The sequence below is a fragment of the Arthrobacter sp. CG_A4 genome, assembly GCF_035985125.1.
Taxonomy (GTDB): Bacteria; Actinomycetota; Actinomycetes; order Actinomycetales; family Micrococcaceae; genus Arthrobacter.
The window spans coordinates 115,343-157,327 of the sequence record NZ_JAXCID010000002.1 but is presented as its reverse complement, the minus strand read 5'-3'; the positions used below and the strand labels follow the sequence as shown (position 1 = coordinate 157,327).

The 41,985-nt window shown below is 65.6% G+C and carries 40 protein-coding genes (1 of these 40 running past the window's edge); 26 read left to right on the top strand and 14 right to left on the bottom strand.

The features are described 5' to 3' along the window. The first annotated feature begins 218 nt into the window (after nucleotides 1-218). The 4 genes from RCH07_RS02000 to RCH07_RS01985 all read left to right on the top strand — a co-directional run bounded on the left by RCH07_RS02000 (nucleotide 219) and on the right by RCH07_RS01985 (nucleotide 6,721). The gene (locus RCH07_RS02000; protein WP_326965785.1) at nucleotides 219-1,829 is read left to right on the top strand and encodes a cryptochrome/photolyase family protein; all 1,611 of its coding nucleotides are present in this window, start codon (nucleotides 219-221) and stop codon (nucleotides 1,827-1,829) included. Nucleotides 1,830-2,117: 288 nt separating this feature from the next. Beyond that, nucleotides 2,118-3,902 (top strand): ABC transporter family substrate-binding protein, encoded by a 1,785-nt coding sequence (locus RCH07_RS01995; protein ID WP_326965784.1) that lies wholly within the window; start codon nucleotides 2,118-2,120, stop codon nucleotides 3,900-3,902. Nucleotides 3,903-4,085: 183 nt separating this feature from the next. Continuing rightward, nucleotides 4,086-5,627: an ABC transporter permease gene (locus RCH07_RS01990; protein WP_326965783.1), complete on the top strand. Its 1,542-nt coding sequence runs from the start codon at nucleotides 4,086-4,088 to the stop codon at nucleotides 5,625-5,627. After that, nucleotides 5,624-6,721 (top strand): ABC transporter permease, encoded by a 1,098-nt coding sequence (locus RCH07_RS01985; protein WP_326965782.1) that lies wholly within the window; start codon nucleotides 5,624-5,626, stop codon nucleotides 6,719-6,721. The genes RCH07_RS01990 and RCH07_RS01985 overlap by 4 nt, the downstream gene beginning before the upstream one ends. A gap of 36 nt (nucleotides 6,722-6,757) precedes the next feature. Here the strand turns inward: RCH07_RS01985 and RCH07_RS01980 are convergent, their stop codons facing one another. Then, nucleotides 6,758-7,384 carry a PH domain-containing protein gene (locus tag RCH07_RS01980; protein WP_326965781.1) on the bottom strand — a complete coding sequence of 209 codons (627 nt, stop codon included), beginning with the start codon at nucleotides 7,382-7,384 and terminating at the stop codon, nucleotides 6,758-6,760. Between the two features lie 79 nt (nucleotides 7,385-7,463). On the opposite strand from RCH07_RS01980, the gene RCH07_RS01975 reads away from it, so the two are divergent. The 5 genes from RCH07_RS01975 to RCH07_RS01955 all read left to right on the top strand — a co-directional run bounded on the left by RCH07_RS01975 (nucleotide 7,464) and on the right by RCH07_RS01955 (nucleotide 14,962). Then, nucleotides 7,464-9,293 (top strand): ABC transporter ATP-binding protein, encoded by a 1,830-nt coding sequence (locus tag RCH07_RS01975; protein WP_326965780.1) that lies wholly within the window; start codon nucleotides 7,464-7,466, stop codon nucleotides 9,291-9,293. Nucleotides 9,294-9,543: 250 nt separating this feature from the next. Further along, complete coding sequence (locus RCH07_RS01970) at nucleotides 9,544-11,229, top strand: peptide ABC transporter substrate-binding protein (protein ID WP_326965779.1); 1,686 nt, start codon at nucleotides 9,544-9,546, stop codon at nucleotides 11,227-11,229. A 133-nt stretch (nucleotides 11,230-11,362) separates the two neighbouring features. Then, complete coding sequence (locus RCH07_RS01965) at nucleotides 11,363-12,292, top strand: ABC transporter permease (RefSeq protein WP_326965778.1); 930 nt, start codon at nucleotides 11,363-11,365, stop codon at nucleotides 12,290-12,292. Further along, entirely contained in the window at nucleotides 12,282-13,232 is a 951-nt protein-coding gene (locus tag RCH07_RS01960; RefSeq protein WP_326965777.1) for an ABC transporter permease, read from the top strand. Before RCH07_RS01965 ends, RCH07_RS01960 begins: the two co-directional genes overlap by 11 nt. A gap of 11 nt (nucleotides 13,233-13,243) precedes the next feature. Beyond that, on the top strand, nucleotides 13,244-14,962 hold the full coding sequence (locus tag RCH07_RS01955; RefSeq protein WP_326965776.1) for an ABC transporter ATP-binding protein: 1,719 nt from the start codon (nucleotides 13,244-13,246) through the stop codon (nucleotides 14,960-14,962). 75 nt (nucleotides 14,963-15,037) lie between these two features. Here the strand turns inward: RCH07_RS01955 and RCH07_RS01950 are convergent, their stop codons facing one another. Beyond that, entirely contained in the window at nucleotides 15,038-15,862 is an 825-nt protein-coding gene (locus RCH07_RS01950) for an SGNH/GDSL hydrolase family protein (RefSeq protein WP_326965775.1), read from the bottom strand. 270 nt (nucleotides 15,863-16,132) lie between these two features. Between RCH07_RS01950 and typA the strand changes: the two genes are divergently transcribed. The 3 genes from typA (at nucleotide 16,133) to RCH07_RS01935 (ending at nucleotide 19,577) form a co-directional block, all read left to right on the top strand. Then, nucleotides 16,133-18,061, top strand: coding sequence for a translational GTPase TypA (gene typA, locus RCH07_RS01945; RefSeq protein ID WP_326965774.1), 1,929 nt, complete (start codon nucleotides 16,133-16,135; stop codon nucleotides 18,059-18,061). A gap of 34 nt (nucleotides 18,062-18,095) precedes the next feature. Further along, nucleotides 18,096-18,488 carry a hypothetical protein gene (locus RCH07_RS01940; RefSeq protein WP_326965773.1) on the top strand — a complete coding sequence of 131 codons (393 nt, stop codon included), beginning with the start codon at nucleotides 18,096-18,098 and terminating at the stop codon, nucleotides 18,486-18,488. Between the two features lie 279 nt (nucleotides 18,489-18,767). Continuing rightward, nucleotides 18,768-19,577 carry a type IV toxin-antitoxin system AbiEi family antitoxin domain-containing protein gene (locus RCH07_RS01935; protein ID WP_326965772.1) on the top strand — a complete coding sequence of 270 codons (810 nt, stop codon included), beginning with the start codon at nucleotides 18,768-18,770 and terminating at the stop codon, nucleotides 19,575-19,577. Nucleotides 19,578-19,869: 292 nt separating this feature from the next. On the opposite strand, the gene RCH07_RS01930 is transcribed toward RCH07_RS01935, so the two are convergent. Continuing rightward, entirely contained in the window at nucleotides 19,870-20,118 is a 249-nt protein-coding gene (locus RCH07_RS01930; protein ID WP_326965771.1) for a putative acetyltransferase, read from the bottom strand. A gap of 167 nt (nucleotides 20,119-20,285) precedes the next feature. Between RCH07_RS01930 and fdxA the strand changes: the two genes are divergently transcribed. The 5 genes from fdxA (at nucleotide 20,286) to RCH07_RS01905 (ending at nucleotide 24,777) form a co-directional block, all read left to right on the top strand. Further along, a complete protein-coding gene (gene fdxA / locus RCH07_RS01925) occupies nucleotides 20,286-20,612 on the top strand; it encodes a ferredoxin (RefSeq protein ID WP_326965770.1) in 327 nt (108 codons plus the stop codon). Nucleotides 20,613-20,624: 12 nt separating this feature from the next. After that, a complete protein-coding gene (gene dapC / locus RCH07_RS01920; protein ID WP_326965769.1) occupies nucleotides 20,625-21,773 on the top strand; it encodes a succinyldiaminopimelate transaminase in 1,149 nt (382 codons plus the stop codon). 226 nt (nucleotides 21,774-21,999) lie between these two features. Next, the gene (locus tag RCH07_RS01915; RefSeq protein WP_326965768.1) at nucleotides 22,000-23,283 is read left to right on the top strand and encodes a citrate synthase; all 1,284 of its coding nucleotides are present in this window, start codon (nucleotides 22,000-22,002) and stop codon (nucleotides 23,281-23,283) included. Nucleotides 23,284-23,453: 170 nt separating this feature from the next. After that, nucleotides 23,454-24,110 (top strand): TetR/AcrR family transcriptional regulator, encoded by a 657-nt coding sequence (locus RCH07_RS01910; protein ID WP_326965767.1) that lies wholly within the window; start codon nucleotides 23,454-23,456, stop codon nucleotides 24,108-24,110. A 58-nt stretch (nucleotides 24,111-24,168) separates the two neighbouring features. After that, a complete protein-coding gene (locus tag RCH07_RS01905; protein WP_326965766.1) occupies nucleotides 24,169-24,777 on the top strand; it encodes a hypothetical protein in 609 nt (202 codons plus the stop codon). A gap of 800 nt (nucleotides 24,778-25,577) precedes the next feature. Here the strand turns inward: RCH07_RS01905 and RCH07_RS01900 are convergent. Next, complete coding sequence (locus RCH07_RS01900) at nucleotides 25,578-26,429, bottom strand: hypothetical protein (RefSeq protein WP_442784760.1); 852 nt, start codon at nucleotides 26,427-26,429, stop codon at nucleotides 25,578-25,580. A gap of 91 nt (nucleotides 26,430-26,520) precedes the next feature. Next, on the bottom strand, nucleotides 26,521-27,531 hold the full coding sequence (gene dapD / locus RCH07_RS01895) for a 2,3,4,5-tetrahydropyridine-2,6-dicarboxylate N-succinyltransferase (RefSeq protein ID WP_326965765.1): 1,011 nt from the start codon (nucleotides 27,529-27,531) through the stop codon (nucleotides 26,521-26,523). A 67-nt stretch (nucleotides 27,532-27,598) separates the two neighbouring features. Here dapD and dapE point away from each other — a divergent pair, with 67 nt between their 5' ends. Together dapE and RCH07_RS01885 are read left to right on the top strand one after the other, a co-directional pair. Continuing rightward, nucleotides 27,599-28,723: a succinyl-diaminopimelate desuccinylase gene (gene dapE / locus RCH07_RS01890; protein ID WP_326965764.1), complete on the top strand. Its 1,125-nt coding sequence runs from the start codon at nucleotides 27,599-27,601 to the stop codon at nucleotides 28,721-28,723. 540 nt (nucleotides 28,724-29,263) lie between these two features. Continuing rightward, nucleotides 29,264-29,644 (top strand): hypothetical protein, encoded by a 381-nt coding sequence (locus RCH07_RS01885; protein WP_326965763.1) that lies wholly within the window; start codon nucleotides 29,264-29,266, stop codon nucleotides 29,642-29,644. A gap of 101 nt (nucleotides 29,645-29,745) precedes the next feature. Here the strand turns inward: RCH07_RS01885 and RCH07_RS01880 are convergent, their stop codons facing one another. The 4 genes from RCH07_RS01880 to RCH07_RS01865 form a co-directional block, all read right to left on the bottom strand. Next, complete coding sequence (locus tag RCH07_RS01880) at nucleotides 29,746-30,591, bottom strand: amino acid ABC transporter permease (protein ID WP_326965762.1); 846 nt, start codon at nucleotides 30,589-30,591, stop codon at nucleotides 29,746-29,748. Beyond that, nucleotides 30,588-31,238: an amino acid ABC transporter permease gene (locus RCH07_RS01875; RefSeq protein ID WP_326965761.1), complete on the bottom strand. Its 651-nt coding sequence runs from the start codon at nucleotides 31,236-31,238 to the stop codon at nucleotides 30,588-30,590. The genes RCH07_RS01880 and RCH07_RS01875 overlap by 4 nt, the downstream gene beginning before the upstream one ends. 90 nt (nucleotides 31,239-31,328) lie before the next feature. Continuing rightward, nucleotides 31,329-32,216: a glutamate ABC transporter substrate-binding protein gene (locus tag RCH07_RS01870; protein WP_326965760.1), complete on the bottom strand. Its 888-nt coding sequence runs from the start codon at nucleotides 32,214-32,216 to the stop codon at nucleotides 31,329-31,331. A 59-nt stretch (nucleotides 32,217-32,275) separates the two neighbouring features. Beyond that, a complete protein-coding gene (locus tag RCH07_RS01865; protein ID WP_326965759.1) occupies nucleotides 32,276-33,031 on the bottom strand; it encodes an amino acid ABC transporter ATP-binding protein in 756 nt (251 codons plus the stop codon). A gap of 331 nt (nucleotides 33,032-33,362) precedes the next feature. Here RCH07_RS01865 and RCH07_RS01860 point away from each other — a divergent pair, with 331 nt between their 5' ends. Beyond that, nucleotides 33,363-34,082, top strand: coding sequence for a TIGR00730 family Rossman fold protein (locus tag RCH07_RS01860; RefSeq protein ID WP_442784762.1), 720 nt, complete (start codon nucleotides 33,363-33,365; stop codon nucleotides 34,080-34,082). 82 nt (nucleotides 34,083-34,164) lie between these two features. Further along, nucleotides 34,165-34,545 carry a DivIVA domain-containing protein gene (locus RCH07_RS01855; protein WP_326965758.1) on the top strand — a complete coding sequence of 127 codons (381 nt, stop codon included), beginning with the start codon at nucleotides 34,165-34,167 and terminating at the stop codon, nucleotides 34,543-34,545. 634 nt (nucleotides 34,546-35,179) lie between these two features. On the opposite strand, the gene RCH07_RS19240 is transcribed toward RCH07_RS01855, so the two are convergent. Further along, nucleotides 35,180-35,494 carry a pentapeptide repeat-containing protein gene (locus RCH07_RS19240; protein WP_442784759.1) on the bottom strand — a complete coding sequence of 105 codons (315 nt, stop codon included), beginning with the start codon at nucleotides 35,492-35,494 and terminating at the stop codon, nucleotides 35,180-35,182. On the opposite strand from RCH07_RS19240, the gene RCH07_RS19235 reads away from it, so the two are divergent. Together RCH07_RS19235 and RCH07_RS01845 are read left to right on the top strand one after the other, a co-directional pair. Then, a complete protein-coding gene (locus RCH07_RS19235) occupies nucleotides 35,486-36,010 on the top strand; it encodes a hypothetical protein (RefSeq protein ID WP_442784758.1) in 525 nt (174 codons plus the stop codon). The genes RCH07_RS19240 and RCH07_RS19235 overlap by 9 nt on opposite strands. Before the next feature lie 232 nt (nucleotides 36,011-36,242). After that, entirely contained in the window at nucleotides 36,243-36,410 is a 168-nt protein-coding gene (locus RCH07_RS01845; RefSeq protein ID WP_069949162.1) for a DUF3117 domain-containing protein, read from the top strand. Nucleotides 36,411-36,554: 144 nt separating this feature from the next. On the opposite strand, the gene RCH07_RS01840 is transcribed toward RCH07_RS01845, so the two are convergent. After that, a complete protein-coding gene (locus tag RCH07_RS01840; RefSeq protein ID WP_326965757.1) occupies nucleotides 36,555-37,187 on the bottom strand; it encodes an O-methyltransferase in 633 nt (210 codons plus the stop codon). Between the two features lie 280 nt (nucleotides 37,188-37,467). Here RCH07_RS01840 and sigE point away from each other — a divergent pair, with 280 nt between their 5' ends. The 3 genes from sigE to RCH07_RS01825 all read left to right on the top strand — a co-directional run bounded on the left by sigE (nucleotide 37,468) and on the right by RCH07_RS01825 (nucleotide 39,574). Then, nucleotides 37,468-38,091, top strand: coding sequence for an RNA polymerase sigma factor SigE (gene sigE / locus RCH07_RS01835; RefSeq protein ID WP_326965756.1), 624 nt, complete (start codon nucleotides 37,468-37,470; stop codon nucleotides 38,089-38,091). Nucleotides 38,092-38,099: 8 nt separating this feature from the next. Further along, a complete protein-coding gene (locus RCH07_RS01830; RefSeq protein ID WP_326965755.1) occupies nucleotides 38,100-39,101 on the top strand; it encodes an anti-sigma factor in 1,002 nt (333 codons plus the stop codon). An 80-nt stretch (nucleotides 39,102-39,181) separates the two neighbouring features. Then, nucleotides 39,182-39,574 carry a Sec-independent protein translocase TatB gene (locus RCH07_RS01825; protein ID WP_326965754.1) on the top strand — a complete coding sequence of 131 codons (393 nt, stop codon included), beginning with the start codon at nucleotides 39,182-39,184 and terminating at the stop codon, nucleotides 39,572-39,574. Between the two features lie 179 nt (nucleotides 39,575-39,753). Here RCH07_RS01825 and RCH07_RS01820 read toward each other — a convergent pair whose 3' ends face one another. The 3 genes in view from RCH07_RS01820 to RCH07_RS01810 are tightly spaced (at most 11 nt apart) and all read right to left on the bottom strand, a layout consistent with a single transcriptional unit that may run on beyond the window. Further along, nucleotides 39,754-40,956, bottom strand: coding sequence for an Mrp/NBP35 family ATP-binding protein (locus tag RCH07_RS01820; protein WP_326965753.1), 1,203 nt, complete (start codon nucleotides 40,954-40,956; stop codon nucleotides 39,754-39,756). Nucleotides 40,957-40,967: 11 nt separating this feature from the next. Beyond that, on the bottom strand, nucleotides 40,968-41,804 hold the full coding sequence (locus RCH07_RS01815) for a DUF1003 domain-containing protein (protein ID WP_326965752.1): 837 nt from the start codon (nucleotides 41,802-41,804) through the stop codon (nucleotides 40,968-40,970). Next, a protein-coding gene (locus tag RCH07_RS01810) for a magnesium transporter MgtE N-terminal domain-containing protein (protein ID WP_326965751.1) crosses the window boundary here: on the bottom strand, nucleotides 41,785-41,985 show its end. 1,083 nt of this gene lie beyond the right edge of the window; only the last 201 of its 1,284 coding nucleotides appear in the window; its start codon lies beyond the right edge, outside the window — the gene reads right to left on this strand; it ends in the stop codon at nucleotides 41,785-41,787. Before RCH07_RS01810 ends, RCH07_RS01815 begins: the two co-directional genes overlap by 20 nt.

Sequence of the window (41,985 nt, the reverse complement as noted above, 5' to 3'; positions counted from 1 at the left end):
ACAAGATCCGAACGATGACCCGCAGGTCCTACGGATTCCACACACCCGAAGCCGCACTCGCCCTGATCATGCTCGCCTGCGGACCCGTCAGAATCGAGCTCCCATACCAGAGATAACGGAACCCACATCTCTGTCAGGAGAGCCCGAAAAAGGGCTCCTAACAACCTGTCTCACAAAACCATACGGCCGCAGGTTGCAGGCTCCATTATCGTAAAGGTATGAGTTCCGGCCCGAGTGTGCGCCTCGTTTTGCCGCATCAGCTCTTCGACGAACATCTCCAAGCGGCTGGCGACACCGTGTTCGTGCTCATCGAGCATGACCTGCTCTTTCGCCAGTACGCTTTCCATTCCCACAAGCTGGTCCTGCATCGCGCTTCGATGTCCCGCTTCGCGCGTCGCCTGCGCGGGCACGGCTACGAGGTTGAAATCCTCAGCAGCGATGGTGACCATAGCTCCCACGATCAGCTAGCCGAATTCGTTCGAAACCGCGGCCCAATGCAGGTGACCTGGTTCGACGTGGTCGATGACTGGCTCGAGCAGGATCTGTTCGCAGGGCTCGCCGACGGCGGCTATCGGATGCTCGAGAAAGACGTGCTGGAGACGCCGAACTTCCTCACCGACCGCGAGCAGATCGCTGACTGGTTTTCACACAACGCCCCCCGCATGCACGACTTTTATATATGGCAACGCCGTCGGCTCAACGTTCTTCTCGACGACGGCGGACCCCTCGGCGGGAAGTGGTCCTTCGATGCCGAAAACCGCCGGAAGCTTCCCCGCGGGTACACTCCCCGGACCGTGGGCCGGTTCGCGCGCCATCCCGTCCTTCAGCGCGAGGGGGCCTTCAATATCGAAGCACTGCTGGAGGATACCGACGAGGTCGGTGACGAGGCATGTGACGAGGCATGTCACGAGGTCGACCTTGCGATCGCCTGGGTCATCGCCGAGTTCCCGGACGCACCGGGTGACCCCCACCTCTTCGCCTGGCCTACAAATGCCGACGAAGCCCGTGAGCATTTGCAGGAGTTCGTACGCGAACGCCTGAACGACTTCGGACCCTACGAGGACGCGATCTCCGCTGCGCATCCGTTCATCGCCCACAGCCTGCTGACTCCCGGTCTGAACATCGGACTGCTCAACCCGCGAGAAGTCCTGCGGACAATACTCGACGGTGCCGGTCACAACACCCCGCTCGCCTCCGTAGAGGGGTTCGTGCGGCAGGTGATCGGCTGGCGGGAATACATGCGCGCCACCTACCGGACCCGCGGCCGTCAGATGCGCACCTCCAACCGGCTCCACCACCGGAACGCACTCGGGGACGGCTGGTGGGATGCCACCACCGGATTGGAGCCCGTGGACCTGGTGATCTCCCGCGTGCTCGCCACCGGGTATGCCCACCACATCGAGCGGCTGATGGTGCTCGGCAACGCAATGTCCCTGCTGCGGATCCATCCCGATGCGGTCTACGAATGGTTCATGGAGCTGTTCATCGACGCGTACGACTGGGTGATGGTCCCCAACGTCTACGCGATGAGCCAGTTCGCTGCGGGGGAGGAGATCACCACAAAGCCCTACGTATCGGGCAGCAACTATCTGCGGAAGATGTCAGACCTCCCTGCGGGACAGTGGATGCCCGATTGGGATGGTCTGTACTGGACTTTCATCGAGGACCACCGCGCGGTCCTCGAAGTAAACCCGCGCATGCGTATGGTCCTCTCCCAGCTCGAAAAGATGGACCCCAACACGCGGCGCGAGCATCGACGCCGCGCTGGGGCGCTGCTCGACGTCGGGCATGATGCGACACCGCTGTTGCGAACGACGCCGGCGGGCTGACAACATCACGGGCCAAGCTCAGGTGACTCAGCTCCGGAACTGTGTTGATTTCCGCTTCGACGTGTGAGCGCTCGATGACCTCGTCGCAGATGTCGGCTTGGAACGCTGCTCGAATGTTGCAGCTCGATAACAAACTTTACAGCCGGTCAACTTTCCTCGCGCCTGCCGAACTTTGGGTTTACGCTTCTTCCCATGTGAGACGCACCACACTGCCACTGGGGGAGTGTGCACGTCTGTCCGGTGCCTTTGGCCCCGGTCTCACCCACACCACAGAAACAAGGAGGCGGAATGCGATTCGGTCGTATTTCCAAAGCAGTGGGCGTGGCAGCAGCAGCTGCCTTGGCCCTTAGCGCCTGCGCCGGCAACAGCGGCGGGTCAACCCCGACGACTGCTGCGGCAGGCGGCCAGCAGGGCGGCTCTGCCGCCGTTGCCGAAACCAATGGTTTCAGCAGCTTCAATCCAGTGACCGCTGACGGCAACTCAGACGTCAACGGTCATATCGCCTACGCCACCCACTCAAGCTTCATCTACATCGACGACAAACTGAACATCGTCAAGAACGAGAAGTTCGGCAAGTACGAGAAGATCTCGGACGATCCGCTGACCGTCAAATACACAGTCAATGAAGGCGTCAAATGGTCAGATGGAACACAGGTGAGCGCCGCCGATCTGCTCCTCTCCTGGGCATCCGGCTCCGCATACTACGATGATGCCGATTCCGAGGCCAAGACCGGCACCACCTACTTCAAGACGGCGGCCGACACCTCCGGCCTCAACCTCACGGACTTCCCCGAGCTGGGTTCCGACGGACGGAGCCTGACGCTGAAATACTCCAAGCCCTATGCCGACTGGGAACTGGCGTATAGCTTCCCCGGCAACGGCGGGGTCGACACGCCCGCCCACGTGGTGGCAAAGCAGGCGGGCCTGAAAGACGCACAGGCGCTGGTCGATCTGTTCAAGGGACTCAAGCGCGGTGACAGCAAGTCACCGCGGCCGGCGGACGCCGCACTGAAGGCCGTGGGTGATTTCTGGAGCACCGGGTTCGAGTCGAAGACGCTGCCGAGCGATCCGGGCCTGTACCTCTCCAACGGTCCGTACATTATCAAGTCGGTGGTGCCGGAACAGTCCGTGACACTGGTCCGGAACAAGGACTACAACTGGGGCCCGATCCCCAAGCTGGACGAGATCGTGGTCCGGACAATCGGCGCCGCGCCGGCCCAGGTCCAGGCCCTCAAGAACGGCGAAGTGGACATCATTAACCCGCAGGCCTCGGCGGACACCGTGGACCAGCTCAAGGCCCTCAGCGGCGTCAATCTGCTCCTGGGCAACCAGCTCTCCTACGATCACCTTGACCTGAACTTCTCGGGCCCGCTGGCGGAGAAGAGCGTCCGGGAGGCCTTCCTGAAGACTGTTCCCCGCAAGGACATCGTGGACAAGATCATCAAGAAGATCGATCCCAACGCCAAGCCGCTTGATTCGCAGATCTTCGTGCCTGCCCAGGCTGCGTACGCTGATTCGGCCGCAAAGAACGGGTCCTCGATGTACCAGGCTGTCGATATCGACGGTGCCAAGAAGCTCCTCAACGGCGCCACCCCTGAGATCCGCATCATGTACAACAAGGACAACCCCAACCGGGTCGATGCCTACTCACTCATCCGCGAGTCCGCCACCAAAGCCGGTTTCAAGATCGTCGACGGCGGCCTGGGGAAAGCGGACTGGAGCTCAAGCCTGGGCGACGGATCCTACGACGCCACGATCTTCGGCTGGATCAACTCGGGTGTCGGTGTCTCCGGCGTCCCGCAGATCTTCAAGACCGGCGGCGGGTCGAATTACAACGGCTTCTCCGACGCAGACGCGGACAAGGCAATGGATGAGCTGATCGTCACGACGGACAAGGCCAAGCAGGATGAGCTCCAGACCAAGGTCGACGCGGCCATCTGGAAGTCCGCCTACGGTGCTCCGCTGTTCCAGTCTCCGGATGTCAAGGCATCCTCTGACCAGATCAGCGGCGTGACGTCAATGCCGAACCAGACCGGCGTCTGGTGGAACGTCTGGGACTGGTCCCGGAAGTGATCCGACGCTGAGCGAGCGCATCGCCTAGCGGGAGGCGCCGGGGCCAGGAACCATGGCCCCGGCGCCTTCTGACAACCCACCGGTACCTTGCCGGCTCCGCGGGCGTGACACGTCCGTGGAGCCGGCGCGATTCTGCGATAGGCCCGGCCTGACCCCGGACCTGGATCCCGAGGCTTATTCATCATGGTGACCTATATCGTCAGGCGGCTCGTCACAGCCGCGCTCATCCTCCTGGGAGCTTCCTTTCTCGTCTATCTCCTGACAGCGTCGTCAGGGGACCCGCTGGCCGATTTGCGCGCCCTCAACTCGCCCAACAAACAGCAGCTGATGAACGCCCGCACAGAGCTCCTGGACCTTAACACCCCTGCGCCGGTGCGGTACTTCAAGTGGCTTGCCGGGGCCGCACAGTGCCTCGTTCCGTTCGCCGGCTCGTGTGACCTGGGACAGAACATTTCCGGACAACCGGTCACCGAAGCGCTGGGCATCGCGCTGGTCCAGACACTGACGCTCGTCACCACGGCCACTATCCTGGCCATCCTGATCGGTATCACCCTGGGCATCGTCACGGCCCTCCGGCAGTACAGCGCCTTGGACTACGGGGTCACGTTCATGGCCTTCCTCTTCTTCTCCCTCCCGATCTTCTGGGTTGCGGTGCTGCTGAAGGAGTATGGGGCCATCGGATTCAACGACTTCCTGCGGAAGCCGGAGATACCCATCCCGACGGCGCTGGGGGTGGGCGCGGCCGCCGGGCTGCTCGTCGCGGTGGCCTTGGGCGGCCAGCTCAAACGACGCTTCATCACGGGCAGCACGGTTTTTGCCGCCGTCGCGCTCGTCCTGGTCTATCTGTCCGCCACAGAGTGGTTCAAGACCCCGGGCCTGGGCCCGGTCGTGATTGCGATCGCCGGAGCCGGCATCGCCGTCGCCGTAACGGTGCTCGTCTCGGGTCTGCGGAACCGACGGGCCCTGCAGTCAGCACTCATCGTGGTGGGGCTAGGCGTGATCGCCTACTTCGCCGTGCAGCCCCTGCTGAACGAGGCCACAGCCCTCATGATCGCCCTGCTGGGGATCGCTGCCGTCCTGGTCGGCGTCGGCGTCGGGTACTTCATGGGCGGTTACGACCGCGGACAGTCGATGCGGGCTGCGGGTATCACCGCCTTCCTTGTGGGCGGACTCGTCGTGATGGACCGCTACATGCAGGCGTGGCCCACATACTTCAACAACAGCCGAGTGCGGGGGCGTCCGATAGCGACGATCGGCGCCGGCACCCCCAATATCGAGGGAGACTACTGGGTGCTGGGCACGGACACTTTCACCCATCTGCTCTTGCCGACCGTGGCACTGATCCTCGTGTCGCTGGCGAGTTACACGCGGTTCACCCGGTCCTCGATGCTTGAAATTATGAACATGGACTATATCCGCACCGCACGGGCCAAGGGTCTCTCCGAACGGTCGGTCATCATGGGGCACGCGTTCCGCAACGCACTGATCCCGATCGCCACGATTGTCGCTTTCGACATCGGCGCACTGATAGGCGGCGCCGTCATCACAGAGAGCGTGTTCTCCGTCCGGGGGATGGGCTTCCTGTTTCTGGACGGAATCACCCGCATTGACCCGAACCCGGTCATGGGCGTCTTTCTCTGCGTCGCCGTCACCGCCATGGTCTTCAACTTGATTGCGGATCTGGCGTATTCCGCACTGGATCCGCGCGTAAGGATAAAAGCATGAGCCAGCCGACCCAAGAGGATGACATCCTGGCGCAGAAGGCCCTACGGGACCCGGGTACAAGATCGCCCGAGCACGAATCGGCAGGACTCAGCCAGGGCCAGATCGTCCGGAAACGGTTCTTCGGGCACACCGGTGCGCTGATCGGACTGGCCGTCTTTGCGCTCATCTTCATTGTGGCTTTCACCTCCGTCGGGGTGGCGGGGATACCCGGCTGGTGGAAGTACAACCATCTGGACGTTTCCCCGCTGGTGAACGACGGCGGGCCGACGGCGGGTCTCTGGCCACCGGCGTGGGGGGAACATCCCTTCGGGCAGGACCGGATCGGCCGTGACCTGTTTGCCATGACGATGCGCGGGGCGCAGCAATCCATCACCATCATGGTCCTGATTGGCGCCATTGCCGGGATTCTGGGTGCCGTGATCGGCGGCCTCGCTGGCTACTTCCGGGGTTGGGTAGAAGCGGTGCTGATGCGGATCACGGATGTCATTATCATCATCCCCGTCCTGCTGCTCGCCGCTGTCGTTGCACAGACTGCCGGGCGCCGGGATGAGGGGAGTTTGTTTTCCGCCTTCGCGAACGCCAACGGGATAGTCGTTCTGGGCGTCTTCCTCGGACTCGTCAGCTGGGTGGGTCTGGCGCGGCTGGTCCGTGGCGAGTTCCTGACCCTGCGCGAGCGCGAGTTCGTCGATGCGGCCAGGATATCCGGGGCGTCCAACGGGAGGATCATTTTCAAACACATCCTGCCCAACGCCGTCGGGGTGCTGATCGTGAACGTCACGCTGACCATGTCGGCCGCGATCCTGCTGGAGACCGCCTTGAGCTACCTCGGCGTCGGCGTCAAATCGCCGGACACGTCCCTGGGGCTGCTCATCTCACAGAACCAGGAGGCCTTCGCCACCAGGCCGTGGCTGTTCTGGTTCCCGGGCCTGTTCATCGTGTTGATCTGCCTGAGCATCAACTTCATCGGCGACGGTCTGCGCGATGCCTTCGATCCGCGGCAGCGGAAGTTCAATGCCAAGAAAGCCGCTGGCACCGGCGGGCAGCCCCTTGCCGTGGCACCCGTCACAGCGTTCGACGAAACCAAGAGAGACTAGATGCCCGCCCCCCGCTGTGCCGAAGCTGCCGCCGGCCTAACCGGCGATGGCCCAGTAACTGGCCGCCAGCAGCAGTACGACGGCGCCGGCCGCCGCCCAGCGGACGGTCACTTTGACCGCCGTCGTGGCGGCCTCGCCGGCGACAAGCCCGCCGCTTTCCACCAGATACTGCCAGCGGGCGCGCACCAGCCGGGCTGCCTGGCCGGAGTCGGTGGACGTCAGGTCCCCGGGACGGACGGATTCGCCGGGGCCGTAGGTGGTCGCCGGCAGGCCGCGGAGGTCTTCCGGGCGGGCATTGCGGCCGCCCCAGATTCCGGGCGCCGGTGCGGCCCAGGACGTGTAGCTCTTCTCCGCCGTGATCAGCGTCAGAGCGAAGCGAGTATCCACATGCACCAGGGCCGCCCACGGCACCCGGATGGACCGGAACGGGTTCTCCAGGCTGACACCGTCGCCATGGACCACGACGGCGGGCATCCAGAACAGCTGCCAGCCCAGGAAAGCGATCAGCAGCAGCGGCGCCGCGCCGGCCAGTGCCCCGGGGCCCGCCGTCACTGCGGTCACTGCCAGGCCGAACCCGGCGACCGCCCAGGACAGCCAGGCGAACCATTTGTTGGTGCGGGCCTTGAAGATTTCAACGTTACCGGCGTGCGGCGCAGAGCTCATGCCCCTAATAATTCAGTACTCCGAGCCGCAGCACCAATCCCCGGTGACCCGGCGGCCCGGGCGGAAGGAAAGCCCCATCATGACTGACTTCATCACCCTCGATCCGGCCGTCACCCCTGAACCCGGCAAAGGTGAACCCGTCCTGGTGGTCCGTGACCTCAGCGTCGACTTCGGCGTGGACAAGAAGTGGGTTCCGGCCGCGATCGGGCTGAACTACGAGGTGCGGGCCGGTGAAGTGCTGGCCATCGTGGGGGAGTCCGGCTCGGGCAAAAGCGCCAGTTCGATGGCGCTCCTGGGCCTGCTGCCCAGCAACAGCCGCGTGACGGGAAGTGTCAAGCTGGCCGGCAAGGAGCTGCTGGGCACGAACGAGGCAAACATCCGGGCCGTCCGCGGCAAGGACGTTGCGGTGATCTTCCAGGAGCCCATGACGGCCCTGAACCCGGTGTACACCGTGGGTGCGCAGATCGTGGAGACCGTGCGGCTGCACAGCGAAGTCTCCCCTGCGGACGCCCGGCTGCGGGCCCTGCGGATGCTGGAACTGGTGGAGCTGCCGGACCCCGAAATGGCATTCCGGTCCTACCCGCACCAGCTCTCCGGCGGCCAGCGCCAGCGGGCCATGATCGCCCAGTCGCTGTCCTGCGATCCCAAGCTGCTGATCGCCGACGAGCCCACCACCGCCCTCGACGTGACCGTCCAGGCCGAAATCCTGGACCTCATGCGGAACCTGCGGAACAAGCTGGACAGCGCCATCGTGCTGATCACCCACGACATGGGCGTGGTGGCGGACCTCGCGGACCGGATCGCCGTGATGCGCCGGGGCCTGATCGTGGAAACCGGCACGGCCGCGGAGATCTTCCACAACCCGCAGCACGAATACACCAAGGCCCTCCTCGCCGCCGTGCCGCACCTGGGGCAGGGCGGGGCTGATTCCGCCGAAGAAGTGGACGTCACGGCCGCCCTCGCCGCCGCGACCAACATCGAGATCTCCGTCATCCCGGAAGAGGAACTGGTCCGGCGCGAGCGCGCGAACGCCGCGGCGCTCGCTGCCGTGGAAACCGCCGGGCCCCAGGGCCAGCCCGTCCTCGAGCTGAAGGACGTGGCGATTGAATACCCTAAGCAGGGCCGGGTGCCGGCGTTCCGTGCCGTGGAAGGCGCCAACCTGGTGATCTACCCGGGCCAGGTTGTGGGGCTGGTAGGGGAGTCCGGCTCCGGTAAGACCACCATCGGCCGGGCCGCCGTCGGGCTGCTGCCCGTCGCCGCCGGCACCATGAGGGTGGTGGGCCAGGACATTTCCGCCGCGAAGAGGAACGGCCGGCAGCTCCATGAGATGCGCCGCCACGTCGGCATGGTGTTCCAGGACCCGTCGTCGTCGCTGAACCCCAGGCTGCCGATCGGCGAAAGCATCGGCGAGCCGATGTTCCTTGCGAAGGTGGCAAAGGGCGCCGAGCTGCAGAAGCGGATCGAGGCGCTGCTGGACCAGGTGGAGCTCCCGCGCGATTACCGCAACCGCTACCCGCATGAACTCTCCGGCGGACAGAAGCAACGCGTCGGAATCGCCCGGGCACTCTCGCTCAAGCCGAAACTGATGGTGGCCGACGAGCCCACCTCCGCACTGGACGTTTCCGTGCAGGCGAAGGTGCTGGACCTCTTCCAGAACCTGCAGAAGGAGCTCGGGTTCGCCTGCCTCTTCGTCACCCACGACCTCGCCGTCGTCGATGTGCTGGCCGACCGGATCTGCGTGATGCAGCGCGGCCGGATCGTGGAGCAGGGGACCCGGAACCAGATCCTCCGCAACCCCCAGGAGCCGTACACCCAGCGGCTTCTCGCTGCTGTTCCGCTGCCGGACCCTGACAAACAGCGGGAACGGCGCGAGCTCCGGGCGCAGCTCCTCGCCGCCGAAACGAGTTAATCGGCAGTAACCGCGATCACGTTGGCGCGAATATTACCAGCCTCGGCCGTGTGCTTTGCGACCTGCCGTGGATGGGGCCGGGGGCCGTGCTTTCCCCGGGTCACGGTTTGGCAACAGAGTTCCACCATCCGGACACTCTGGGGTTAGGGTAGTTCCATATGTCGCCCACGTCACAGGATATCCCTGTGCCTGGGCCACGGGGAAGCACACGTTTTTCCCTGCCGAACTCCCACAACTCATAGGAGGCGGAATGCGTTTTTCGCGCACTTCCAAAGCACTGGGCATAGTGGCTATCGCCGCTCTCGCCCTGACCGGATGCGGTGCCGGAGGCGGCACCACCAACGGTGCCAGCCAGGCTGCCGGCGACCCCAACAAGGTCATCACCGCGTACAGCAACGAACCGCAGAATCCCCTGATGCCCGCCAATACCAACGAAGTGTACGGCGGCCGCGTCGTTGAGCTCCTCTTTGAGGGCCTGCGCAGCTACGACCCCAGCGGCAAATCTGTCGATGCCCTGGCCGAGTCCATCGATTCACCGGACGGCCAGAGTTACACGATCAAGGTCAAAAAGGGCGCAAAGTTCACCAATGGCGAGGAAGTCACCGCCAAGAGCTTCGTTGATGCCTGGAACTTTGCCGCGCTGAGCACCAACGCCCAGGGCAACAGCAGCTTCTTCGAGTCCGTGGAAGGCTACGACGCCGTCAGCGCCACCACGAAGCAGATGGGAGCGGACGGCAAGGAAACTGAGGTCCCCGCCCCGACCGCCCAGACACTCTCCGGCGTGGTCCTGAAGGACGACTCCACCATCACCGTCAAGCTGACGCAGCCGGAAGCCGACTGGCCGCTGCGCCTGGGCTACTCGGCCTTCATGCCGCTGCCTGCCGACGCGATCAAGGATCCGAAGAAATTCGGCGAAAACCCGATCGGCAACGGCCCCTACAAGATGGAAAAGGAAGGCGCCTGGCAGCACGACAGCCAGATCGCCCTGGTCAAGAACGCCGACTACAAGGGTCCCCGCGAAGCCAAGAACGGCGGCGTGACCTTCAAGTTCTACACCGACCCGGCCCCGGCCTACACGGACATCCAGGCCAATAACCTGGACGTGACGGACGTTCTGCCCACCAACGCCCTGAAGACCTACACCACGGACTTCCCGGAGAATCACCTGAACAAGCCGTATGCCGGCAACGCCACCCTGAACATCCCGGGCTACCTGCCGGAGTTCCAGGGCGAAGCGGGCAAGCTGCGCCGCCAGGCCCTCTCCATGGCCATCAACCGCGAGGAAATCACCAAGGTCATCTTTTCCGGCACCCGTATCCCGGCCAAGGACTTCACCTCCCCGGCGGTTGACGGCTACAACGACAACGTCGCCGGCTCGGATGTCCTGAAGTTCGACGCTGCCAAGGCCAAGGACCTGTGGACCAAGGCCGACGCCATGAGCCCGTGGCCTGCAGACAAGATCCTGCAGCTTGCCTACAACACCGACGGCGGCAACAAGGAATGGATCGACGCCGTCGCCAACAACTTCAAGAACAACCTGGGACTCAAGGCCGAAGGCCAGCCCTTCGCCAAGTTCGCCGAAATCCTGAAGCTGCGCACCGCCAAGACCCTGCCGGGCCTGACCCGGGCCGGCTGGCAGGCCGACTACCCGTCGCTCTACAACTTCCTGGGCCCGCTCCTGAAGTCCGGGGCCAGCGCCAACTACGAGGGCTACACGAACCCCGAGTTCGACAAGCTCCTCACCGAAGGCCTGGGCGCCAAGTCCACGGACGACGCCAACAAGAAGTTCACCCAGGCCCAGGAGATCCTGTTCAAGGATCTCCCCAACCTGCCGCTGTGGTACCAGGCGCGCCAGGCTGTCTGGAGCCAGAACGTCAGCAACGTTGATTCCGGCTGGAACGGCGTTCTCCAGTACTGGGCCATCACGGCCAAGTAGTCCTTCGTAGAACCCATCCACGTCACTAAGCTATTGGGGGTCCGGCCTGGCCGGGCCCCCAATAGCCTTGAAACCGGCAGGAAAGCTGTCCCATGATTCCCCTCAGTTCCTTCAACGCACCCGAGGCAATGCTGTGATCCAGTACATCCTCCGGCGCCTGCTGCAGGTCATTCCGGTCTTCCTCGGAACCACCCTGCTCGTCTACTTCATGGTCTTTGCCCTCCCGGGCGATCCCATCAGGGCGCTCTTCGGCGACCGCCCGCCGAGCGATGCGATCATCGCCCAGCTCCGTCAGCAGTACAACCTGGATCAGCCGTTCTGGGTACAGTACGGGCTGTTCCTCAAGAACCTCTTCACCTTCAACCTCGGCGTCGACTTCACCGGCCAGCCGATCGGAGCCACCCTGGCCCGCATCTTCCCGGTCACGGCGATGCTCGCCATTGAAGCCCTCGTCATCCAGGCCGTCTTCGGAATCGGCTTCGGGCTCATCTCCGGCCTCCGGAAGGGCGGCATCTTCGACAGCACTGTCCTCGTGCTCTCGCTCGTCGTGATCGCCATCCCCACCTTCGTGCTCGGCTTCGCGCTCCAGTTGCTGATCGGTGTCCAGCTGGGCTGGGCCAAACCGACGGTCGGCTCCAACGTCGACTGGGGGACCTTGCTGCTCCCCGCGACCGTGCTGGGCCTGGTGTCTTTCGCCTACGTGCTGCGCCTGACCCGCGCGTCCGTCATCGAAAACATGAACGCCGACTACGTCCGCACCGCCACGGCCAAGGGCCTGTCACGCCGCAAGGTGGTAACCACCCACGTCCTGCGGAACTCGCTGATCCCGGTGGTCACCTATCTCGGTGCGAGCTTGGGCGGCCTGATGGGCGGCGCAATCGTGACCGAAGGCATCTTCAATGTCCCCGGCGTCGGCCAGAAGCTGTATCAGGCCATTCTTCGAAGCGAAGGCCCCACCGTGGTCGCCATTGTGAGCGTGCTGGTGCTGGTCTTCGTTGCCGCCAACCTATTGGTCGATCTGCTGTACGCCTGGCTTGACCCGAGGATCCGCTATGAAAACTAACCGCCACATCGAGCACTTCGTTGCCCCCATCGAGGAGACCCCTCTGCTGGCAACCGACGCCGTCAAAGCAGACCAGGCCCCGTTGAGCCTCTGGGCAGACGCCTGGCTCAAGCTCCGCCGTCGTCCGCTCTTCATCATCTCCGCAGTGATGATCGCCCTGATCGTCTTCGTGGCCATCTTCCCGGGGCTCTTCACCCAGGTCGCGCCGGACAACGGCTGCGAGCTGTCAAACTCCAACGGCGGGCCCTCCGCCGGACACCCGCTGGGCTTCACTTTCCAGGGCTGCGACATCTACTCGCGCATCATCCACGGCACCCAGGCGTCGCTGATGGTGGGCGTGTTCTCGGTGATCTGCGTGCTGATCATCGGTGTGACCTTCGGGGCTCTGGCGGGTTTCTATGGCGGCTGGGTGGATACGGTCATCGCCCGGCTCGGCGACATCTTCTTCGCCCTGCCCCTCATCCTCGGTGCCCTGGTCATCACCCAGCTTCCGCTGATGCGTGAAAACCGCGGCGTCTGGACCGTGGTCATGGTCATTGTGGTGCTCGGCTGGCCACAGATGGCGCGCATCACCCGCGGCGCCGTCATTGAGGTGCGGAACGCGGACTTCGTCACGGCCGCGCGCTCGCTCGGTGTTTCCCGGCTCGGCTCGCTGGTCCGCCACGTGCTCCCGAACGCGCTGGCACCGATCATCGTGCTTTCCACCATGGAACTCGGCGTCTTCATCGTTGCCGAAGCCACCCTGTCCTTCCTCGGCATCGGCATGCCCGGTTCCGTCATGTCCTGGGGTAACGACATTTCCGCGGCCCAGTCGTCCATCCGCACCAACCCGGCCGTGCTGCTCTACCCGGCGACAGCCCTGTCCATCACCGTGTTGAGCTTCATCATGCTGGGCGATGCCCTGCGCGATGCCCTCGATCCGAAAAGCCGTCAGCGATGAAGGAGGCAAACATGACGACTTCCGACGTCACGATTCACGAAGCCGGAACCCTGGCCGGCCGGCCCCTGCTGGAAATCCGCGATCTCGCGATCTCCTTCACCACCGGCAGCGGTGAGGTCCAGGCCGTGCGCAACGCACACCTGACTATCATGCCCGGCGAAACCGTCGCCATCGTGGGCGAGTCCGGATCCGGCAAGTCGACGACGGCGCTGGCCGCCATCGGCCTGCTGCCGGGCAACGGCCGCGTCGCTAGCGGGCAGATCCTGCTCGACGGCGAGGACATCGCGCACGCCTCGGAGAAGCGCATGATCGAACTCCGCGGCAACACCATCGGCATGGTCCCGCAGGACCCGATGTCCAACCTGAACCCGGTCTGGAAGATCGGTCACCAGGTCATGGAGACGCTCAAGGCCAACGGTAGGCCCAGCGGCCCGGAGGATGTTGCCAAGGTCCTGGCGGAAGCCGGACTTCCGGACGCCGCCCGGCGGGCCAAGCAGTACCCGCACGAGTTCTCCGGCGGCATGCGCCAGCGTGCCCTGATCGCGATCGGCCTGTCCTGCCAGCCGCGGCTGCTCATCGCCGATGAGCCCACCTCGGCCCTGGACGTCACCGTGCAGCGCCAGATCCTGGACCACCTGGAGAAAATGACCTCGGAGCTGGGCACCGCGGTGCTGCTGATCACCCACGACCTCGGCCTCGCCGCCGAGCGCGCGGACAAGGTGGTGGTGATGTACCGCGGACAAGTGGTGGAAGCCGGTCCGTCCCTGGAACTCCTGCAGAACCCGCAGCACCCCTACACCCAGCGGTTGGTGGCCTCGGCGCCGTCGCTCGCTTCACGCCGTATCACGGTAGCCAAAGAACTTGGGGTGGAATCGGACGAACTGCTCGCCCCGAGCGGGGCTGTTGCGGCAGAGCCCGCACTGCCGGACGAGGTGCTAAAGATCGAGAACCTGAGCAAGGTCTTCAAGCTGCGCTCCGGGTTCGGGCGGGCGACGGACTTCACCGCCGTCGACGATGTTTCCTTCAGTGTTAAGCGGGGAACGACGACGGCGATCGTGGGGGAATCCGGTTCCGGCAAGTCCACGGTGGCCCAGATGGTGCTGAACCTGCTTGAGCCGACCTCCGGCAAGATCATCTTCGACGGCGTGGATACCGCCACGCTGAATAAAAAAGAGATCTTCGCCTTCCGACGCCGGGTGCAGCCGATCTTCCAGGACCCGTACGGTTCCCTGGATCCGATGTACAACATTTTCCGGACCATCGAGGAGCCGCTGCGGACCCACAAGATCGGCGACAAGGCCAGCCGCGAGAAGAAGGTCCGCGAACTGCTGGACCAGGTGTCCCTGCCGCAGTCCACCATGCGGCGGTACCCGAACGAACTCTCGGGTGGCCAGCGCCAGCGCGTCGCGATCGCGCGGGCCCTGGCCCTGGACCCCGAAGTGATCATCTGTGACGAGGCCGTCTCCGCCCTCGATGTGCTGGTGCAGGCCCAGGTGCTGAACCTGCTCGCCGAACTGCAGTCCCGGCTGGGCCTGACCTATCTGTTCATCACCCACGACCTGGCAGTGGTGCGGCAGATCGCCGACCACGTCTGTGTTATGGAGCACGGCAAACTGGTCGAGACCGGATCCACCGACGAGGTCTTCGACGCGCCGCAGCAGGACTACACCAAGGCGCTGCTCAACGCCATCCCGGGTGCACGCCTCATGCTGCCCCCGGAAGTTGCCTGAGCGTCGCTGATCGCACCGAAGCCGGTGTCCGCCCTTTGCTTTGGGGGCGGGCACCGGCTTCCTGCGTTGGGGTGACTACTGGCCGTTACCAAGCCCGGGCGGCTGGGCGTGCAGCCCGAGCTGCCTGAACTTCTCGCCCAGCACGGCGCCGAGCTCCTGATGGCCCTCGGTGCTGAGGTGAACGCCGTCGGCCGCGAACTGACCCAGCCGGTACTTGGACATCCAGTCCCCGACGCTGACGAACGGTATCGCGTTGTGAGCCGCGACTCGGCCCAGCAGGGCGTCCACCTCGGTGCGGCGGCCGCCGCCCTGATCCGCACCGAGGGCCAGGGTGCCGATCATGGCCAGCGTGGTCCCGGGGTAGCGCTGTTTCAGGGCGGCAATCAAGCGGTCAGCATTGTCCGCGATCTGCTGATCGCTGGCGCCGACGGCGGCGTCGTTACCGCCGCCCTGGATCACCACCAGCGGAGGTGAGCCGTAAGGCAGCCGCCAGTCGCCGCGCTGCAGGGCCTCGGGGTAGTTGCCGGTCCGGTCGTTTCCGGCCACGAAACCAGTCCCGCCGGCGCCGGCGAAGAAGACGTCATATCCCATCGCCGTCAGCGCTTCGCGGGGCCAGCCCACGGCGGGTTCGGATTGCGAGTCGCCAATCAGCAGCGCAGTCTGGCGAATATTTGCCACCACCACCTCTTCGCGGCCGTTCGCCGGATTCGTCACGATGGAGCACGGCGGCAGTTTGGCGGGATCTGTTTCGGTCCGGTCGCCGTCGGGCGGTGGCGGCCGGACCGTCTGCACCGGGCATACGTCGGGGTTGTAGTCGGTGGACGGGCCACACCCGGCCAGCAGGATGCCAGTGGCGATCATGGGTGCGACGAGGCGGAGCCGGGCCGAGGCGTTGCGCATGAATCTCTCCGAGCTGACTTGCTGCTGTCTCAGTAATGATGGGGCACGGACCTGCGGAAAACCAGTGACATTAGTCACGGGAGCGGGCCCAGCCCGCGCCCTGATCACGGGACCGGGTCCCGCCCGGATTCGGGATTTTAGGCCAATAAATGACCTAGCGCTTAGAATGGTAGAAGGTGCCCTGTGCGAAAGGGGCGCATCCATCGTGCGTTCCGGTTGGAAATGTCGCGATACAACAGCTGACTTCACCACTGAATCGAGCAATAACGCATGTCTGAAACCACCACCAACACCGCGGTAGCCACTGCATCGCGCAGTGATCTGCGCAACGTCGCGATCGTGGCCCACGTTGACCACGGCAAGACCACCCTGGTCGACGCCATGCTCAAGCAGACCAACTCCTTCGCCGCGCACAACCACCTTGAGGACCGGGTCATGGACTCCGGCGACCTGGAGCGCGAAAAGGGCATCACCATCCTGGCCAAGAACACCACCGTGGCCTACAATGGACCGTCCTCCAAGGGCGAGACCATCACCATCAACGTGATCGACACCCCCGGCCACGCCGACTTCGGCGGCGAGGTGGAGCGCGGGCTGTCCATGGTCGACGGCGTCGTCCTCCTCGTTGACGCCTCCGAGGGCCCGCTGCCGCAGACCCGCTTCGTGCTGCGCAAGGCACTGGCCGCGCACCTGCCGGTAATTCTCCTGGTCAACAAGACCGACCGCCCCGACGCGCGGATCGAAGAAGTCGTGCATGAGTCCATGGACCTGCTGCTGGGCCTTGCCTCCGACCTCGCCGACGAAGTTCCGGACCTCGACCTGGACAAGATCCTGAACGTCCCCGTCGTCTTCGCCGCCGCGAAGGTTGGCCGCGCCTCCCTCGAGCAGCCCGCAAACGGCTCCGCCCCGGACAACGAGGACCTGGAGCCGCTGTTCCAGGCCATCATCGAGCACATCCCGGCGCCGACCTACAACCCGAACGGTGTCCTCCAGGCCCACGTCACCAACCTGGATGCTTCCCCGTTCCTGGGCCGCCTGGCGCTCCTGCGCATCTACAACGGCACCCTGCGCAAGGGCCAGACGGTTGCCTGGGCGCGTGCCAACGGTGAAATGAAGAACGTCAAGATCACCGAACTGCTGGCCACCAGGGCTCTCGACCGCGTGCCCACCGAGTCAGCCGGCCCGGGCGAGATCGTCGCCGTCGCCGGCATCGAGGAAATCACCATCGGTGAGACCCTGACCGACGTCGACAACCCCCAGCCACTGCCGCTGATCACCGTGGACGATCCCGCCATCTCCATGACCATCGGTATCAACACCTCGCCGCTGGCCGGCCGGGTCAAGGGCGCAAAGGTCACGGCCCGCCAGGTCAAGGACCGCCTGGACAAGGAACTGATCGGTAACGTCTCCATCAAGGTGCTCCCCACCGAGCGCCCGGATGCCTGGGAAGTCCAGGGGCGTGGCGAGCTCGCGCTGGCCATCCTCGTGGAGCAGATGCGCCGTGAGGGCTTCGAGCTGACCGTCGGCAAGCCGCAGGTAGTCACCAGGACCGTCGACGGCAAGATCCACGAGCCGATGGAGCACATGACCATCGACGTGCCCGAAGAGTACCTCGGCGCCGTCACCCAGCTCATGGCCGCCCGCAAGGGCCGGATGACCAACATGGCCAACCACGGCACCGGCTGGTGCCGGATGGAGTTCATCGTTCCGGCCCGTGGCCTCATCGGTTTCCGCACCAAGTTCCTCACGGACACCCGCGGCGCCGGCATTGCCGCTTCCATCTCCGAGGGCTACGAGCCCTGGGCCGGCCCGATCGAGTACCGCACCAACGGTTCGATGATCGCGGACCGCGCGGGTGTTGTGACGCCGTTCGCCATGATCAACCTGCAGGAACGCGGCTCCTTCTTCGTCCGGCCCACCTCCGAGGTCTACGAAGGCCAGATCGTCGGCGAGAACTCCCGCGCCGACGACATGGACGTCAACATCACCAAGGAAAAGAAGCTCACCAACATGCGTGCCGCTTCCTCCGACACCTTCGAGAACCTCACGCCCCCGCGCGACCTGACCCTCGAAGAGTCCCTCGAATTCGCCCGCGAAGACGAGTGCGTGGAGGTCACCCCGGAGTCCATCCGGATCCGGAAGCTCATCCTGGACGTCAACCAGCGCGCCAAGTCCAACCGGGCCCGCGCCAAGTCCTAGTTCCGGCGTTCTTCGCTGAACCAACGGATCACTTGTGAATAATAGAGCTGCCGGTATGGCAGGCGGCATCGCCGCCACCGTGCCGGCAGCTCTTTTTGTTGCCCTCGCCGGCACGGCCCTGCACCGGCAGAGCATGCTGGTGGGCGGCGTCGGGCTGCCGTGGGGTGCCCTCGCAGCCCTGGTGCTGCTGGGCGCCGTGGAGCTGTGGCTCGGTGCGGCCTTCCGCTCGGTGCTTCCGGCGGCGGCCTGCGGGGCGCTTTGCTATGCGCTGATCGGCTGGTGGTCCACGCTGGAGCACGGGAGGCGCCTCATCATCGGGGATACCGCCGGGAACATCTGGATTTTCGGCACCGCGGTGGTCACGGTGGCCGCGCTGGTCTGGTGCCGGCGGTACCGGGTCCCGGCGGACGAGGTTCCCCAAGGCTAGATTTCCCGCGGGGGAGGTCTCACGGGACCGGTGCTCCCGCGGGGCATGTTTCCGCGGGCGAGGGTTCACGGGACCGGTGCTCCCGCGGGGCATGCCCAATCTTTGCCGCCGCGAGTGGGCATACTGGCACTATGTCCATCCCTGGCTGCCTGAGAGGGGCATGCCCAGCCCCGACCAGCGGACATGCCCCGCGCCGGGCCGACGAGCGGGACATGCACTTTTGCACATAGCGCAATGGCGCCCTTTTCCGGCTGCAGACTCGGGCGGCACTATGGCTGCATGGTTAATCTGCTTGAGGTGCTCTCAAACTACGACGGCGTCGCCCGCGCCAAACACCTCGCTGCCGCGGGGGTCACGGAATTCCAACTCAAGGCCGCGACTGGGCGCGGTGACGTCTCCCGCGTCGCCCGGGGCGTTTACGCAGTCCCCGGCGCGGATCCTCAGCTCATTTCCATCCGCTCGCTGCCGGCTGAGCCCGGGTGCGTCAGTGCTGCGCAGCTCCGCGGGCTCTGGGTTCTGACGACGCCGGAACAGCCGCACGTCGCCGTCCCGCATAGCCGGCGCTATCCGGGATTTGTCTCCCATCGCTCAGTTGCCGCCCCGACACTGATGGACACGGTCGTTCAATGCCTGCGGTGCCTGCCGGACATCGACGGCCTGGTCATAGCCGAGTCCGCCGTCGTACTGAAAGCCCTTCCGCTTCATGGCTTGCGCCGGCGGCTTGGCGGCAGGAACGACGCACGGGAACGCCGGATCGTGGCCGGCATCGTCCCGCAGTCACAATCCGTCATGGAATGCATGGCCAGGTACCTGCTGCGCCGCGCCGGGTTCCACGTCGAATCGCAGGTCAACATTCCCGGTATGGGCCACCTCGACCTCATGGTCGACGGACGTCTCGGCATCGAAACCGACGGGGCCGGTTTCCACATGGACCGGACAAGCTTCGAGGAAGACCGGCGGCGGTGGAACGTGACCACCCGGCTGGGTATTCCGACCCTGGTGGTGAGCTACGCGTTGCTGAAGCACCATCCGCAGGAGTTCATCGCCCTCGTGCGCGACGCGCTGAACAAGCTCTCCGCTGCCGCCTAGAACTGGACATGCTCCCTGGTAGACAGGCTCCGCCGGTGGGGTATGTTCAGCGTCCACGTCCAGCAGTGGACATGCCCCCGCGGTTGGTCCCGGAGGCCAATGGGCATGTCCCGCGCCCGCGGGCAGGGCTGGACATAGTGGCAGTATGTCCAGCGTCCGCGGCCAGCAATGGGCATGTCCCGCGGTTAGTCCCGGAGGCCAATGGGCATGTCCCGCGCTCGCGGACGGGGCTGGACATAGTGGCAGTATGTCCAGCGTCCGCGGCCAGCAATGGGCATGCCCACCGGCCGGCTCAGGGCCGGGGCTGTCGCGCGGCCCGGCGCGGCGGTGCGGGCGGAATTGCCTTAGCAGCCACCACCAGCGCCAACGGGATCACGACGTCGGCGCGCCGGGTCCGGACGGTGCACAGGCCGCCGGTCCGTCCCACCAGTTCACCCAACGCGTCTGTTAGTCCGCCCTCGATCTGGTACCTGACCACCACACGGGTGCCGAGCGGGGCAGCCACAAGGAACTGCTGGGGCGGCGGCAGGACGGGACTCACCAGTCCATCCTAGGACCAGCATGGTCAACGAACCGGGCCCGTATGACGCCCGGCTAGGTTCGCGCGAACAGGCCGGGGGATAATAGGCTCAGAAGTCAGCAGTCCGGCGCTCAGGCCGGAAGCACCATCCGGCCGGTCGCCGGAACCAACGTGGAGAGGCAAGGGACGTGACGTACGTAATTGCGCAGCCGTGTGTAGATGTCAAGGACAAGGCATGTATCGAAGAGTGCCCCGTCGATTGCATTTACGAGGGTGAGCGTTCCCTGTACATCCACCCGGACGAATGCGTGGACTGCGGCGCCTGCGAGCCGGTCTGCCCGGTCGAAGCCATCTACTACGAGGATGACACCCCGGAGGAATGGGCCGACTACTACAAGGCCAACGTCGAATTTTTCGACGTGCTGGGCTCCCCGGGCGGCGCCGCGAAGATCGGCAACACCCACACGGACCACCCGATGATCTCCGCCTTGCCGCCGCAGAACCAAGACAACTAAGGCGGTCGCCCGGTGACCTCCGCGTTGCGCGGCTTCGGCCTCAGCCTGCCCGACTACCCGTGGGAGGCCCTGGCACCGTATCTGGCCAGGGCGGCAGAACACCCCGGGGGAATGGCAAACCTCTCGATCGGCACCCCGGTGGATCCCACCCCTGACGTGGTGCAGGACGCCCTGCGGGCCGCGGCCAACGCCCCGGGCTACCCCACGGTGCACGGCACACCGGCCCTCCGTGAAGCGATCGCGGCATGGTTTGACCGCCGCCGCAGTGTTCCCGGGCTGGATCCGCAACACATCATGCCCACCGTCGGGTCCAAGGAACTCGTGGCCTGGCTGCCGTTTCTGCTCGGTCTGAAGCCGGGCGACGTCGTCGTCCGCCCCACTGTCGCCTACCCCACCTACGGGATCGGCGCCACGTTCGCCGGTGCCGAGCACGTCGCCGCGGACGATCTGGATGAGCTCGACGCCGCCACCCGGGCCCGGGTGCGCCTCGTCTGGGTCAACTCTCCGGCCAACCCCACCGGCAGCGTCCGGGACGCCGAATCGCTCCAGCGGATCGTCCGGCAGGCCCGTGAACTCGGGGCCGTCGTCGCTTCGGACGAATGCTACGCCGAACTCGGCTGGGGGGAGTGGGATGTCCAGCGCGGCGGCACGCCCGTGCCCAGCATCCTTGACCCGCAGGTGGCGGACGGCTCCCACGAGGGCCTCCTGGCCGTGTACTCGCTAAGCAAGCAGTCCAACCTGGCCGGCTACCGCGCCGCCTTCGTGGCCGGCGATCCGGTCATCATGGCCAACCTCGTCAACAGCCGCAAGCACGCGGGCATGATCGTCCCGTACCCCGTCCAGGAAGCCATGCGGGTGGCCCTCGGCGACGACGCCCACGTCCAGGCGCAGAAGGATCTTTACCGTGGACGCCGCCAACGGATCACCCCGGCGCTGGAGGGCTTCGGCCTGACGATCCACGAGTCCCGCGCCGGGCTCTACCTCTGGGCCACCGCCGGGGAACCCACCTGGGAGACGGTGGGCCGGCTCGCGGACCGCGGGATCGTCGTCGGCCCCGGCGTCTTCTACGGCGACGCCGGTAACGGATTCATCCGGGTCGCGCTGACCGCCAGTGACGAGCGGATCGACGCCGCGGTGGCACGGCTGGCGACGGGGCGGTAACGGTGCTGTGACCCCCGCCACAACCGGTGCGTTTTGAGCAGGCCCGGCGGGTCCCGGATTAGTGCCACCCGCGAACTGACGGTAGTTTTTAACTGACTATCAATGGTGGCTTTCCACAAGAAGGCAGCGCAGCCTTTGGAATCCGTGGCAAAACAGGTTCCTGGGCGGCTTCACCAGAAGTTGGACCAGCTTTCGACAGAGGCCCCGACGCCTCAGAGGAGACTCCATGACTGAGACCACCAGCGCAACCCTGCGCTTTGCCGACGGCGAGCTCGAACTGCCGCGCATCAAGGTTGTAGAAGGAAACGAAGGCTACGACGTTTCCAAGCTGCTCAAGGAGACCGGTGCGGTCACCTTCGACCCCGGCTTCGTGAACACGGCCGCCACATCTTCCGCCATCACCTACATCGACGGCGACAAGGGTATCCTGCGTTACCGCGGCTACCCGATCGAGGAACTGGCAGAGCACTCGAGCTTCCTCGAGGTCTCCTACCTGCTGATCTACGGCAACCTGCCCTCCGCCGCTGAGCTTGACACTTTCGACCAGCGGATCCGGCGGCACACGCTGCTGCATGAGGACCTCAAGGGTTTCTTTGGCGGCTTCCCGCGCGACGCGCACCCGATGCCGGTGCTCTCGTCCGCGGTGTCCGCGCTGTCCACCTTCTATCAGGACTCACTGGATCCGTTCGACGACGAACAGGTGGAGCTGTCCACGTACCGCCTGCTGGCCAAAATGCCGGTCATTGCCGCCTATGCCCTGAAAAAGAGCATCGGCCAGCCGATGCTCTACCCGGATAACTCGATGAACCTGGTGGAGAACTTCCTGCGCCTCAGCTTCGGCCTTCCGGCGGAGCCTTATGACATGGACCCCACCGTGGTCAAGGCGCTGGATCTGCTCCTGATCCTGCACGCTGACCACGAGCAGAACTGTTCAACCTCCACTGTGCGTCTGGTGGGCAGCTCCAACGCCAACCTCTTCGCCTCCGTCTCTGCCGGCATCAACGCCCTCTTCGGCCCGCTGCACGGCGGCGCCAACGAGGCGGTGTTGAACATGCTGCGCCAGATCCAGGCCAGCGGCGAGCCTGTTGAGAAGTTCGTGGAACGGGTTAAGAACAAGGAAGACGGCGTGAAGCTGATGGGCTTCGGGCACCGCGTCTACAAGAATTACGATCCGCGTGCCAAGATCGTCAAGGCCACGGCCCACGAGATCCTCGAGAAGCTGGGCGGCAATGACGAGCTGCTGGCCATCGCCATGCGCCTCGAAGAGGTCGCCCTGACGGACGAGTACTTCATTGCCCGCAAGCTCTACCCGAACGTCGACTTCTACACCGGCCTGATCTACAAAGCCATGGGCTTCCCGGAGAAGATGTTCACCGTGCTGTTCGCGATCGGCCGCCTGCCGGGCTGGATTGCCCAGTGGCGGGAAATGATGAAGGACCCGCAGACCAAGATCGGCCGCCCGCGGCAGCTGTATGTGGGGGAACCGGAACGAAGCTACCCTTCGGTATAGCGCACCAGGAGCAGAAGAGTACGACGTCGGTCGCGCGGCTTTGAAGCTGCGCGGCCGGCGTCGTTCCTGTTTCATCGATTGCCCGTGCCCGTGCCCGTGCCCGTGCCCGCGGGGACGCCCCGCCGGTGTGCCCCGACGTCGTGGCAGCACATCTGTGCTAAAAAGGACCTATGCCCAAATTTGTCGACGCTGCCGTACGGCGCCAGGACGTGGTCGAAGCGGTGTTCAGGATCATTGCCGCCGACGGACTCGAGAGGGCTTCCCTCCGGGAGGTTGCAGACGAAGCTGACCTCGCCGTCGGCTCCGTCCGCCACTACTTCGCCAGCAGCGATGAGCTGCTCGCCCACTCTTTCGGCGTCGTCGTGGACCGGATCGTCAGCCGGCTGACGGTGGCCGACGAGCGCCTCGGCGGGCTGGACCCCGGGACCCCCGAACACCACCAGGGCGTATTAACCCTATTGGGTGAATTCCTGCCGCTGGATGATGAACGGGCCGTCGACGCCTGCGTCTGGATGGCCTTCAAGAGCGCCGCCAGGACCAAGCCCTTCCTGGCCTCGGAAGCAGACCGCAGCCACCGTGCCGTAGCCGCGATCGTCGGCGGGCTCATCCTGGTGCTGAGCCGGGCCGACGGCGGCTCTGGCGGCGGTTCCGGCGCGCAAAGCGTCGACCAGCAGCGGCTGGTGACCGAGGCCGAACGGCTGCTGGCCACCCTGGATGGTCTCACGATGCACGCCCTGCTGCAGCCGGAATGGATGACGGCCCGGATGTGCCGGGACGTGCTGGAATCCCATCTGGCCGGACTGAACAGCCACCCGCCGGGCCATTAACGTGCGTTGCCGTGAGGAATACACTGGGAACGTACGTCTTGCCAAGGGAGGCAATCGGATGCACCACACAGGCGGACCCGGCTGGCGGATCACCATGGACACATCCGGCCCCTTGCTCATTGCACTTTATGTTCGCGACGCCGCCGGACTGGACGGTGCCGGGCATCCGGCACTCTGCCACGCCGCACCGAAAATCCGTCCCTCGGACCACACCCACCTCATTGCGGAGGCGGGCGGCGTCAGCGCGCTCAAGACCGAATGGGAGGCCTGGTGGGAACAGCTGCTGAAAGCGCATCCCGAGATGTCTCCGGAACTGGGCCCTCCCGGATTCCGTTCCTTCAGCAATTCGCCTGCCCTGCGGCGCGTGCTGCAGGCACACTTCGGCGCGGCGCTGTCGTGGGCACGGGAACGCCGCGGCGAATACGTCGCGCTCGAAGCGGAGCGGGAGGCCGCCGGCGTGCAATTGCTGCAGGACATGGTGGACGACCGGCTCCTCGAAGTGGGCCGGGCCGCCAACGATTTCACCCTGACCATTATTGAACTCCCACTGGCGGAGCCGAGGGCCTGGTACCTGGAGCCTGAGACGATCATCATGAGTTCGGAGCTGCTGTCCCAGCCGGAGCTCTTCCGCAGCTACGTGCAGCCCGTGGTGGACCTGCTCATCTGAGACCGGCGGACTGAGTCCGGCTGGCTGGGACCGGTTGACCGCCGCCGGCAGATGGACATTTTCGTTAGTTCGTCGGGGGTCTTGGCCCGGGACTGGGAGGGCACTGCTCGGGGACATGCCCCGCGCCGGACTGCGCGGATGGACATGGTGTCATTCTGCCCAGTTCCGGGTGCGAAGAATGGGCATGTCCCGCTGGACTGGACAGCGGCCCGAAGGGACATGCCCCGCGCCGGAGTGGGCGGATGGACATGGTGTCATTCTGCCCAGTTCCGGGTGCGAAGAATGAGCATGTCCCCCGCGGCGCGAAAGGTCCAGCTTACACGCCGCCGGACCAGCCCAACGCCTGACCGGACCAGCCCAACGCGTCGGGCCGCGACGTTCCTGCCCAGTTACTTCGGCGCCCCGGCGCCACAAGCCCGCGGGAATCCCGGCCTTCCCCGGTCCGATAGGAGGTGTGGCGGCAGGTAACCGGGAAGGAGCGCCGCCAACGAATCCTGCGTCCGGCCAGGTCGACGAAAATGCCCGCCGGACGGGACGTGCCCGCTCGACGGGACGTGCCCGCCGGACGGGACGTGCCCGCTCGTCGGGACGTGCCCGCTGGGCTGGACATGCCCCGCGCCCGGGCCGGCCGGTGGGCATAGTATCATTGTGCCCAGTTTCGGGGGCAAAGAATGGGCATGTCCCACCGGCGCTAAAGTGTCTTGGCGCTGCCTAGCCCCCGACGAACTAACGAAAATGCCCACAAGCCAGTGCGCCGCCAGCCGAGCGGAGCGGGCGCCAAGGGCCCTGCGAAGGTCTGCCTATCGCTGCGGGGCCTCGGCGACCGTCACCCTGACTTGTCCGGCGGGCCCATCGGCGGGCTGCCAGCCGTTGCGTTCCGGCCGCGCCCAGCCACGGCCGTCCACCTGGACATCGATGATCGAGAGCGCTTTTGCGTTGGCTACCGCCCACTGCGCCATGGCCCAGGCGCGGGGGCCGGTTGCCTCGATTGTCAGGGTCCGGCCGTCCGCGGAGGCAGTGATCCCGCCGAAGGCCGCCGTCAGCCGCTCCTGCACCGCACCGGCGTCCCCCGCCTCGTCGGCGGTGCGCAGTGAGCAGTCCAGGCCGGCGGCGGTCTGGCCGCTCAGCGCGGAGGCGAACGCCCGGGCCATCACCTCGTGCTGGGCGTAGGCGTCAGGGAAAGCGGAGCGCTGAACCCGCTGGGCGGCGTCGGTAATCTCCAGCGTCTGGTAGTCGGGAACTTTCAGCAGGGCGCTGTAGAAGGAATTGCTCGCGTAGTAGGGATCCATCACCTGTTCCGTGGTGCCCCAGCCCTGGGACGGCCGCTGCTGGAACAAACCGCGGGAGTCCGGCCCGGCCTGGTCCCCGTGGCTGATGTTCCGCAGTTTGGATTCCTGCATGGCCGTGGCCAGGGCGATGCTGGCAGCCCGGGCGGGCAAGCCCCGGCGGACGGCGACCGCGGCGATCAGGGCGGCGTTCGCGGCCTGGTCCGTCGCAAGTTCGCTCTCCCCGCCGCCTGGCGCCGTGCAGCGTTCGGCGACCAGGGTTTCCGAGCGCTGCAGGAACAGCACCGCCGTGTAGACGCCGCCCGCGACCATCGCCAGGGTCAGCAGGAGCACGATCCGACGGCGCCAGCTGGATCTTCGTGCCACGAAACTACTCCCTCGGGCCCTTCCGGGCCGGTCCATTCTCACACCGCATTGTCCGCAGGCATCATGCCCGTGCTAAGTGTCCGGCGAAACCTCAGTTGGCGTGCAGCGCCTTGTTGAGCCCGACGGTCTGGCCCTTGCGCGGGAGCACTTCCACTTCGCCCGTGGAGGAGTTGCGGCGGAACAACAGGTTGGGAACACCGGAGAGCTCCACGGCCTTGACGATCCGGGCGGTGTCCTCGCCGTCGGCGTCCTTGCCACCCACCACGCGTATCCTCGTGCCGGCCGTAACGTAGAGACCGGCCTCGACGACGGAATCGTCGCCGATGCTGATGCCCACGCCCGAGTTGGCGCCGAGCAGGACGCGCTCGCCGAGGGCGATCTTTTCCTTGCCGCCGCCGGACAGGGTTCCCATGATCGACGCGCCGCCGCCGACGTCGGAGCCGTCACCGGCAACCACGCCGGCAGAGATCCGGCCCTCGACCATGGAGGTGCCGAGCGTGCCGGCGTTGAAGTTCACGAAGCCCTCGTGCATGACCGTGGTGCCTTCGGCCAGGTGCGCGCCCAGGCGGACGCGGTCGGCGTCGGCAATCCGGACACCGGAGGGGATGACGTAATCCACCATCCGGGGGAACTTGTCCACGCTGTAGACGGTCACGGCGCCGCGCTTGCGCAGCCGGGCGCGGGTCAGCTCGAAGTCCTCGACGGCGGCGGGCCCGAAATTGGTCCAGACGACGTTTGGGAGCTTGCCGAAGATGCCGTCCAGGTTGATGCTGTTCGGCAGAACCAGACGGTGGGAGAGCAGATGCAGGCGCAGGTAGGCGTCCGCCGTGTCCGCGGGGGCCTGGTCAAGGTGGATCTGGACGAAGACGACCTGCTGTTCGGTGCCGCGGTCGGCGTCGCTGCCGGCCTCCGCAATGTCCGTCAGTGTCCGGTCGGCGCGTTCGACGTCGCGAAGATTCCCGGCCGCGATGCCGAGCGCCGGTGCCGGGAACCACACGTCCAGCACGGTGGCTTCACCGTTCCGGGTGGACACGGTGGCAAGCCCGTAGCCGTATGCGGAACGGGAGTCGGCGGGCACGGCGGAAGAAGCGGTCTCAGTCATGCCCCAAGTCTATAGAGCGCGTCCGCGCACCCTGAAACCGGTGACGGCCTCCATATACAGTGGAACGGTGACTGAGCCTACTGCCCCCGCCCGCCTGGACCCCCGCCAGGACGTCGCGCTGCTGACCGCGGAACTCATCGACATCTACAGCGTCTCCGGCGGGGAAACCCGGCTGGCCGACGCCGTGGAGCATGCCCTCCGGTCGATCCCGCAGCTGGAGCTGGTCCGTGACGGGGACTCGATCATCGCCCGCACCAACCTCGGCCGCGCCGAGCGGGTGATCCTGGCCGGTCACCTCGACACCGTGCCGCTGCCGACGGCGGACGGTTCCCTCGGGACGGTGCCGTCCTGCTGGCCCTCGGGAACGCCCGGCGAGGGCGCCCTCTACGGCCGCGGCGCCACCGATATGAAGGGCGGCGTCGCGGTAAAGCTCGCGCTGGCCGCCGGCTTGTTCGACGGCGGCGCGCAGCCGGCCCGGGACGTCACCTTCGTCTTCTACGACCACGAGGAAGTCGAAGCCGTCAAGAGCGGGCTCGGCCGGCTCGTCCGGAATCACGGGGGGCTGCTGGGCGGGGACTTTGCGATCCTGCTGGAACCCACCAACGGCACCGTGGAGGGCGGCTGCAACGGCACCATCCGCTTCGAAGCAACCACTTTCGGCGAAGCCGCCCACTCCGCGCGCGCCTGGATGGGCAGCAACGCCATCCACGCCGCCGCCCCGATCCTTGCCCGGCTGGCGGACTACGGGCCGCAGACCGTCACCGTGGACGGCCTTGACTACCGGGAGAGCCTCAACGCCGTGAAAATCAAGGGCGGTACCGCCGGTAACGTCATCCCGGACAAATGCGTTGTCGAAATCAACTACCGCTTCGCCCCGGACAAGACCGCGGATGAGGCGGAGGCCCATGTGCGCGAACTGCTGGCGGGGTTCGACGTCGTCCGCACCGACAGCGCGGCCGGCGCGCGGCCGGGATTGAACCATCCCGCCGCCGCGTCCTTTGTCGCCGCCGTGGGGGCCGAGCCGAAACCCAAATACGGCTGGACCGACGTCGCACGATTCAGTGAGCTCGGCATCCCGGCCGTGAACTTCGGCCCCGGAGACCCGTTGCTGGCGCACAAGGACAACGAACATGTCGAGGCCGAAGCGATCCGCGAATGCCTGCGGGTGCTGCGGAGCTGGCTGACGGCGTAACGCGACGGGCGGCTGGACGAAATTTACAAATATGTCATACGCTCAACAAGTCTGTAAAGTACAGGCTTTTCCCAGCTTGGGAGCGCTAATGACAAAATCAGCCAAACTTCTACTTGTCCTTTCCCTAACCCTTGTCGGCATGATCATAGGGCCGGCGGCGGGTGCCGCCCCAAATTCGGCGGACCATGTCCCGCCGGCAAGCGCACCAGCCGGCCCTATACCGCAACTTGCCGGTAGCTGCTTCGCGGGCCCGGCTCTTCAATCCACTGGCCCATCGATACGGGCTTACGGTTTCGGCCGGTGCGTGTCTACCCCCGCGCTGACACTGGGCGTGACAGTGATCCTCTACCACTTGGGCGGGTACGTGGGAAGTTCATACCGAGAGTGCCCGCTGGAGACCGGCGGCGGTGACTGCCAGGGCACGCCGGTTTCGGTGGCCTACACTGCGGGGGAGTTCTGTTCCAAGGTGTCCATTGACTACGTCGAACCAGGTACGGGCATCTTCCGGCAGCCGGTGGCCACTCATGGAAGCGGGTGCCCGTGAAGATTGCAAAGACAATCCTTGCTGGAACCTCCGCGACTGTGCTGACGCTCGGATCGCTGCTCCTGGGCTCCGCCCCGACCCAGGCAGCACCGAGTTGTGAAATCTCCACATGGCACGAGGTTGACGGTTACCACGGCAACATCATTTTCTACCCGAGTTTCGTATGCTACAAGCAAGTGGGATCCGTGGCCATGACCACCTATCCCACCTCTCCGGGCCAGCAATGGACCATTCCGGCACCCGGAATGTGGCACTCTAGTTATGGAGTTGCGGTGGGCATCGGCGGTCCTGGTGAGTACTGCGCGCTGATAACCATCGTGGTGTCCAGCGGCCTCGGACCGGAGAAATTCACCTCCCGCCCCTGCATCTGGCTGTAGCCCGGCCCAGACAACAGTGTCCGGTCAGTCCGGACACTGTTGCGACGGCGAAAAGCAGAAGGCCCGCAATCGAGATTGCGGGCCTTCTGCAGTTCTGGAGGCTACTTAATCATGGTGGCGACGCCGGCCGTGGGGGCCTTCGCCACTCCGCCGGCCGCCTTCTTCGAGCCGCGGCGCTCGATCCAGATGGCCAGCCGGGAAACAGCGAGGTTGATCAGGATGTAAATGGCGGCGCCGACGAAGAAGGCTGAGAAGAGCAGGCTCGGTTCCAGGTCCGAAATCAGCTTGACCTTTCGCAGCAGTTCCTCGTACGCCACGATGTAGCCCAGCGACGTGTCCTTGAGCAGGACAACTAACTGCGCGACGAGGGAGGGCAGCATACGGCGGATTGCCTGCGGGAACTCGACGGACAGGCGTGACTGGAAGCTCCGCAGGCCGATGGCGAGGCCGGCCTCGCGCTGTCCCTTGGGCAACGACTGGATGCCGGCGCGCAGGATCTCGGAGAAGATGGCCGCGTTGTAAAGAACCAGGCCGGTCACAACAGCGACATACGGACTCGTGGCGAAAACGAGCAGCACAAAGAGGATCATCAGGACAACCGGCATGCCGCGCAGGAATTCCAGCACCACCTGCGTGGGGATCCGGATCCACGGGATCAGTGAAATACGCAGCAGGCACAGAACCACGCCCAGAGGGAACGCAATGACAGCGGCAACCGCGGCCGCCTGCAGGGTGGCCAGCACACCCAGGCCCAATTGGGTCCAGACGTCCCTTGCTGACTCGTTGACGAATACGGCCCAGCGGGCGGAATCGAAGATCCCCTGGCTGGAGAGGATAACGATGGCACCCACCACACCGCCGGCGATGATGATGGACCCCACGATCGAGCCGATGAGTGAAATGCGGCGGGCTTTGGGCCCGGGTACGTCGTACAGGACTGAAGTCATCGTGCGATCGCCACCTTACGTTCGACATAGTGGGCGAAGAGGCCAAGCGGTACCGTCAGCAGCAGGTAGAAGAACGCGACGCCGATCAGCACCCACATGACCGCATCCCCGCGCGAGTTCGAAAGTTCCAGCCCGTAGCCGAAAAGCTCCAGCACGAAGAAGGCGCCGGCGACGGAGGAATTCTTTACCAGGGCTATGAGGATGTTGATCAGGGGCGGGACCACGGTCCGCAACGCCTGCGGCAGGACAATCAGACCCAGGACCTGGGCAAATGTCATACCGATGCTGCGGGCAGCCTCGGCCTGGCCCACGGCGACACTGTTTACGCCAGAGCGCACGGCTTCCGCCACGAAGGCCGCGGTGTAACCGCTCAGTGCGATGATGGCGGCCACCTCAAACTGGTCGAACTTCACGCCGAGGCGCGGCAGGATGATGGCCGAGAAAAAGAAAATGATGGTCAGCGGAGTGTTCCTGGCGATTTCCACATAGAACATGCTGAAACCGCGAAGTGCTGCAACGGGTGAAACGCGCATAGCGGCCAGAAATGTGCCGAAAACCAGAGCGATGACCCCCGAGACGGCGGCCAGAAACAGGGTGCGGAGGAACCCGTCCCAGTATTGCGGGAGGCTTTCAAATATGGCGTCCATGATGTCCTTCGGCGACGGGGGTACTAGGGCGGGACCTGCGGAAAGTGGTTGCCAGCCAGCCCGGAGGGGCGGCCGGCAACCACTTCTCGCTTAGTAGCGGTCGATCGTCGGGAGGTTCGGGACGGTCTTGATGACCTTGCCGGCTGTGGCCTCCCAGGCCTTCTTGTAGGTGTCGTCCTTGGCGAAGGCTTCCAGCTGGTCGTTGATCCACGTGCGGTACTCGGTGTCGTCCTTCTTCAAGCCGATGCCGTACGGCTCTTTCGTGAAGGTCTGGTCCGAGGCGAGCTTAAAGGCCTCAGGTTCTTTGTTCACATAGCCGGCCAGGATCACGTTGTCGGTGGTGACGGCGACAACCTGCTTGTTGCGCAGCGGCTCAAGGCAGGCGGTGTAGTTCGCGGCAGGAACCAGCTCGGCACCGTATTTCTCCACGATGGTCTTGGCCGGGGTTGACCCCGTCACGGAGCAAACCTTCTTACCCTTGACGTCTTCGGGTTTGGTGATGGCGGAATCATCCTTGTTCACCAGCAGGGCCTGGCCTGCTTCGTAGTACGGCCCGGCAAAGGAAACCTTCTGTTTGCGGGCATCATTGATGGTGTACGTGGCCACGACGATGTCCACGCGGCCCTGTTCGATGAACGGTTCGCGGTTGGCTGAGACTGTTTCGACCCATTCGATCTTGTCGGCGGCGATGCCCAGCTTGGCGGCGATGGCCTTACCGATTTCAACGTCGAAACCGACCGGCTTTCCGTCGAGGCCCTTCTGACCAAAGAGGGGCTGGTCGAACTTGGTACCGATGGTGATCTTGCCCGCTGAGGACAGCTTGGCCATGGTGCTGTTGGCGGCAAAGCTGGGCTTCTCGGCTACGGGCGGATTGGTTGTGGTGGAACCGCCGCCGCCGCCACAGGCGCTCAGGCCTAGGGCCACCGCTGCGGATGCCGCGATTAGCAGGGATTTCCTGCGGGTCAAAAACGCCTTCATGGCATTCCTTTCATTGGAGGGCTGTTGGTGGAGGGCCCGGGTACGAATTTTCAGGACGACTAGTGGGTCAGCAGCTTGGACAGGAAGTCCTTGGCGCGGCTGCTCTTGGGGTTGGTGAAGAACTCTTCGGGGGTCGCGTCCTCGACAATCTGGCCGTCGGCCATGAAGACCACGCGGTCCGCGGCCTTGCGGGCGAAGCCCATCTCGTGGGTGACCACGATCATGGTCATGCCTTCCTTGGCCAGCTGGATCATGACGTCGAGGACTTCGTTGATCATTTCCGGGTCAAGGGCGGACGTGGGCTCGTCGAAGAGCATCACCTTCGGCTTCATCGCCAGGGCGCGGGCAATAGCGACACGCTGTTGCTGGCCACCGGAAAGCTGGGCCGGAAGCTTGGGTGCCTGGTGCCCGACGCCGACGCGTTCCAGCAGCGCCATCGCGTCCTTGTCCGCCTCCGTCTTGGACATGCCCTTGACCTTGATGGGCCCGAGCGTGACGTTCTCCAGGATCGTCTTGTGCGCGAAGAGGTTGAACGACTGAAAGACCATGCCGACGTCCGCGCGCAGCTTGGCCAGTTCCTTGCCTTCTTCGGGGAGCTCCTTGCCGTCGATCTTGATGACGCCGTCGTCGATTGTCTCGAGGCGGTTGATGGCGCGGCACAGCGTTGACTTGCCGGAGCCCGACGGCCCGATGACAACCACAACCTCGCCCTTGCGGACGGAGAGGTTGATGTCCTTCAGGACGTGCAACTGGCCGTAATGCTTATTGACGGCATTCAGGGAGACGAGCGCATCGCCGGGCACTTGAGTAGTCATAAGAAGAATCTAGCGAACATTAGCGGCATATGACTGCAATCACTCCGACTTCCTGGAGATCGTGATTCAAGAGATACCTGCAGGTCAGGACTCTCGCGGCAGGGTCGGCCAACCTGCCGGGCACGCGGCGGCCGACGGGCCCTGAAGGGGAATGCAAGGTGTTCCGCGCTACCCTGTGGGCATGAGTACCGATCCGCAATACCGCCCAGGCCAGGACCCGAAGCAGGACGCTGGGGCAAAGCCGGCCACCGGAAAGCGCGAAACGCAGCCGGCAAACGGCATCCGGCGCAAGGGCCCGCTGGAGCTGCGGCGCAAACAGGCCAAGGTCACCATGTCCGACCAGACCCTGCTGGACACCAAAGGCCCGGGACAGTTCGTCCACACGGATCCGTGGCGCGTCCTTCGGATCCAGAGCGAATTCGTGGAAGGATTCGGCGCCCTCGCCGACCTCGGCCCGGCGGTGAGCGTCTTCGGCTCCGCCCGCACCCTGCCCGGTAGCCACAACTACGAACTCGCTGTAGAGGTGGGCCGGAAGCTTGCCGAAGCCGGTCTGGCCGTCATCACCGGCGGCGGCCCGGGGTCCATGGAGGCCGCCAACAAGGGCGCCGTACAGGGCAACGGGGTGTCGGTGGGCCTCGGAATCGAACTTCCCTTCGAGCAGGGCATGAACCAGTGGGTGGACCTGGGCATCAACTTCCGCTACTTCTTTGCCCGCAAGACCATGTTCGTGAAGTACGCCCAGGGGTTCATCGTTCTGCCCGGCGGGCTGGGAACCCTCGATGAGCTCTTCGAAGCGATGGTCCTGGTCCAGACCCGCAAGGTGACGTCCTTCCCGATCGTGCTCGTGGGGACGGCCTTCTGGAGCCCGATGCTGGATTGGATTCAGACCACGCTGGTGTCAGAGGGTATGGTGTCCGAGCCTGACCTCGACCTGGTACAGGTGGTGGACGATCCGGCGCTCGCCGTCGAGCTCGTAGTTGAGGGTGCCGCCCGGCACCGGAACCCGAACGGCCACAACCCCGGTCCGGGAACTGGCACCCACCCCCGGTAACACCGGGCCGGGCCGAGCCGCCAGAGTGAGCTGCACAGCCGGGCTGGGTTGCCGGGGGGCCGGCTTCTGGCACGATGGGGTTGTGAGTTTCTTCCTGGTTTTCCTTGCGATAGCGCTGATCGGCGTCGCCGTCCTGCTCGGCACACGTACGGCGTCGAAAATCTTCCGCCGACGCTGCGGCCAAAGCGACAGCACGCTGCACGACGGCGGACTGCCGCCCCTCGACGACGGCTTCGACGAGCCGGGGGCCAACCTGCCGCCGGTGCTGCTTCCTGCCGAGCCGGAACCGGCCGACGTCGACCGCCTCCGCTTTGCCGTGGGCCTCCGGGGCTACCGGATGGACCAGGTGGACCAGGTGCTTGACGAGCTGCGGGACAGGCTCGCCGCCAAAGACCTGAAAATTGCGGAACTCGGAGCGGACCTTGACGGTCGGCGGACCGCGCCGGGGCCAGCCCGTGAATAGGGAAACAGCGCATAGCGAAACGGCGCATAAGGCGACGCCGCAGAACGAAACGGCGCACCAGGAAACGCCGAGCGGTCCTGATACCCTGCCGGCCGGTGTCCCTGACCTGACATCGCCGGGCGTGAACCCTGAAGCCTGGCACCGGATGGCCTCCGCCGGTGCCCGGGTGGCGCGGTGGCCGTGGTGGATCCAGGTGGCTGGCCTGTACCTGGCGGCGCGGCTCGTCAGCGCCTGTATCTTCATGGCAGCGGCCCTGCATCAGGGCGTCAACCCCTGGTTTCCGGCCAAGCCGGACTATTGGCTGTTCGTCAACATCTGGGATGCCCGCTGGTACGGCGAAGTCCTGCAAAACGGCTACCCGGCGGTCCTGCCGACTGATGCGGCAGGCAGCGTGCAGGAGAACGCCTGGGCTTTCTACGCCCTGTTCCCGATGCTGGGCCGGGTGGTTGCCGGCGTGACGGGGATGGACCCCGCCCTTGCCCTGACGCTTATCGCCACGGTCTGCGGTCTGGCGGCGGCCCTCGTGGTCTACAGCCTCTTCCGGCACAAGGCGTCGCACCTCACCGCGCTGTGGGGAACGATCTTCTTCGCGACCTTCCCGGTCTCGCCGGTGCTGCAGGTGCCGTATGCGGAGTCACTGAACCTCCTCCTGCTCGCGGCCGCCTTGCTGCTCGTGGTGCGGCGACGCTATCTGTGGGCCATGCCCGTCGTCGTGCTGATGTGCCTGTCCAGGCCCACCGGCGTGCCGTTCGCGGCCATGGTGGGGCTGCTGTTCCTCTACCGGGTTTGGCAGCGCCGGGCTGCCCGCCGGCAAGGCGGAGACGGCCTCGCGACAGGCGCCGCAGGCGCCGTGCAGGCAGGCGCCGTGCAGGCAGGCGCTGTGCAGACAGGCGCCGTGCAGGCAGGCGCCGTGCAGGCAGGCGCCGTGCAGGCAGGCGCCGTGCAGCATAGCAACCCGGAACTCTGGTCCCTGGCCGGGCTGACCGCCGTCAGCGGGATCAGCGCCCTGCTGTGGCCCGCGATTGCCTGGGCCGCCACCGGAGATATCCAGGCCTACACCAGGACTGAATCCGTCTGGCGCGGCGGCGACCTGGTGCCCTTCAAACCCTGGTTCGACTCGGGCATCCTGCTGTTCGGTCCGGCGCTTGGTGTCGTGGCGCCTTTCGTGTTTGTTGCCGCCTTCGCCCTCGTCCTAATGTCCCGCCCGGTGCGGGCGCTTGGCCCTGAACTGCGCCTGTGGTGCGCCTGCTACCTGGGCTATCTGCTGCTCTTCCTGCATCCGCAGACGAGTACCTTCCGGATGCTGCTTCCGCTGTTCCCGCTCGCCTTGAGCGCGGCCCTGATCTCCCGGTCCCGTGCCTACCGCGGCACCGTGGTGGTCATGTTCCTGCTGCTGCAGATTGTCTGGATTGTCTGGCTCTGGGCGTGGGCGCCGTTGCCCGGCGGAGGGGACTATCCGCCGTGACGCATGTTACCTTTCCGGGCTGCCGGCCCGGCATGGTGCGGCGCGGCGGAATGTCCAACGATTAGCTACGGGCGCGTTGTTACGGGATAATAGTCGGTAAGCAAGGACAAGAAGCAAACTGAGCTTGTGGCCCTGATGGCTCTCATCACGGCGACCGGGCAGCTTGATTGACTAAGCGGACACAGCCCGGCCGGGCTGGTAAGTCACTGGACCAATGGAGGGGATATTCCTTATGGCGGCTATGAAACCACGCACCGGCGACGGCCCGATGGAAGTTACCAAAGAGGGACGCAGCTTGATCATGCGTGTTCCGCTGGAAGGCGGGGGACGGCTCGTGGTCGAACTTAATTCCGCCGAAGCCACGAACCTGAAAGAATGCCTCGTCGGCGTTACCGAGTAGCTTCACCGCACACCTTCGCCAGAGGGCGGGACCGGCAGCCGGTTGGCTGCCGGTCCCGCCCTCTGTTTCGTTGCCTGCCAGTACCCGGCCGCTGCGCTACTTCTTGACAGCGCTACTTCTTGACGGCGCTACTTCTTGACGGCGCTACTTTTTGACGGCGATCAGGAGGCCATCGCCGGTGGGCAGCATGGCTGACGAGAGGCGGTCGTCGTCGCGGATGGCCTTGCCCACCTGGCGAAGGACCACAGTGGTGGCGTCCCGGGCGGCCGGGTTGGCGACGCGGTCCTTGTCCAGGGCGTCGTTGACGATCAGCAGGCCGCCTGATTTGAGCAGCCGGGTGGCCTGCTCCACATAGCCGGGGTAGTTCGGCTTGTCGGCATCGATGAACACGAGGTCGTAGGCGCCGTCGGTCAGCCGGGGCAGGACGTCGGCGGCCCGGCCGGAAATGGTGCGAGTGCGGTTGGCCGGGCTGCCGGCTTCCTGGAATGCTTCCCGGGCGGCCTTCAGATGCTCGACGTCGACGTCGATGGTGGTCAGGACGGCCTGCGGCCCCAAGCCCCGCAGGATGCAGACACCGGACACCCCGGCACCGGTGCCGATCTCGACGGCGGTCTGCGCTTTCGAGGCGGCGGCGAGCACGGTCAGGACTGCGCCGACGCCGGGGCCCACCGGGGTGACGCCCAACTCGAAAGACCGTTCGCGCGCGTGCAACAGGACCTCATCCTCGGCAGGCAGATCTTCTGCGTAGGACCAGCTCGTGGACTTATCGGCGCTCATGGGGGTATCACTTTCTGGGCGGCAGAGGGAGTATTGTCTCCAGCGTACTGTGTTCAGCGGGGCCCGGACGGGAGGCGCCTCCGCTGCGGTTGTGATGGCAGACACCACCGTTCCGCCGTGGGCAGAAGGCCCCTCCGCGTCAGGAAATTCCCAGCTTGTTTTGAAATGATGAGTATCCGCTCATCCGCGTGATGATCGGCGCCGAATCAAGGGTGAAGCAGGAGCTTGCAGCCGCAAGCACCGTCCACGGCGTAGGTACCATCCATGAGGGGAGCGGACGATGTCGGTTCAGACAGTTGTCCCTGAAACTGAAGAGTCCCGGCTCACGGCCGAAGCGGAATGGGTCCGGCCCAGCTGGGAAGAAGTGGTGACCAACCACTCCGCGAAGGTTTACCGCCTTGCGTACCGGCTGACGGGCAACAAGTTCGACGCCGAAGACCTGACCCAGGAGGTATTCGTCCGGGTCTTCCGATCACTCGCGAACTTCAAGCCGGGCACCCTGGATGGATGGTTGCACCGGATCACCACAAATCTCTTCCTTGACCAGGCCCGGCGCAAGAGCCGGATCCGCTTCGATGCGCTGTCAGAAGACGCCGAGTCCCGGCTTCCCGGGCGCGAGCCGGGCCCGGAGCAGAGCTTCGAATTCAACAACCTTGACCTCGATGTCCAGGCCGCCCTCGAAGAACTGCCGCCGGACTTCCGTGCGGCCGTTGTGCTCTGCGACCTTGAAGGCCTGTCCTACGACGAGGTGGCGGTGGCCCTCGGCATCAAACTCGGAACCGTGCGCTCACGGATCCACCGCGGCCGGACCATGCTCCGGGAGAAGCTCGCGCACCGCGACCCGCGTCCCAAGCAGTCCCTGAAGCCGCGGCTTGCGATGCCGCGCATCGCAGGCCTCCTCTGATTCGGGCGATGGGGTTACTCGCACGATGGCGGCAGGGCCGGCACAAGCCGCAGCACCGGCACCTGGAGTTCTGCACCGAGTGTCTGCTGCAGCAGCGCCGGGAGCGCCAGTACCTTGAACGGCTCCGCGGCGCCGGGATCCCCAGCGCGAGCCACGACCTGACTGCACGCCTGCTGGCCCGAACCGAGAAACTGGCCTCGGAACAGCCGGCGGCGGCAGCTCCACCGCGTCGCCCCGGTCCGCAACGCGGGCGGCGGCTCGCGGCGCTTGTGGCTGGAAGTGCGGCAGCCGCCGCGACGCTGATGGCCGGCTCCGCCTACCTCCTCGGCGGCGACGCCCCGCCGCTGGCGGCAGGGGTCACGTCATCTGCCTTCCTGCAGAAGGACCTGCCCAGCGGCGAAGGAACATCCGCGGGCGCCGGTGCCGGTGCCGCCTCCCGCCTGAGCGTCGCCGGCGAACCCGGTATCACCCCGGCCGGAGCGCTCACCCCGGCGCAGCTGAACAGGCTGCGCTCCCAGGGATGGACATGTCCCGACCTGGGGGAGCTGGGCTACCACTTGGTCTGGGCCAGGGGCGGTGTGGTGGCTGGCGGGGAGGTCCTGGAACTGCGGCTCACTGACGGACAGCACTTCGCGACGGTCATGGAACAGCACGGAGGTCCGGACGTGCTGCCGTTGCCCAGCGGCACCCGGCCGGTCAATGTGCTCACCGGCCGCCCCGCGCCCGCTGACGGCTTCACCTCGGTACACGACGGGCTCTGGGTAAACCCGGCGGCGCCCTTCCGTGCCATCCTTCAGACGTCCGCCGCGACGTTCACGTACATTTCGGATCAGCCCGCAGAACAGGCGGACGACGGCGTGGCGGCTCTGATGCGGGCCGGTTCCGTTGGCGCCGCGGCGGATCCGGCTTCGGGCACACCAGCGGTCGGAGCCGGGGAAAGCCATGCGGGCGGTCTTAAGGCGCGGATGGAGCGCGGACTGGGCCGGATCCTGGAGTTCCTGGCCCCGTGACGCGGGGAATTCCGCTAGGTCGCCGTCGTGTGGCAGCGCCGAATCGTCTCGGCTCCGGTTGAGAGGGTAATCTTCCTACAGTGCTTGGAATCAATGGACCGGAGTTCTTACTTCTGCTGATCATCGGCCTTCTGGTGATTGGTCCCAGTCGGCTGCCCGAATACACCCAGAAACTTGCCAATATCGTCAAGGAAGTCCGCCGCATGGCGTCGGGGGCGCGGGAGCAGATCAAGGACGAAGTCGGCATCGACATCGATGACGTCGACTGGAAGAAGTACGATCCCCGGCAGTACGATCCGCGGCGAATCATCAAGGAAGCGCTGCTGGACGATGACAGCAAGCCGGTCAGCGCCGGTGCACCGGCCGCGGTGTCGGTGGCCGCAACGGCCGCCGCCGCGGAGCAGCGCCCGGCCCGGGTCATCGAGCGGTTGCCCGACGGCGAGTCCGCTCCGTTCGACTCCGAGGCGACCTAGGAGCGGGATCTCGGCCTCCTGGCCCGATCAGCGCGGCTGGAGCCCCATGGACATGCTCCGCGCCGGGTCCGGCGGATGGACATAGTGCCCGTATGCCCGGTGCAGGGTGCGAAGAATGGGCATGTCCCCCCGCTACCCGAGGTGCAGGGTGCGACCCGACTCCTCGGCATCGATCCCGATCAGCGCGGCTGGAGCCCCAGCGACATACCTTTCAGCCCTCGCGGGACCGACGCGAGCTTTCCGGCGATGTCCAGCAACGCTAGGGCCGCCGGCGTCTCCGAGCGGCCCAGCACCAGCGGAACCCCCTCGTCGCCGCCTTCACGGAGCAGGATGTCCAGCGGGATCTGCCCCAGCAGGGGGACCTCGGCCCCCACCGTGGCGGACAGCCGCTCGGCGAGTACGGCGCCGCCGCCGCTGCCGAACAGTTCCATCCGGGCGCCGTCGGGCAGTTCCAGGTACGACATGTTCTCCACTACGCCGGCCACGGTCTGGCCGGTCTGCGTCGCGATGGCGCCGGCCCGTTCGGCGACGTCCGAGGCAGCCGCCTGCGGCGTAGTCACCACGAGGATCTGCGCCTTGGGCAATAGCTGGGCCACGGAGATGGCGATGTCGCCGGTGCCCGGCGGGAGGTCCAGGAAGAGGGCATCGAGGTCGCCGAAGTACACGTCAGTGAGGAACTGTTCGAGCGCCCGGTGCAGCATCGGTCCGCGCCAGGCGACAGGCTGGTTCCCGGTGACGAACATGCCGATGGAGATGACCTTGACCCCGTAGGCCACCGGCGGCAGGATCATGTCATCCACCCGGGTGGGCGTCTGAGTGATGCCCATCAGTGCCGGCACGGAGAAGCCGTAGACGTCCGCATCCACGATCCCCACGCGCAGCCCTTTCGCGGCCAGGGCGCAGGCCAGGTTGACGGTGACCGACGATTTCCCGACGCCGCCCTTGCCACTGGCGACGGCGTACACCTTGGTCAGCGACCCGGGCTCGTTGAAGGGGATCCCGCGCTGGCCGCCAGCGCCGCGTAGTTGCTCTTTGAGGGCGTCGCGCTGCCCCTGGGTCATGACCTTGAGCTCCACCTCGACGGCGGTGACCCCCGGAACTGCGGACAGCGCCGCCTCGCAGTCGGCGGTGATGGTGCCGCGCAGGGGGCAGCCCGCGATGGTGAGCAGTACGGCGATCCGAACCATGCCGCCGTCGGAAATCTGCACCGTGTCGACCATACCCAGCTCGGTGATGGGACGGCGGAGTTCAGGATCGATCACGGTGGCGAGGGCGGCGTGCACTGCGTTGTGCAGCGGGGAGGCCGCGGAATGGTCCTGCGACGGATCCGGGGAGGAGCCCAGGGGAGTGTCCGGCGGGGTGCCATCCGGTGCGGTGCTCATGGGGATGACACTCAGCTTCCGGGGGACGCGCGGTGCACCGGGGGGCCGGGCATGTCCGGACCGGCGTCCGGGCCGCTGCCGGGCCCCGGCGCCGGGCTGCTGCCGGACTTGGAACCCGGTTTGGAGTCGGACTTGGAATCCGGCTTGGAATCGGACTTGGAATCCGGTTTGCTGCCGGTTTTGACCCGGGGGACCTGCTGGGTCCGGGGGCTGCGCTGCTTGTCGCGGCGTTCCTTCAGTTTCTCCTTGACCTTGTCCCGCGAGGATTCGTGGACCCCTGCGGCCGGATCGTGGGTGCGCAGTTCCTCCTGCGCCTCCAGCATGTCCTCCAGCAGGCTGCGCAGCTCGGCCCGGACGTAGTCGCGCGTGGCAACTTCACGCAGGGCGATGCGCAGCGATGCCAGTTCCCGGGTCAGGTATTCGGTGTCGGAGAGGTTCCGTTCGGCGCGCTGGCGGTCCTGCTGGAGTGAAACGCGGTCCCGGTCATCCTGCCGGTTCTGGGCGAGCAGCAGCAACGGCGCGGCGTAGGAAGCCTGGAGCGAGAGCATCAGGGTAAGCAGGGTGTACCCGAGGGCGCGGGAGTCGAACTGCCACTGATCCGGGGCAAAAGTGTTCCAGACCAGCCAGAGGAGGACGAACACTGTCATGTAGACCAGGAACTGCGGCGTGCCCATGAACCGGGCAAAGCCTTCCGTGGTCTGGCCGAAGGCGTCCGGGTTGGGGGAGAACTTCGGCAGGATCCGCTGGCGGCCGCTCAGGGGCGTATCGAGGCTTCCCTTGGCCGTCTTGCTGCCCGGCCGGACCGGCGGATTCCTGGGTGCGGTGTTATCAGCCAATGCGGCCTCCAAGCTTCCTTATCGGGACATCGTCCTCGTGGGCGCGCCAGTCATCGGGCAGCAGATGATCCAGCACATCGTCAACAGTCACCGCCCCCACAAGCCGACCGTCGCTGTTGACGACGGGGAGCGAGTTGAGGTTGTAGGTGGCCAGCGTGCGGGCCACCTCGCTGATGTGGGCCAGGTCCGACAC

Coding starts and splice junctions, on each gene's coding strand:
- RCH07_RS02000 (WP_326965785.1), top strand. CDS start 219: ATGAGTTCCGGCCCGAGTGTGCGCCTCGTTTTGCCGCATCAGCTCTTC.
- RCH07_RS01995 (WP_326965784.1), top strand. CDS start 2,118: ATGCGATTCGGTCGTATTTCCAAAGCAGTGGGCGTGGCAGCAGCAGCT.
- RCH07_RS01990 (WP_326965783.1), top strand. CDS start 4,086: ATGGTGACCTATATCGTCAGGCGGCTCGTCACAGCCGCGCTCATCCTC.
- RCH07_RS01985 (WP_326965782.1), top strand. CDS start 5,624: ATGAGCCAGCCGACCCAAGAGGATGACATCCTGGCGCAGAAGGCCCTA.
- RCH07_RS01980 (WP_326965781.1), bottom strand. CDS start 7,384: ATGAGCTCTGCGCCGCACGCCGGTAACGTTGAAATCTTCAAGGCCCGC.
- RCH07_RS01975 (WP_326965780.1), top strand. CDS start 7,464: ATGACTGACTTCATCACCCTCGATCCGGCCGTCACCCCTGAACCCGGC.
- RCH07_RS01970 (WP_326965779.1), top strand. CDS start 9,544: ATGCGTTTTTCGCGCACTTCCAAAGCACTGGGCATAGTGGCTATCGCC.
- RCH07_RS01960 (WP_326965777.1), top strand. CDS start 12,282: ATGAAAACTAACCGCCACATCGAGCACTTCGTTGCCCCCATCGAGGAG.
- RCH07_RS01955 (WP_326965776.1), top strand. CDS start 13,244: ATGACGACTTCCGACGTCACGATTCACGAAGCCGGAACCCTGGCCGGC.
- RCH07_RS01950 (WP_326965775.1), bottom strand. CDS start 15,862: ATGCGCAACGCCTCGGCCCGGCTCCGCCTCGTCGCACCCATGATCGCC.
- typA (WP_326965774.1), top strand. CDS start 16,133: ATGTCTGAAACCACCACCAACACCGCGGTAGCCACTGCATCGCGCAGT.
- RCH07_RS01935 (WP_326965772.1), top strand. CDS start 18,768: ATGGTTAATCTGCTTGAGGTGCTCTCAAACTACGACGGCGTCGCCCGC.
- RCH07_RS01915 (WP_326965768.1), top strand. CDS start 22,000: ATGACTGAGACCACCAGCGCAACCCTGCGCTTTGCCGACGGCGAGCTC.
- RCH07_RS01910 (WP_326965767.1), top strand. CDS start 23,454: ATGCCCAAATTTGTCGACGCTGCCGTACGGCGCCAGGACGTGGTCGAA.
- RCH07_RS01905 (WP_326965766.1), top strand. CDS start 24,169: ATGCACCACACAGGCGGACCCGGCTGGCGGATCACCATGGACACATCC.
- dapD (WP_326965765.1), bottom strand. CDS start 27,531: ATGACTGAGACCGCTTCTTCCGCCGTGCCCGCCGACTCCCGTTCCGCA.
- RCH07_RS01880 (WP_326965762.1), bottom strand. CDS start 30,591: ATGACTTCAGTCCTGTACGACGTACCCGGGCCCAAAGCCCGCCGCATT.
- RCH07_RS01875 (WP_326965761.1), bottom strand. CDS start 31,238: ATGGACGCCATATTTGAAAGCCTCCCGCAATACTGGGACGGGTTCCTC.
- RCH07_RS01870 (WP_326965760.1), bottom strand. CDS start 32,216: ATGAAGGCGTTTTTGACCCGCAGGAAATCCCTGCTAATCGCGGCATCC.
- RCH07_RS01865 (WP_326965759.1), bottom strand. CDS start 33,031: ATGACTACTCAAGTGCCCGGCGATGCGCTCGTCTCCCTGAATGCCGTC.
- RCH07_RS01860 (WP_442784762.1), top strand. CDS start 33,363: ATGTCCGACCAGACCCTGCTGGACACCAAAGGCCCGGGACAGTTCGTC.
- RCH07_RS19240 (WP_442784759.1), bottom strand. CDS start 35,494: ATGCTGCACGGCGCCTGCCTGCACGGCGCCTGCCTGCACGGCGCCTGC.
- RCH07_RS01845 (WP_069949162.1), top strand. CDS start 36,243: ATGGCGGCTATGAAACCACGCACCGGCGACGGCCCGATGGAAGTTACC.
- RCH07_RS01840 (WP_326965757.1), bottom strand. CDS start 37,187: ATGAGCGCCGATAAGTCCACGAGCTGGTCCTACGCAGAAGATCTGCCT.
- sigE (WP_326965756.1), top strand. CDS start 37,468: ATGTCGGTTCAGACAGTTGTCCCTGAAACTGAAGAGTCCCGGCTCACG.
- RCH07_RS01830 (WP_326965755.1), top strand. CDS start 38,100: ATGGGGTTACTCGCACGATGGCGGCAGGGCCGGCACAAGCCGCAGCAC.
- RCH07_RS01820 (WP_326965753.1), bottom strand. CDS start 40,956: ATGAGCACCGCACCGGATGGCACCCCGCCGGACACTCCCCTGGGCTCC.